General features: G+C 63.7%; 45 protein-coding genes. 13 read left to right on the top strand and 32 right to left on the bottom strand.

Going from position 1 to position 47,829, the window contains the following annotated elements; genetic code table 11:
* Positions 1 to 238 precede the first annotated feature (238 nt).
* The 4 genes from ACLQ7E_RS19630 to ACLQ7E_RS19645 are packed head-to-tail and all read left to right on the top strand — an operon-like array spanning position 239 to position 4,319.
* Positions 239 to 2,173, top strand: a complete 1,935-nt coding sequence (locus ACLQ7E_RS19630; RefSeq protein ID WP_411734259.1) for a glycosyltransferase family 2 protein — start codon at positions 239 to 241, stop codon at positions 2,171 to 2,173.
* A 56-nt stretch (positions 2,174 to 2,229) separates the two neighbouring features.
* Entirely contained in the window at positions 2,230 to 2,562 is a 333-nt protein-coding gene (locus tag ACLQ7E_RS19635; RefSeq protein WP_411734260.1) for an STAS domain-containing protein, read from the top strand.
* The gene (locus ACLQ7E_RS19640) at positions 2,555 to 2,986 is read left to right on the top strand and encodes an ATP-binding protein (protein WP_411734261.1); all 432 of its coding nucleotides are present in this window, start codon (positions 2,555 to 2,557) and stop codon (positions 2,984 to 2,986) included. The genes ACLQ7E_RS19635 and ACLQ7E_RS19640 overlap by 8 nt, the downstream gene beginning before the upstream one ends.
* Before the next feature lie 13 nt (positions 2,987 to 2,999).
* Positions 3,000 to 4,319 carry a PP2C family protein-serine/threonine phosphatase gene (locus tag ACLQ7E_RS19645; RefSeq protein WP_411734262.1) on the top strand — a complete coding sequence of 440 codons (1,320 nt, stop codon included), beginning with the start codon at positions 3,000 to 3,002 and terminating at the stop codon, positions 4,317 to 4,319.
* A 9-nt stretch (positions 4,320 to 4,328) separates the two neighbouring features.
* On the opposite strand, the gene ACLQ7E_RS19650 is transcribed toward ACLQ7E_RS19645, so the two are convergent.
* The 15 genes from ACLQ7E_RS19650 to ACLQ7E_RS19720 all read right to left on the bottom strand — a co-directional run bounded on the left by ACLQ7E_RS19650 (position 4,329) and on the right by ACLQ7E_RS19720 (position 21,720).
* Positions 4,329 to 4,895 (bottom strand): methylated-DNA--[protein]-cysteine S-methyltransferase, encoded by a 567-nt coding sequence (locus ACLQ7E_RS19650; protein WP_411734263.1) that lies wholly within the window; start codon positions 4,893 to 4,895, stop codon positions 4,329 to 4,331.
* Positions 4,892 to 5,371, bottom strand: a complete 480-nt coding sequence (locus tag ACLQ7E_RS19655; protein ID WP_411734264.1) for an RNA polymerase sigma factor — start codon at positions 5,369 to 5,371, stop codon at positions 4,892 to 4,894. Before ACLQ7E_RS19655 ends, ACLQ7E_RS19650 begins: the two co-directional genes overlap by 4 nt.
* A gap of 43 nt (positions 5,372 to 5,414) precedes the next feature.
* Positions 5,415 to 8,738, bottom strand: coding sequence for an ATP-binding protein (locus ACLQ7E_RS19660; RefSeq protein ID WP_411734265.1), 3,324 nt, complete (start codon positions 8,736 to 8,738; stop codon positions 5,415 to 5,417).
* Positions 8,735 to 9,394, bottom strand: coding sequence for a DUF4194 domain-containing protein (locus ACLQ7E_RS19665; protein ID WP_411734266.1), 660 nt, complete (start codon positions 9,392 to 9,394; stop codon positions 8,735 to 8,737). Before ACLQ7E_RS19665 ends, ACLQ7E_RS19660 begins: the two co-directional genes overlap by 4 nt.
* Complete coding sequence (locus ACLQ7E_RS19670) at positions 9,391 to 10,848, bottom strand: DUF3375 domain-containing protein (RefSeq protein ID WP_411734267.1); 1,458 nt, start codon at positions 10,846 to 10,848, stop codon at positions 9,391 to 9,393. Before ACLQ7E_RS19670 ends, ACLQ7E_RS19665 begins: the two co-directional genes overlap by 4 nt.
* 336 nt (positions 10,849 to 11,184) lie before the next feature.
* A complete protein-coding gene (locus ACLQ7E_RS19675) occupies positions 11,185 to 12,183 on the bottom strand; it encodes an aldo/keto reductase (protein ID WP_411734268.1) in 999 nt (332 codons plus the stop codon).
* A 48-nt stretch (positions 12,184 to 12,231) separates the two neighbouring features.
* Positions 12,232 to 12,486: a hypothetical protein gene (locus ACLQ7E_RS19680; RefSeq protein ID WP_411734269.1), complete on the bottom strand. Its 255-nt coding sequence runs from the start codon at positions 12,484 to 12,486 to the stop codon at positions 12,232 to 12,234.
* A gap of 85 nt (positions 12,487 to 12,571) precedes the next feature.
* Complete coding sequence (locus tag ACLQ7E_RS19685; protein ID WP_411734270.1) at positions 12,572 to 16,036, bottom strand: TM0106 family RecB-like putative nuclease; 3,465 nt, start codon at positions 16,034 to 16,036, stop codon at positions 12,572 to 12,574.
* Positions 16,037 to 16,245: 209 nt separating this feature from the next.
* Positions 16,246 to 16,914, bottom strand: coding sequence for an alpha/beta family hydrolase (locus ACLQ7E_RS19690; RefSeq protein ID WP_411734271.1), 669 nt, complete (start codon positions 16,912 to 16,914; stop codon positions 16,246 to 16,248).
* 132 nt (positions 16,915 to 17,046) lie between these two features.
* Positions 17,047 to 18,834 carry a glutaminase A gene (gene glsA, locus ACLQ7E_RS19695; RefSeq protein WP_411734272.1) on the bottom strand — a complete coding sequence of 596 codons (1,788 nt, stop codon included), beginning with the start codon at positions 18,832 to 18,834 and terminating at the stop codon, positions 17,047 to 17,049.
* Between the two features lie 5 nt (positions 18,835 to 18,839).
* Positions 18,840 to 19,523 (bottom strand): SGNH/GDSL hydrolase family protein, encoded by a 684-nt coding sequence (locus ACLQ7E_RS19700; RefSeq protein WP_411734273.1) that lies wholly within the window; start codon positions 19,521 to 19,523, stop codon positions 18,840 to 18,842.
* Positions 19,524 to 19,719: 196 nt separating this feature from the next.
* Positions 19,720 to 20,016 carry a hypothetical protein gene (locus ACLQ7E_RS19705; RefSeq protein WP_411734274.1) on the bottom strand — a complete coding sequence of 99 codons (297 nt, stop codon included), beginning with the start codon at positions 20,014 to 20,016 and terminating at the stop codon, positions 19,720 to 19,722.
* A gap of 29 nt (positions 20,017 to 20,045) precedes the next feature.
* A complete protein-coding gene (locus ACLQ7E_RS19710; protein ID WP_411734275.1) occupies positions 20,046 to 20,654 on the bottom strand; it encodes a DUF3105 domain-containing protein in 609 nt (202 codons plus the stop codon).
* 12 nt (positions 20,655 to 20,666) lie between these two features.
* Positions 20,667 to 21,311 (bottom strand): DUF305 domain-containing protein, encoded by a 645-nt coding sequence (locus ACLQ7E_RS19715; protein WP_411734276.1) that lies wholly within the window; start codon positions 21,309 to 21,311, stop codon positions 20,667 to 20,669.
* A 76-nt stretch (positions 21,312 to 21,387) separates the two neighbouring features.
* Positions 21,388 to 21,720, bottom strand: a complete 333-nt coding sequence (locus ACLQ7E_RS19720; RefSeq protein WP_411734277.1) for a hypothetical protein — start codon at positions 21,718 to 21,720, stop codon at positions 21,388 to 21,390.
* 153 nt (positions 21,721 to 21,873) lie between these two features.
* Here ACLQ7E_RS19720 and ACLQ7E_RS19725 point away from each other — a divergent pair, with 153 nt between their 5' ends.
* Complete coding sequence (locus tag ACLQ7E_RS19725) at positions 21,874 to 22,605, top strand: M50 family metallopeptidase (RefSeq protein ID WP_411734278.1); 732 nt, start codon at positions 21,874 to 21,876, stop codon at positions 22,603 to 22,605.
* A gap of 83 nt (positions 22,606 to 22,688) precedes the next feature.
* Positions 22,689 to 24,437 carry a hypothetical protein gene (locus tag ACLQ7E_RS19730; protein ID WP_411734279.1) on the top strand — a complete coding sequence of 583 codons (1,749 nt, stop codon included), beginning with the start codon at positions 22,689 to 22,691 and terminating at the stop codon, positions 24,435 to 24,437.
* Positions 24,438 to 24,487: 50 nt separating this feature from the next.
* On the opposite strand, the gene ACLQ7E_RS19735 is transcribed toward ACLQ7E_RS19730, so the two are convergent.
* Positions 24,488 to 24,670 (bottom strand): hypothetical protein, encoded by a 183-nt coding sequence (locus tag ACLQ7E_RS19735; protein WP_411734280.1) that lies wholly within the window; start codon positions 24,668 to 24,670, stop codon positions 24,488 to 24,490.
* A gap of 180 nt (positions 24,671 to 24,850) precedes the next feature.
* On the opposite strand from ACLQ7E_RS19735, the gene ACLQ7E_RS19740 reads away from it, so the two are divergent.
* Complete coding sequence (locus ACLQ7E_RS19740) at positions 24,851 to 26,341, top strand: TIGR01777 family oxidoreductase (RefSeq protein WP_411734281.1); 1,491 nt, start codon at positions 24,851 to 24,853, stop codon at positions 26,339 to 26,341.
* A 24-nt stretch (positions 26,342 to 26,365) separates the two neighbouring features.
* On the opposite strand, the gene ACLQ7E_RS19745 is transcribed toward ACLQ7E_RS19740, so the two are convergent.
* From ACLQ7E_RS19745 to ACLQ7E_RS19770, 6 genes are all read right to left on the bottom strand, one after another.
* On the bottom strand, positions 26,366 to 27,478 hold the full coding sequence (locus ACLQ7E_RS19745; protein WP_411734282.1) for a YihY/virulence factor BrkB family protein: 1,113 nt from the start codon (positions 27,476 to 27,478) through the stop codon (positions 26,366 to 26,368).
* A 55-nt stretch (positions 27,479 to 27,533) separates the two neighbouring features.
* Complete coding sequence (gene rarD, locus ACLQ7E_RS19750; RefSeq protein ID WP_411734283.1) at positions 27,534 to 28,403, bottom strand: EamA family transporter RarD; 870 nt, start codon at positions 28,401 to 28,403, stop codon at positions 27,534 to 27,536.
* A gap of 68 nt (positions 28,404 to 28,471) precedes the next feature.
* The gene (gene phnE / locus ACLQ7E_RS19755) at positions 28,472 to 29,290 is read right to left on the bottom strand and encodes a phosphonate ABC transporter, permease protein PhnE (RefSeq protein WP_411734284.1); all 819 of its coding nucleotides are present in this window, start codon (positions 29,288 to 29,290) and stop codon (positions 28,472 to 28,474) included.
* Positions 29,287 to 30,096: a phosphonate ABC transporter ATP-binding protein gene (locus ACLQ7E_RS19760; RefSeq protein WP_411734285.1), complete on the bottom strand. Its 810-nt coding sequence runs from the start codon at positions 30,094 to 30,096 to the stop codon at positions 29,287 to 29,289. The genes phnE and ACLQ7E_RS19760 overlap by 4 nt, the downstream gene beginning before the upstream one ends.
* Positions 30,096 to 31,010, bottom strand: a complete 915-nt coding sequence (locus tag ACLQ7E_RS19765; RefSeq protein WP_411734286.1) for a phosphate/phosphite/phosphonate ABC transporter substrate-binding protein — start codon at positions 31,008 to 31,010, stop codon at positions 30,096 to 30,098. Before ACLQ7E_RS19765 ends, ACLQ7E_RS19760 begins: the two co-directional genes overlap by 1 nt.
* 6 nt (positions 31,011 to 31,016) lie before the next feature.
* On the bottom strand, positions 31,017 to 32,180 hold the full coding sequence (locus ACLQ7E_RS19770) for a TIGR03364 family FAD-dependent oxidoreductase (protein ID WP_411734287.1): 1,164 nt from the start codon (positions 32,178 to 32,180) through the stop codon (positions 31,017 to 31,019).
* On the opposite strand from ACLQ7E_RS19770, the gene ACLQ7E_RS19775 reads away from it, so the two are divergent.
* The 4 genes from ACLQ7E_RS19775 to ACLQ7E_RS19790 all read left to right on the top strand — a co-directional run bounded on the left by ACLQ7E_RS19775 (position 32,170) and on the right by ACLQ7E_RS19790 (position 34,682).
* On the top strand, positions 32,170 to 33,147 hold the full coding sequence (locus ACLQ7E_RS19775) for a GntR family transcriptional regulator (protein WP_411734288.1): 978 nt from the start codon (positions 32,170 to 32,172) through the stop codon (positions 33,145 to 33,147). The genes ACLQ7E_RS19770 and ACLQ7E_RS19775 overlap by 11 nt on opposite strands.
* A 22-nt stretch (positions 33,148 to 33,169) precedes the next feature.
* Positions 33,170 to 33,394, top strand: coding sequence for a hypothetical protein (locus ACLQ7E_RS19780; protein ID WP_411734289.1), 225 nt, complete (start codon positions 33,170 to 33,172; stop codon positions 33,392 to 33,394).
* Positions 33,395 to 33,401: 7 nt separating this feature from the next.
* Positions 33,402 to 33,644 (top strand): hypothetical protein, encoded by a 243-nt coding sequence (locus ACLQ7E_RS19785; RefSeq protein ID WP_411734290.1) that lies wholly within the window; start codon positions 33,402 to 33,404, stop codon positions 33,642 to 33,644.
* A 321-nt stretch (positions 33,645 to 33,965) separates the two neighbouring features.
* Entirely contained in the window at positions 33,966 to 34,682 is a 717-nt protein-coding gene (locus ACLQ7E_RS19790) for a transglycosylase family protein (protein WP_411734291.1), read from the top strand.
* 125 nt (positions 34,683 to 34,807) lie between these two features.
* Here the strand turns inward: ACLQ7E_RS19790 and ACLQ7E_RS19795 are convergent, their stop codons facing one another.
* Both ACLQ7E_RS19795 and ACLQ7E_RS19800 read right to left on the bottom strand, forming a co-directional pair.
* Positions 34,808 to 36,157: a permease prefix domain 1-containing protein gene (locus ACLQ7E_RS19795; RefSeq protein ID WP_411734292.1), complete on the bottom strand. Its 1,350-nt coding sequence runs from the start codon at positions 36,155 to 36,157 to the stop codon at positions 34,808 to 34,810.
* A complete protein-coding gene (locus ACLQ7E_RS19800) occupies positions 36,157 to 36,519 on the bottom strand; it encodes a PadR family transcriptional regulator (protein ID WP_411734293.1) in 363 nt (120 codons plus the stop codon). Before ACLQ7E_RS19800 ends, ACLQ7E_RS19795 begins: the two co-directional genes overlap by 1 nt.
* A 125-nt stretch (positions 36,520 to 36,644) precedes the next feature.
* Here ACLQ7E_RS19800 and ACLQ7E_RS19805 point away from each other — a divergent pair, with 125 nt between their 5' ends.
* On the top strand, positions 36,645 to 36,986 hold the full coding sequence (locus tag ACLQ7E_RS19805) for a hypothetical protein (RefSeq protein WP_411734294.1): 342 nt from the start codon (positions 36,645 to 36,647) through the stop codon (positions 36,984 to 36,986).
* Positions 36,987 to 37,073: 87 nt separating this feature from the next.
* The gene (locus tag ACLQ7E_RS19810) at positions 37,074 to 37,406 is read left to right on the top strand and encodes a hypothetical protein (RefSeq protein WP_411734295.1); all 333 of its coding nucleotides are present in this window, start codon (positions 37,074 to 37,076) and stop codon (positions 37,404 to 37,406) included.
* Positions 37,407 to 37,682: 276 nt separating this feature from the next.
* Here ACLQ7E_RS19810 and ACLQ7E_RS19815 read toward each other — a convergent pair whose 3' ends face one another.
* From ACLQ7E_RS19815 to ACLQ7E_RS19850, 8 genes are all read right to left on the bottom strand, one after another.
* Positions 37,683 to 38,156, bottom strand: a complete 474-nt coding sequence (locus tag ACLQ7E_RS19815; protein WP_411734296.1) for an SRPBCC family protein — start codon at positions 38,154 to 38,156, stop codon at positions 37,683 to 37,685.
* 18 nt (positions 38,157 to 38,174) lie between these two features.
* Positions 38,175 to 38,513 (bottom strand): ArsR/SmtB family transcription factor, encoded by a 339-nt coding sequence (locus ACLQ7E_RS19820; RefSeq protein WP_411734297.1) that lies wholly within the window; start codon positions 38,511 to 38,513, stop codon positions 38,175 to 38,177.
* Positions 38,514 to 38,653: 140 nt separating this feature from the next.
* Entirely contained in the window at positions 38,654 to 39,487 is an 834-nt protein-coding gene (locus tag ACLQ7E_RS19825) for a PaaX family transcriptional regulator C-terminal domain-containing protein (protein ID WP_411734298.1), read from the bottom strand.
* A gap of 9 nt (positions 39,488 to 39,496) precedes the next feature.
* The gene (gene kynA / locus ACLQ7E_RS19830) at positions 39,497 to 40,366 is read right to left on the bottom strand and encodes a tryptophan 2,3-dioxygenase (RefSeq protein ID WP_411734299.1); all 870 of its coding nucleotides are present in this window, start codon (positions 40,364 to 40,366) and stop codon (positions 39,497 to 39,499) included.
* 250 nt (positions 40,367 to 40,616) lie between these two features.
* A complete protein-coding gene (locus ACLQ7E_RS19835; RefSeq protein ID WP_411734300.1) occupies positions 40,617 to 41,780 on the bottom strand; it encodes a Wadjet anti-phage system protein JetD domain-containing protein in 1,164 nt (387 codons plus the stop codon).
* Positions 41,777 to 45,184: an ATP-binding protein gene (locus tag ACLQ7E_RS19840; protein WP_411734301.1), complete on the bottom strand. Its 3,408-nt coding sequence runs from the start codon at positions 45,182 to 45,184 to the stop codon at positions 41,777 to 41,779. The genes ACLQ7E_RS19835 and ACLQ7E_RS19840 overlap by 4 nt, the downstream gene beginning before the upstream one ends.
* Positions 45,184 to 45,903: a DUF4194 domain-containing protein gene (locus ACLQ7E_RS19845; RefSeq protein ID WP_411734302.1), complete on the bottom strand. Its 720-nt coding sequence runs from the start codon at positions 45,901 to 45,903 to the stop codon at positions 45,184 to 45,186. Before ACLQ7E_RS19845 ends, ACLQ7E_RS19840 begins: the two co-directional genes overlap by 1 nt.
* Positions 45,900 to 47,387 carry a DUF3375 family protein gene (locus tag ACLQ7E_RS19850; protein WP_411734303.1) on the bottom strand — a complete coding sequence of 496 codons (1,488 nt, stop codon included), beginning with the start codon at positions 47,385 to 47,387 and terminating at the stop codon, positions 45,900 to 45,902. Before ACLQ7E_RS19850 ends, ACLQ7E_RS19845 begins: the two co-directional genes overlap by 4 nt.
* Positions 47,388 to 47,829: the final 442 nt, after the last annotated feature.

Raw genomic sequence — 47,829 nt, forward strand, 5'->3', positions numbered from 1 at the left:
GGGGGGCCTGGCTTGCCCCGGTGCTGGGGCGGCCCTGCTATAACCTAAACAGGCCGCGCCCGCGAACGGGCCCCCCCGCAATTGGGGGGGACCTTGCGCGTTGCGCGGCACCTCCCGGCCCGGAGCCGGCGCCTTGCCGCTGGTCAACCGTGATATGTTCGGTTTGATTCGCAAGCCCGGCGCTTCCCGGCATGGTCGCCGGCACGCGCGCACGGATGGAGCAGCTGGAAGGCTGGGTATGGCACGGTTCTGGACGAGGCTGACGGTGGTCCTCACGCTGATCCTGGGCGTGAACTATGTGGCCTGGCGCTGGGCCTTCTCGCTGAACTGGGACGCCTGGTGGATCGCCGTTCCCCTGGTTGCCGCCGAGACCTACAGCCTGATCGACGTCGCCCTGTTCGGCATGACAGTGTGGCGCATGAAGGAGCGGAGGGGCGCACCGCCGCCGCCCGCGGACGCGACGGTGGACGTTTTCATCACCAGCTACAACGAACCGTTGGAGCTGGTCATGAACACCGCGTTGGCCGCCCAACGCATCCGGCATCCGCACAGCACCTGGATCCTTGACGACGGAGACCGGGATCAACTGCGGAAGCTGGCGGCGGAACACGGACTGGGGTACGTCACCCGCGGCGAGGACTGGGAAAACATGCCGCGGCACGCCAAGGCCGGCAACCTGAACAACGCCTTGATGGTCACCGCGGGCGAATTTCTGCTGATCCTGGACGCCGACCAGGTCCCTGAACCGGACATCCTGGAAAAGACGCTGGGCTACTTCAACAACCGCAAGGTCGCGCTGGTCCAGACCCCCCAATACTTCACCAACGTCCCCGACGACGATCCGTTGGGCAGCCAGGCGCCGCTCTTCTACGGGCCCATCCAGCAGGGCAAGGACGGCTGGAACGCCGCCTTCTTCTGCGGCTCGAACGCCGTGCTGCGCCGCGAGGCGCTCATGGAACTGGGCCTGCTCGGCTACGTGCAGGAGACCGAAAAGAGCATCCGCCGGGCCCTGGGAGCCTCCAGGAAGGCGATCCGTCAGGCCCGGAAAGCCGCGGATGCCGACTCGCCTTTGGTCGGTGCGATGCTGGACGAGGTTCAGGCCGCCATCCGGCATGCCGTCAGTCAGCTGGAGTCCGGGCGGTCGCTGAGCGAAATCACCTACGAGGTCCAACGCAAAGTGGACACTGCGGTCCGCACCCTGGTGCAGGCCGATGTGCGGGCGCTGCAGGCGGACCTGGAGGAGATCGCGGCCATGGACCTGGCGGTCGTGGGGGACGCCGGGGTAAGGGTAATCACCGACGAAGCCGTACAGCGGCTTTCGGAGCGGGAATGGTCCCCGTTGGGCGCCATGGAATCGGTCCAGACCGTCCTCGACGCCCTGTCGGTGGAGCGCGTCGGCGAGGCACAGCCGCTCATGCCGCTGGCCACGATCTCCGTGACCGAGGACATGGCCACCGCCATGCGGATGCATGCCCGCGGCTGGCAGAGCGTCTACCACCATGAGATCCTCGCCTACGGCCTCGCCCCCGAAGACATCGGCACCATGATGACCCAGCGCCTGCGCTGGGCCCAAGGGACCATGCAGGTGCTGCTGCGGGAAAATCCGCTGACCCAGCGCGGCCTGAAGTGGGGCCAGCGGCTGATGTACTTCGCCACGATGTGGAGCTACCTCAGCGGTTTCGCCGCGATCATCTACTTCGCCGCGCCCATCATCTACCTGCTGCTGGGCATCCTGCCGGTGGCCAGCCTCAGCACCGATTTCTTCATCCGATTCATTCCATTCATGGTCGTGAACCAACTGCTCTTTGCCGTCGCCGGACATGGCATCCCCACGTGGCGGGGCCAGCAATACAGCCTGGCGCTGTTCCCGACGTGGATCAAGGCCTGCACCACTGCCGCACGAAACGTCTGGTTCGGTCGTCCCCTCTCGTTCGCGGTCACCCCGAAGGCCCGCCAGGAAGACGGGCCCCGCTGGAGCCTGATCCGGCCGCAGATCACGGTGGCCGTTCTCCTGGCGCTTGCCGCCGTTGTCGGAATCGTGCGCCTTGCCACGGGTTTGGCCGAACCGGTCGGTACGCTTGTCAACGTCGCCTGGGTCGTTTTCGACCTGCTTGTGCTCAGTGTCCTGTACAAGGCCGTGCGATACCGGGGCTATTCGCCCGGCGAGAATTAGTCCGATCCCAAGAACGCGTCGCCGGAATCCCCGGTTGAAAACTGAAAGGAACCTCGATGGAGCTTAGTCACAAGGCCAACGGGTCTTACACGGAGGTGCTGGCCTCCGGCAGGCTGAACATGGTCTCCGCACCCAACCTCAGGTCCTACGTGGGCGAGGTCGTGGCCTCCGGCTCGAACCGCATCGTCGTCAACCTGGCCCAGACCACCTTCATGGATTCCTCCGGACTCGGTGCGCTCATCGGATGCCTGAAGACGGCCCGGCAGGCGGGCGGGGACCTGCGCATCGCGGCCGTCCAGCCCCAGGTGCAGATGGTCCTGGAACTGACCAGCATGGACCGGGTGCTGACCTCGTACGCCTCTGCCGAGGAGGCTTTCGGGAATGAATGAGCCGATTGCCCTCCGCAGCTTCCGTGACCAGGCCGTCCCCGCGTCCATCGAAGCTGTCCATGTCCTGCTCGACGAGCTGTGGGCCGATGCACCCTTCATCCCGGATGTGGACCGCATGACCTTTGCCACCGCGGTGATCGAGGCCGCCTCGAACGTCGTCCTGCACGCCCTGCCGGAGTTCCCGACGCCCGTGGACCTGGGCGTGGAGATCAGCGTCAGGACCCAAAGCCTGCGGGCGGAGATCAGCGCCTTCGGCGCCACCGACCCCCAGCTGGATACCGAGGCCCGGGGGATGCCCGGGCCGGAAGCGGAGTCGGGGCGCGGCCTGGCCCTGATCCGCGCCCTGGTCACCACCGTCACCTTCGCCCGACAAGACGGCACCAACACCTGGGTCCTTTCCAGGGATTCGACACCGCACCCATGAGGAGAGATTTTCCATGACCCCCGGACCCGCACGCATCCTGACGGGGCTCGATGAGCTTTCGCCGCTGCGCAAGCAATTAACGTTTGCGGCGCTGTTCCTCGCCGCTGCGCTCATGGCCGCCTTGGTCCCGACGGTGGAAATCAGCAACGCTCTCTCCCTCCTCGCAGGGCTGGTCCTGGTTGCCGTAACTACCGTGCTGGCGGGGATCTTCGGCCGCCCGGCGCTGTTGCGCTTGGCCACCATCGTGCCCGCGCTGGACTTCATCGCCGTAGGCCTGCTGCGCCATGGCACCGGGGAGTCGCACTCCATTTTTGCCGCCATCCTGCTGCTGCCGATGCTCTGGTTCGCCGCCAGGCCCGGACGCCGCTACGTGGTCTACGCCGTCCTCGGAACCATATTGACGGTCCTTGTGCCCTTTATCCTCGGAGCCAAACCCGACAACAATCCCAACGAGCTGGCACGCGGCCTCTTCAACGCCATGGTCTTTGCCATCGGCGCTGCCGTGATCAACGAGCTGGCAGCACGGGCCCGCCTGCATTTGGGCACCGCCCGCCAAGAGGCCACCGCGGCCTCGGAGGAACTAAGCCGGGCCGCGCAAATCCAGAAGTTCCTCCTGCCCAAGGAGGCGGCACTCTTGGCCGGTTATGAAACCGCCGGTGCTTGTATCCCCTCGAAGGCCGTCGGCGGGGACTTCTTCGACTGGTATGCCATCGATGGTGGCCTCGGCTTCACCCTGGGGGACGTCATGGGCAAGGGTGCCGGAGCCGGCATGATTGCCGCAACCACCCGTGCAGTCATCCGCAGCTCGCGCAACAGCGAGGATCCGGTGAAGGCACTGATGCTGACTTCAGACTGCCTGGCCACCGAGCTGAGCCAGGCGGCGGCGTTCGCCACCCTCTTCCACGCCAGGCTCCGCGCGGCGGACGGCAGGGTCGTCTTCTCCGATGCGGGACACGGACTGAGCCTGCTGGTCCGCGCCAACGGGACCTGGGAGCGATTGTCTTCGCGCGAAATGCCCGTCGGGTTGATGCCCGATGCAACGTGGACGTCCCGGGAGATCACCCTCGCCCCGGGGGACATGATCGTGAGCATCAGCGACGGGGTGCTGGATCTCTACGACGGCACGCTGGCCGCCGTTGCCGAGGTCGCCAAGCTGGCATGCAACGCCGACTCGGCCCAGGGCATCGTGGACGCCGTCAAGCGGCTGGCATCCGGAGGCAGCAATCCGGACGACGTCACGGTCCTGGCCGTGCGCCGCTCCGAGCTGAACACCGCCCATGCCGGCTACCACGACTCCGGCACACGGGCCATGTCATCGGTGACCGGCGCCTAGCAAAACCGACTAGCCAAGCGGGTCCTGCTCGAGATCAAGCAGGACCCGCTTGGCATCCATCCCGCCGAGGTATCCGCCGAGGCCCCCGTCGCTGCGCAGCACCCGGTGGCAGGGGACCACAATCGGCAGCGGGTTGGTGGCGCACGCCGTTCCCACCGCACGCACCGCCGCCGGACGGCCCGTGGCCAGGGCCAGTTCCTTGTAGCTGACGGTGTGCCCATATGCGATCGAGGGAAGCGCAAGCTGCACTTCCAGCCGGTATCCGCTGCTGAGCCGGTGGTCCAGCCGCAGCTCGAACCCGGAGCGCAGGTGGGCGAAGTACTCCTCCAGCTGCCGCGCCGCCGCATCCAGCGGGGCGCGGCGCTCGAGGATCCGCACCCCGACCTTGGCGGCCAGGGAATCCAGGACCGTGTCGAAGCCCTCGCGGGCGAAGGCGACGCGCACCATGCCCTGTTCGGTGGCCGCGAGCAGCAACTGTCCCAGCGGGGAGTCCACCAACCGGTAGGAGACATCCAGCAGTCCCTCGGCGGCGGCGCGCTCGGCCAGGTTCTTCTTTAGCATTTCCAGTTCGCTCATGGTGTTTCCTCCGCATCGGTGTGAAGTTTGCGCAGGGCCTTGATGCCGTCCGCGGCGGCCCTGCGCAGGGAGGCGGCGCTGCCGCCCAGAAATGCCGGGATGTCCGCGTAGGGGAACCCGAGCAGGTAGTGGTAGCCGATCACCTTGCGTTGCAGCTCGCTCAGCGAGCCCAGGGATTCGAGCAGCTCCAGCTGCCCCAGGCCCTCGGGCGGCACCACGGTTTCCGGGAAATGCTCGGTGGGCACGGGGTGGTTGGCCCGCAGGATGTCGATGGCCTTGTGCCTGGCGATGGTGATGAGCCACGCCTGGAGGTTGGCACCGTTGGGCAGTGACGGGTAGGCGCGCAGGGCAGCCAGGAACGTTTCGCTCCAGGCATCCTGCGCATCGGGTCCCGGTCCCAGCAGGGCGGTGCACATGCGCAGCACAGAGGTGCCGTGCCTGCGCACCACCAATTCGAAGGCGGGGTTCGTTGTCATCTCCACACCTTGTAAACGTGTCGCCTGACCATTTTGTGAGGTGCTATCGCAAAATGATGCTCGTGGCCACGGCCGGGGAGCGGCCCGAGGCCACGAACCCGGAGACGTTCGATTCGGGGTGTTTGATGATGTCGCAGACCGAACCCAGGTGCCGGGACAAATCGATCTTGTCCTCCGGTGCGGCCAGCAGCAGCTGGAACCCGAATTCCTGCAGCGCGTTGATGCCCGCCGCTGCATATTCGGAGTTCGCCTGGATGAAGGCCTCATCGATCATCACGGTGCCGTAGGCGGTGAACCCGGCGGTGGCGAAGCCCAGCTGGTATGCCAGGGCGGCGCCCATGATGAAGGAGGTGAACCGCTGGCCCTCGCCGCCCGAAAGCGTGCCGGGCTCCAGCCCGGTCTCGACTTCCCCGTTGGGCTTGTGCTCGTTGCAGCTGATGGTCACGTGCTGGCGCACGTCCAGCACGGTGTCGCGCCAGGCGGCGCGCGAGGAATCATCCAGCGCATCCACCAACGCCTCGAGCGCCTTGTAGCTTTCGCTCAGCGTGCCGGCACCGCGCGAGGAATACGCACCGGCCAGGGCCTCCTTCAGCGCCTGGCGGAAGGCCCGCGCCTCGTCGGGGACCGTCGTGGCGACCTCGAGGGCCAGCTTGGACCCGTGCTCGAAGGTGACATCGGCGAGGATCTGGTTCAGCGGTGAGATGCGCTCGGCAATCGACCGGCGTTCCTCTTCCAGCAACTGCAACAGGTCCGAGAAGCGCTCGTAGGAGCGGTTGGAGAAGTACTCGCGGAACTCCTCTTCGTGCTGCGGCAGCCCCTGCTCGATGATGCCCTGGTGCAGGGCGACATAGTGCTCGGCGGCCTCCACCGAGGTGCCAAAGGATACTGCGGCGGAATTGCCGAACTCCCGGGCAAAGGCCCGGAAGGTGTCCTTCAGCGAGGCCTCCAGCGTGTAGGCCTCGCGCTTGAGCTCCGCCCCGGACTCGGACAGGGACAGGGCCAGCGCGTTCAGCGCGGCTTCCAACTCGGAGGTGCCCACCGGGGCACCCTCGTCCAGGCGCTTGACCAGCGGTGCCAGCTGTTCGCTGGCGGCCAGCTTTTCGGCGGCCCAGTCCTCTGTCGCCGTGTCGCGCACAGCGGCAGCACGCAGCGCCGTCTGTGCCTTCTGAAGCGCCGCGGACAGCGTGGTGGCCTCGGCGCGGGCCACGGCCAGGGTGCCCACGCATTCCTCGAGCTCGGCACGTGCCGCCTCGAGGGAACGGCGCACGTGCGAGAGGTCCCCGGACTGGGACAGCGCCTCGGCCATGCGCGCCTCGAGATCCTGCAGGATATTCAACGCCCCTGAGGCATCCAGGGAAGCGAAGCTGCGGTCGTCGCTGGCAAGGGTTCCCAGCAGCGCCAGCTTGGCCGCCAACTGGTCCTTGGCAGCGGAGCGGTCATCGGCCACCGACGCGGCGCGGGTGGTTTCGGCCTCGAGCTTCGCCAACTTGGTCTCGAGCTCGGAGATCTTCTCCGCGTTGGTGAAGCCGAGCAGGTAGTCGGAAGCCGCCACCGGGCGGGTATCGCGCTCGAAGGTCCCCGAACCGGTCTTGATGGTTCCGGCCAGGGAAATGGCCTTGTCGTGCACGTGCAACCCGGCGTCGGATTCGACGCAGGCCAGCGGGTAGTCGGCGGCGATCTTGGCGCGCAGCCAGGTGCCGGCCGGAGAATGCTTGAAGTCAAGCTTGCCCACCAGGTCCCCGGGACCGGCGACGACCTCGCGCGGGGTCTTGGAAATATCCATCCAGCGGATCCGGCCCAGCCCGGAGAGCGAATCGATGGCGCGGGTGACGGACTTGATGTCCTCTCCGCGCACCAGCAGGGTGGTGGCCAAGGAACGCAGGGCCTTTTCGGCAGAGGGCCGCCACTGGCCGTGGGAAGGGGAGAGATCGATCAGCTCGCCGGCGAAGGGCAGGTCCTCGATGTCCAGCTTCGTGGACGCAGCGATGGCGCGGCGGGCGGCAATGGACCTGTCATCGATGTTGGAGCCGCGCTTGGCGTAGGAATCGATCTGGAGCCGGAGCTTGTTGGCCCGGTCCTTCAGGTTCATCACGGAGGCCATGGCCTCGTATTCCATGGTGCGCGCGTCCTTGGCAATCGAGGCAAGGTTTTCGGCACTGACCGCAGCCTGCCGGCGCATGGCCTGCAGTCCCGAGGCGGTGAACGTGAAGTTCAGTCCCACTGCCTCAAAGTTCTCCCGCAGCGTGCGCAGCACCTCCTCGCGGTCGGCCAGGTTCTTGCGGGCGGCATCGGCTTCGCGCTCCAGCACCGCCAGTCCGGCGCCGCCGCCGGCCTCGTGCTGCTCGGTGAGCGAAGCCACCTTGGTTTCCAGCGTGCCCTTGCGGACGCCGCTTTCCTCGATCAGTGCCGCGTTGGCCTCGACCGCGGCGGTGAGCATGGCGGTCTCGCCCCGCAGTGCCCGCGTGGCCAATTGGGCGCCGAATGCAGGAAGCTGGCCGGTGACCAAGGAGTTGAGCGTGGAGAGTTCTGCAGTGAGCTCATCGTGGCGCCGCTTCTGCTCGGGCACCGAAGCCAGCGCGTCGCGCTGGGCGCGGGCCTCCTCCAGCTGGCGGTGGATGCCGCGCAGGTGGGAGAAATCCTCAATGGCGCCGCTGGCGGCCTTCATTGTCGCGGGGATTTCCAGCACTTCGTAGCGGAAGAACTGGTTCACGCCCTTGTCCAGGCCCTTGCCGTTCTGCAGGGTGCGCAGCAGGGAGAACGCCTTGTCATTATCGATGCCCAGGCGGCGGCGGAACTTCTCGGCGAAGGAGCGGTGCACGTCAAAGGCCTCGAAGCCGGGCAGCGACTTCTGCAGCGAGGAGGGGGTGAAGCGGCGTGCCCCGTGCTCCTCCAGGGCCGCGGTGTCCAGTACCCGGTCTCCCATGACATAGTGCTTGCCGACCTGGCCCTCCAGGCCGTTGGCGGGCAGGTCGAAGATCGCGCCGATGCAGACATTCGAGCCCAGCCCGTCCTCGTACACCAGGGCCAAGGCGCTCCACGTGGCGCCCGGGCGCTGGTACAGCGTCCCGGCCTCGGTCTTGAAGCGGCGCCCGCGCATGTAGGAGTAGGTGGTGCGGCGGTCCTTGCGGGTGGAGGCCTCGTGCGCGGACTCGTTCAGCCGCGGGGCGGCATGGAAGATGTGCCCGATGCCGTCGAACAGGGTTGACTTGCCCACGCCGGGGTGTCCGGTGAGCAGGGTTCCCGCCCGGTCCACGTAGAGGGTGTGCCGGCCGTGGAAGGTTCCCCAGTTGATGACCTGGATCTGGGTCAACCGGTGCTGGCCGGGATTGATCGCGTCGGAGAGCGGGAGGGTCATTTCGATGCTCATAGCTCTTCTGTCTCCAGCTCGAATTCTTCGGTGTCTTCGGTGCCCACACGCTCAATGGCCTTGATGTACTCGGGGATTTCCTCGATCGTGGCGAAGGGCAATGCCAACGCAAGGGCGCCTGAGACCTTGTACTCGTCGCTCAGCTCCGTGGGCAGGATGAGTTTGAGGTTCAGCAGCCTGGTGAGTGCTGCATCGGTGTTCTCTTCGAGCTTCTTGTCATCGGTGTCTCCGGGGGAGCGGTGCTCCAGCAGGATTTCCCGCGCGGCTTCCCGGGTGATGACAGCGTCGGTGCCCGAGCCGGCATGGCGTTCGAGCAGCAGCCGCAGGCGCAGGGCCAGCAGGGTTTCCTCGCGTTTCAGGGCGCGGCGCGGGGCGATCGCGGTGGTGTGCGCGGCCTCCAGGTCCACCGGGCTGAGCAAAGCAATCTTGCGGCCGGCATCGACCTCGAGCACCAGGAAGATCTCGGCGACATAGGCGGCGATGTCGGCCCGCCGGTCCAGCACCAGTTGCCAGAGCCGCGGCTCGGCGACCCCGTCCAAGTAGGGGCCGCGCAGCAGGCGCACCAGCAGCTGGCGCAGCGGCAGTTCGAAGGAGCCGGTGTCGCCCTCAAAGAGGCGGCGTTCGTCGACGGCGCCGGTGGGAAGTGAACTGCTCATGCGGGATCCTTCGTGAAGCTCATGGCCGGCACCAACGCTGTGCGGGTGGCGCCGTCGACCTGGGTGAAGCTGATTTCCTCGAGGGTGGACTCGTCGATGTGGTCCCCGCCGTTGCGGGCCGTTTCGATGAGGTACCTGATGGTGTTCAGGTGCCGGTGTTCGTCGCCGAGGCTGTTGTAGGTTTCGCGCAGGCCCGCGGATCCGCCGGACTTGAGGCGGGAAGCGGCGATCGCGTTCTTCAGCGCCGGGATGTTGGGGCCCGGGGTGGAGGGGGTGCGGCGGATGTCGGCGATCGACAGCGGCGGCGGGGCTGCCAGCTTCGGAGGGGCGACATGTTCGTCGGGGTCGTAGATGCCCAGGGCCGCAATCGAGGTGAAGCGCGGGGCATAGAGCCTGATTGGGGCCACCGGCGTGCGCGAATGCAGGGCGCGGGAGGAAGACACGGCGACTTCCGCAGCCCGCACCGCCTCGCGCAGGATGGCGGCTTCCTTGAACTCGGCCGATTGCACGTAGGCGTGAAGCGATTCGGAGAGCCGTCCGTAGGACTGGTGGACCTCGGTGGCCTGGCGGCGCAATTCTCGCAGCAGGTTGGCCAGCGTATGGCGTTCCTGGGCGTCCAGTGCGTCCACGAAGTCGCGCTCGAGGACCTCATTGACGGCCTCGCGGAAGCGTGCCTGGGCTTCGGGGGAGTTCAGGAACTCGGTGAAGCCGCGGAAGGTTTCGCCCTGCGGGGTGCTGCGCAGCTGCTTGTCGCCCTCCAGCACCGCGCCGACCGCGACGCCCTTGACGGAGGAGGATTCCATGATTTCCCCGCGCAGGGCGTGGAGCATTTCCTGGACCCCGTCGCGCATGCGCTTGAAGTCGGCAGGCAACCCGGAGGCCATGTCGAGCACCGAGCGGGTGGCGGCAAGCGCGCCCTCGCGCGGCAGCACCGCCGGGGAGGTCCCGTCGCGCAGGGAAGCGATCTTTTCCTGGCGCTGGGCGATCTCCGCCTCCAAGGCGCGGATGCGTGCTGCCGGGTCGGGATCCGTCTCGTGGGCCAGAGATTCGAGAGAGGTCAGCAGGGTGTTCAGCCGCGAGGAGTTCAGGTTGGTCCGGTCCCCGGAGAAATCGGAGAGGAACTTCAGCACCCGGGCGGTTTGCGCGGTGGGTTCGTAGACGAAGTGCCCGTCGACCAGCGGGCGGGCCAGGAACTGGCTGCGCACCCAGGTGTCCGCGTATTGGGCGGCGCCCATCGAGTCGTTGAAACCCGGGTCCTCGGAGCGCACGACCTTGAGGAAGGATTCGAGGGAGGCGTGGAAGACCTCCAGCCCCACGCGGGGCTTGGCGCTGGTGAATTCGGCGCGCAGGAAGGCCACGGCCCAGGGCGCGGTGGAGAGCAATTTCCAGGCGGCGGACGACCTGAATTGTTGCGTCTGACTCCACAGCGGGCTCGCCTGGTGGGTAGGTCGCATCACGGTCCTTTTGCTGGGGATTGACCAAACAATCCTAGTCCATCGGCGCGCCGATTTAGGGGCCACCCCCAGCCCGGTAAGGTCGGTTGAACCACACCGGTGACCGGGCCGAGGGATGGATTTTCCTGCAGGCCCGGGATATTTGGGAGGGGACAGCGATGAAACCACGTATCCGACCGGCAGCCGCCGTCGCACTGCTGGCGGCCTCGGGACTGGTCTTCTCCGGGTGCGTCCCGCCGCCCCATATTCCCCCGAGCCAATACGACCCGACCTCCATCGGGCCGGCCCCAGGATGTCATCGACCCGGATCGGCCAAATCGAAGTAGTTGACCGGGCCTAGTTTGCGGCCTGGAATTCCTCGCTGTCGATGGTCTTTTGCTGGTGGACGTTGTAGCGCGCCCCGGCAATCGTGGACTGGTTGATGATCTCGCCGGCCTCCGCCAGCTCGGCCGGGGAAAGCGCGAGCTGTAGAGCGCCGAGGTTCTCGGCGAAGTGGCCGGGGTTCTTGGTTCCAGGGATGGCATGGACGTGGTCCCCCTGCGCCAGCACCCAGGCCAGCGAGAGCGCCGCGGCAGTGGTCCCCAGGCGTGTGGCCAGCTGCGCGAGGCTGTCGACCAGCTCGAGGTTGTGTGGATAGTATTCCTCGCTGAAGCGCGGCATGTGATGCCGCATGTCGCCTTCCGACAGCGAGTCGATGCCACGCAGGCTGCCCGACAGGTAGCCCCGGGATAGCGGCGAGAAGGCCACGAATGCGGTTCCCAGTTCGGCGCAGGCCTCCACCATGCCCAGCTCGGGGTTGCGGGTGGCCAACGAGTATTCGTTTTGCACCGCGGCGATCGGATGGACCTCGTGGGCGGCGCGCAGCGTGGAAACCGAGACCTCGGACAGGCCGATGCCGCCGATCTTCCCTTGCGCCACGGCGTCGGCCAGGGCTCCCACCGAGTCCTGGACCGGGACCTCCGGGTCGAGGCGGTGCAGGTAGTACAGGTCGATGCGCTCGGTTTGCAGGCGCTGCAGCGAGGCATCGACCTGGGCCCGGAGGGTTTCGGGGCGCCCGTCGATCTGCCCGCGGCCATCAACCAGCGCGAGCCCGCCCTTGGATGCCAGCAGGTACTCGCCGCGGCGCTGTTTCAGGTGCTGCCCAATCAGGTTTTCGCTGCGGTGCCCGCCGTACAGGGTTGCTGTGTCAAGGTGGTCGACCCCGGCATCGAGCACCGCGTGCAGCAGCCGCCCGGCCTCCTGGTCGGTGGGGAAATCCGAGTAGCCATGGGCGATGTTCATGGCCCCGAAGCCCAGGGGATTGACGTTCTTGCCTGCAAGTACACGCGTTGTCATGGGTTCATTTCTAGCATGCGGTGTGGCGCGCTCGGCCATCACCGCGCATCACTTCGTAATGGTCGTCGGGCAGTTGCTCGCTTCGACGCTGGTCGTTCCCGCGGCAATATCCAGGTGAAGGGCACCGTCCTGGCGGCGTTTGCCCGGAACCAACGAATGCGCTCCGAGGCGGGTGGATGCCAATGGGGAGCACGTGGCCGCGGACGCGCGGGGGTTGCGCCGCAGTTCGACGGCCAGGGCGCGCATGGCGACAGGCTGGGTGGCGAAGATGCGGCTGTCCAGCGGTGCATGTGAAATGCTCATGCCCAATCTTCTCCAACGGACGTGTCGCGCCGGCGAACCGGACATGAATCCCTGGGGGCGCCGCCGGGTTGGTCAGCCGGCCGGCTCAGGACCCCAGGGCCAGGAACGCCCCGAGCTGCGCGAATGCCGCAGGGGTGCCGGGCAGGAAGTGCGTGAGCGCGGGGGAGCGGACGATGACGGCGCGCCATTGCCCGCGCGAGACGGCAACGTTGATCCGGTTGCGGTTCAGCAGGAAGTCAATGCCGCGGGCCGCGTCGTCCGCCGAGGAGCACGCCATGGAGACGATGACCACCGGGGCCTCCTGGCCCTGGAACTTGTCCACCGTGCCGACCTTGACGTCCTCCAGGCCTGCCTCGTCGAGCTCGGCGCGCAGCAGGTTTACCTGCGCGTTGTAGGCGGCGACCACCAGGATGTCCTCGGCCAGCAGGGGCCGCGGGGCCTCTGATTCGCCGCCGACCCAGGAAAGCCCCATGTGGGCGCGCACCTGGTGGATGACCTCGTGCGCTTCCTCCAGGGACTGGGTGGTGTTGCCGCGGTGCTCCACCAGCACCGTGGACACTCCGGCGGGGACCTGGGAGAGTGAGCGCTTGGATGCGGCGGAGGCCGACTGCAGCCTGGACTCGTAGCTCAGCGCGGAGACCTTGGCGCACAAATCCGGGTGCATGCGCCACGAATCGGCCAGGAAATAGCCCAGCTCCTCGGGCAGCGTGGGGTGCCCGGCGCTGAGCCAGCCCAGCGCCGACTCGTCCACCGGCTGAGGGTGGGACCCCTGGGTGACCTGCGGCAGCTGCTGCGGGTCACCCAGCAAGAGCAGGCGGGTTGCTGCCCGGGAGACAGCCAGCGTGTTGGCCAGCGAATACTGACCGGCCTCGTCAATGACCAGCAGATCGAGGGAACCCTCGGGGACGCGCTTGCCTGTCATGGTCCAGGCGGTGCCGCCGATCAGCGCACCCTGATCCGAGTTGAGCAGTTCCTCCACCGCATCGTCGGTGGTGCCCGACCATGGGACCTCGGTCTTGTCCCCGGCTTTCAGTTTCTTGGCGACTTGCTCCGGGTGCACCCCGGCCCCGGTGATGGCCTTGGTGAGCACGTTGTCCACCACCGCGTGGGATTGTGCCACCACCCCGACCTTCCAGCCCTGCTTCACCAGGGCTGCAATGACATGGGATGCCACGAAGGTCTTTCCCGTGCCCGGGGGACCCTGGACGGCAAGGTAGGAATGGTCCAGGTCGTTCAGGGCCTCGATGATGGCCCCCACGATGTTGGCCTTCCCATCAATGAGCGCCGGGATCGGCGGGGCATCGAGGGTCTTGAAACGCGGGGCCGCCTTGCGCAGGATGTCGATGCCCGGGTGCCTGGGCAGGGAGGGCAGGGCGCCGCCAACGGTCCGCGCCAACTCGGCCAGGGCCTCGCGCAGGGAAGTGGTGTTGATGGGCTGGTCGGGGGTCAGCGCCACCGGCAGGGTACCAAAGGGGGCCACCTTCTTGCTGGATTTCTCGGCAATGACGAGGCCGTCCTCGTTCTCCCGCACCACCGCATTGAACAGCCCTGCCCGCTGCGCGTTGCTGGGCTCCAGCTCCGGGGGCAGGGGATCGGCATACATGGCAAACCAGGAGCTGCCGACACGGAAGTCCGACCCCTCGGCCATGGCGCCGGTCAGTTCAGTGACCCGGGTTTCCACCTGGGCCCGGGCCGTGGGCTTGTGCCAATCCTCCACGACCTGGGCATCGTCAACCACGAAGACGTTGCGGGTCTCCGCCCAGGCCTCGAAGGGCGCATCAAGCCGGTCGAAGTGCTCCCACCAGAATTGCTTGGCCTCGCGGCGGTGGTAGCCGGTGGCGGCGGCAACCATGGCGATGGCCCGCTCGTCGTTGGACAGCGCCCGGTCCTGCGGCAGGGATTCGAGATACTCGCGCAGCGCGATTTCCTCCGCGCTGGGCTCGACGTCATCTACCCCGGGCAAAGCAGCCTCGTCCACCCATTCGGTGCGAGGTACGTGCGGGACCAGGCCCATCAGCCAGTCGCGCAGCCGCAACGTCGAGAGGCAGTCGTATTCGTTGTAGTCGCGGATGGATTCCAGGATCCGCCCGGCCTCGGCATCATCGACGTCCAGCTGCTCGCAGTATTTGGCGTAGGCGACAACGGAGGCGCCGGCGTCCTTGACGTCCCCGCCGCGCAGGTGCTCGCCCATGTAGAGCGGTTCGAGCTTCTTGATGGAATAGGAGCGCTCGGAGATCAGCAGGGAATGGCGGACCGTGTCGTAGAGGTCCACCAGCAGTCCGTCGCGCAACCATTGGTCGATGGTGTCCTCGGCGACCACATGTCGCAACGACAGGTTCCGCAGCGCGCTCTTCTCGTAGGGCGCGTAGTGGTAGATCTTCATCTGCGGGAAGATCGCCCGCCGCGCCTCGACATAGGCCACGAAGTCGGTGAAGGCCTTGCGCTCCTCGGCCCGGGAATGGGCCCAGAACGGCTTGAACACCGGTTCGTGGCTGTCGATCTCGATGACCCCGAAGAGGTATTCCAGTCCCCAGGACTCGTCAAAGGGATCCTGCCACAGCGGGTCGCCCTCGAAGTCGAAGAAGATGTCCCCGGCATTGGGTTCCGGGAGCCGGGAAATGGTTTGGGTGGCACTGACCTTGTAGGCGACCCCGCCGATGGTTCCGTCGCTGGCCCCGAGCCCGACCTGCATGCGGGCCTGCTCGGCGAGCTTGTGGTGCGCATCGCGGGGCTTGGCGTTGGAAGCGGCGAGCTCGTCGATGGTGGTGATTCCGGCTTCCATGAGCTTCCTGCGCTTGGCGGTGCTCATGCCGGCTACCAGCAGCAGATCGCGATGGGCGGAGACCTGTTCGGCGCAGTAGTCGCAGCGCCCGCAGGCGCCGATGCCGTCATGGCCCCAGATGACAGGGTCGCTTCCCGCACGGTGGGCGGAGGTCAGGGCCTTGAAGCGGGCCCGGCGGTCCTTGAACACCGGAAGCAGCTCGTGCATCTGGTGCACCGAGTGTGTCTTGTCCCCGAGCACCAATGTGGTCTTCGCGGCGACGGGGATCCCGGCGGTGATGAGCTGGTCGCCGTAGGCAGCCAGCTGGAGCAGGGCGGTGACGCGGGCATGGCGGGCCAGCTTGGTGTCCCACACCGCGTAGGAGCCGTCGGATTCGCGGACGAGGAAGTCGGCAAAACCGACGAATTCCCCGTCGAAGAAGGTCGCCTGGAACACCACGTCGGCGCCCTTGAGCAGCGCCTGGTGGGTTTCCTCGTGTGCCTGCTCCAGCGAGGCCCGATCCCCGCGGACCCCGGCGGCGAGCATCTTGACGCCGCGGCCTGTGGACGGGTCGTAGTCGCCGAATTGCTCGCGCAGTTCTTCCAGGACCCTGTGCTCGTGGGCGTCGCCGAGCACCGCGGTCCGCTCGAGCATCTCGTCGGGCCCGAAGTCGGCCTTGGCGCTGCGCCCCAGGCGCTCATCGAGCTTGCTCAGCGAGGCGAACTCGCAGGTGGCCGCCACCACGAGGTCGGATGCGGAATAGATCAGGTCCTGATCGAGGAAAAACACGAGGTGGGTGCTCCTTTGCCTTGGCTTGTCTTTGAACCTAGCACCGACCCACCGTCATTTCGGTTCCGGTGACGGGTGGGACGCCGGCGACAGCTGGTCTCCGTGCTTTCTGGGGGTGCCCCCGGTAATTTGCAGGGTGAGTGTTGTCACCTGAGAGGAACCAGACTCAGCCCGAAAACCACAGGGGTGGTTCAGCGGTGGTTGCTGAACTAGTCCTTAGCCAGCTGTCTGCGGATGAAATCTGCGGTGGCTTCGGCGAGCCCGGCACCGTCTTCGGAACCGGTGCGACCGGAGCGGGCAACCTTGAAGGAGTGATCGGCACCCTCGAACCAGACGAGTTCGCTGTCTTGGTTCAGTCCGGAGACCACACGGGTCATGATTTCCGGATTTGCGAAGGGATCGCGGGTGCCTTCGAGGAAGAGCATCGGCACCTGCAATGGATAGAGGTGCTTGTCGCGTAGCTTGTCCTCCTTCTTTGGTGGATGCAACGGGTAGCCCAAAAAGATCAGCGACCGGGTGGCCATGCCCTCGGCGGCGGCCATGGCGGCCACGCGACCGCCAAATGACTTGCCTGCAGTGAATACCGCAAGTTCGCCGGACAGATTGGAGCCGACCCACTCGCGCACCCGTTTCCACACAGTGATTGCAACAGGCCCCCGGTCGGGGAACTTCTTGCCCGCATCCATGTACGGGAAGTTGAAGCGCAGTACCGAAATGCCTTTCTGGGCGACGGCCCGAGCGAAGCCGGACATGAAGTCGTGGTCTTTGCCGGCACCGGAGCCGTGGGCCAGGATCAGGAACGCGTCTGGACTCTCCGCTTCATCAAGCAGAGCGGTGAGGTTTCCGTCGTCCCACGGGACATTCAATTCCTTGCCCATGCATCCAAGCGTAGAGCTTGTTGGCCAGTTGCCCCGAACCCATCGGGCGGGTCGGTTGGATGCGTGCCCATGCGGTGAATTGAAATAGCGCTCAATCCAATCCGGCGTGATCCATCCTACTGGCGCTTGGACTTAGTGCAGCGGGAAGTTCGAATCCTTGATGTTTGCTTCGACCCGGGTGTAGGCATCGCGCGCAACCGCCTTCCAGAAGCGCAATGCCGTCCCCGGGTCATCGGCCTCCAGCTTGGCAATCGACGCAGCGGAAAGCACCTTCAGGTGCAACCGTCCCACAGACGTGACCCGGGTGGTCTGCTCGCCCTCGCCGCCGAGGGCGATCTCGCCAAAGGTCATGCCTGCCGAAAGCGTCGCGTGCCGCACCGGCTTGCCGTTCTGCAGGGTCGAGGTGACCACCTTGCCGCTGAGGATGAAATACACGCCGCCGAATTCCTGGCCGGGCCGGCGAATGATCCGCCCGTCCTCGATCCGGCTCTCCTCCATCAGGGATTCGAGCAGTGCGATGTCGGCTGCGTCCAGCGGCGCCAGCGCCGCGAAGTCACAGACCGCGACCTCGCTGGGCACCAGGTCGTCGCTGCCGTGGCGCTGCAGCAACGTGGTCTCGGCCCACTCCACCGCGTCGTTGCGGCTGGGGAAGCAGCGCAACGATTCCAGCGGCTCAAAGTCCTTTTCCTGCACCAGCGCCAGGGTGCGCCCCTCGGCCTCCAGCTCCCGGCCCAGCTGGTGGATCATCTGCACCGCAATCCGGTCGATCTCGTCGACCCGGCGCAAATCCAGGATCACCAGTTCCACTGAAGGTTCCAGCCCGCTGACCTCGCGCACCATGGACTCGGTGCCGGCAAAAAGCAGGTCCCCGGCCAGCTCTATGATGTGCGCCCGCTCGCCGCACTCGGCCAGCAGCCGGTTGGCCGCATCGCTGTGGCGGGTGTAGGACGGGGCGTCGGTGATGTCGTAGTGGTCGCGGATCACCGAGCGGCCCAGGCGTGCGGCGCGCACGAAGTGCAGCCCCATGTCGGCGCTGATGCGCTCGCTGGCGGCGACCCCGCGCACCGAGGAACCGTGGGCATCGAGGGCGGGGGAGTAGATGGCCAGGCCTATTTGGCCCGGGAGCACGGCAATCAGCCCGCCGCCGACCCCCGACTTGGCAGGCAGCCCCACGGCGGAAATCCACGCCCCGGCATCGTCGTACATCCCGCAGGTGGTCATGACCGACAGGGTGCGTTGGACCGCCTCCTTGCTCATGGCCTGCACCCCGGTGCGCGGCTGGGTGCCGCCGTTGGCCAGGGTCGCGGCCATCATGGCCAGGTCCTGGGTGTTGACCATGACCGAGCAGGCGCGGAAGTAGTCCTCCAGCACCGGGGTCGGATCGGTTTCGATGATGTCGAAGGAACGCAACAGGTGGGCCAGCGCGCGGTTGCGGTGCCCGGTGAGCGCCTCCGAGGCGTAGATGGAATCGCTCAGTTCCAGCTTCCGCCCGGCTGCCGCCGAGAAGTGTCCCAGGATGCGTTCAAAGCGCGGGGCGTCGGTGTCCCGGATCAGCGAGATCGTGGCAATGGCCCCGGCGTTGATCATGGCGTTGGCAGGGCGCCCGCTGTCCCGGGCCAGGGAGATCTCGTTGAACGCGTCGCCGCTGGGTTCCACGTCGATCTTCTCATCCACCGCCTCCAGCCCGATGTCGTCCAGCGCCAGCGCGTAGGAAAAGGGCTTGGAAATGGATTGGATGGTAAATTCCATCTCCGCATCCCCGACCTGGTACACGTGGCCGTCGACGGTGGCCATGGCAATGGCGAACTTCGAGGGATCGGCGTTGGCCATCGCGGGAATGCCCTGGTAGGGGGTCCCGGAGGTGAGGCTCAGCAGGTCGGCATACAGGTCAGCGAGGTAGCTGTCGATGGGGGAACGCATGGTTCCTAGCCTAGAGGTTCGACCCCAGCCGTGTCCGCGATGGCCTGCATGGGCTTGGTGGTCAGCGCCTGGCCGATGGCCGCACCCAGGATCCGCGCGCCTTCCACATTGGGATGCACCCCGTCGTCGCTGAGCCCCGGAAGGAAGGTGTCGGCCTCGCTGCGCAGCCCGGCCGAGGCGTCCACGTACATCCACCCGCGCTCGCCGGCCAGCGTGCGCAGGAAATCGTTGTAGTCGACCGTGGCAGCCACCGCGTCGTCGCGTGGCGGGATGCTGCTCAGCAGCACCATCGGGGCCCGCACGATGCGTGCGATCCTGACCAGGTTCTCCGCGATCCTGGTGTGGCTGGTGCCGTGGGCCAGGTCATTGGTGCCGGCCAGGATGACCAGCGCGTCGGGGCTTGAAGGGCGCAGGGCCGCGGCCATGTCCCCGGTCTGGGCCCCGCCCAGTGCCCAGCCGCCGGTCCAGGCCAGGGTGGCAGGTGTTCCCGGCATGTTGACGTAGTTGACCCAGGAGGCCTCGCCGACGTGGCCCGCGGCCACGGTGCGGCTTCCGGCGGCGGTGATCGAGTCCCCGGCCACCATGAACGTGCTGTGGTTTCCGCCGGCCGGCAGGGCGAAGGCCTGCGGCACAGGTTCGTCGGCACGCTGCCCGCCGGTCAGACCCAAGAGACCGACGAAGACAGCCAAGCACGTAAATATCAAGAGGGGTTTGCGAGTTCCCAAGGTGTTGCCCCTTTCATGCATCAAGCGTAGTGGGCACGGGTCCGCGATTTGGACTCGTTCCTGCAACGATTGCCGCGGGGTCATAACAAATGACGGCGGCTTCCCGAAAGGAAATTCGTTGGGAAGCCGCCGTGATTTGAGGTGAAATGTGGCGGTGCGGTTACTTGCGTCGCCCTGCCACCAGCGAGGTGAGCACGACGGCAGCGGTGACGGAATTGACGGCCGGCCACGCACCGATCTTCTTGGCCAGTGGGTGCGAGGCACCGAAGGCGGCAAGATAGAGCCCGGTCAGGGCCACGGCTGTCGGGGTTCCGGCGTTGGCCTTCCACAGCAGGAAGGCGCCGGTGCCGGCTGCGGCCAGCACCGCCCCGCCCAGCGGGCGATTCTTGGTGGTGCGGGCGACGGCAAAGCCGCCAATGAGTCCGGTTCCGGCTATGGCCGAGGGCAGGAATGACATGGTTGGGTGTTCTCCTTTTTCCTTCTAGCTTAGATGCCGATGCCGCCGGTGCACGGGGCACCGGGTTCGAGGGTCTGGGGACCCTGGCGGTACTTCGTGATGAAGGTCTTGATGCGGGGGTCGTCCGCGGAATCGACGCTGAGCTGTTCCCCCCAGGCCGTCAGCTTGATCTTCCCGTCCTGGCCGGGGAAGGGGCTCAGGATGAGGTAGGTCTTTTCTCCCACCGTGTCCTTCAGTGCGGAAACCTCCGCATCGCTGATGCCGTCGTAGGAAATCCACACGGCGCCGTGTTCCATGGAGTGGACCGCATTGTTTTCCGGCACCGGGGCATCATAGATCCCGCAATTGAGCCAGACGGGATTGTGGTCTCCGCCCACGCCGGGCATCTGGTCGTAGGTGACCGTCGTAGTGACGTGGTTGGCCGATGCCACCTCATAGGTCTTGACGCCGTCGATGGGGGCCGCGGCGGCCGCGGCGGCGGCCGATTTTTCCTGGGCCGCGCCGCTGAGGACGACCGCGGTGGGGACGACGATGGCCAGGGCGGCCGCGGCGACCAGGGCCACGGTCAGCATCTTGGTGCGTTTTTCCTTGGCCTTTGCCTTGGCAAGGATCAGTTGGGCTTCTTCGCGTTTGTTCATGGGGGGTGTCCTTTAACTCAGCTGTGCAAGCAGCCGGGTCAGGGCCGAGATTTCGGCCTGTTGGGTCTTGACGATCTTGTTGGCGAACGCGGCAACCATGGGATTGTCTCCGCGTTGCAGGTAGGCCTCGGCCATGTCGACGCCGCCCTTGTGGTGGGCGATCATCAGGGTCAGGAATTGCCGGTCGGCGGTTTCGCCGCGCGCGGCGGTGAGCTTTTGGATGTCGGCCTCGCTGGCCATGCCCATGGAGGCCATGGTGTGGGGCTCGCCGGGGACGATGCTTCCGTGGCCGGCATGCGACGCATCCTCGCTGAGCAAACCACTCATCCACGTCATGGACTCACCTGTCTGGGGCAGGCCCCAGGTCTCAAGCCAGGCAAACATCTGGCCCGATTGCTGCTGCTGGGTCAAAGCCATGTCGTAGGCCATCGACCGGATGTCAGTGTTGGCCGAGTGCTCGCGAATGATCATGGAAAGCTGCACGGCCTGGTGGTGGTGCGTTTGCATGTCCCGGGCGAAGCCCGCCTCGGGGGAGGCGTCGGAGGGGAAGCCGCTGCGTGGATTGGCGGAGCCCAGGATCCAGCCGCCGGTGGCCATGGCGAGCATGAGTGCCACCACGGCAATGACGAGGGCACGGGAGGTTTTGGGTTCGGACATAGTGGGTCCTTGGAACGAAGAATGCGGTGCACCCGAAAATCGGGCGCGCGGACGGCAGGGGAGAAGGAGCCGTGTTCTACGTTCGGGAAATGGAGAGTGCGTGCAAATCGGGTGCACGGGCCTGCTGTGGGTCGGACACGCCGGAACGCGCCCCCAGGGTTGCCGGCAGCGCGCCGAAGGCCCCGGAAGCGTCGGGGCGCGGCGCAATCTGGGCCATGTTCAACTGCGGATCCGCGTTCGGTGCGCAGTGGTGCTGGGTGGGCATGTCCGTCGGGCAGTGCGAGGTCCCGGTCGCCGGTGTCGCATCCGCGTGGATCGGGGACACGGATCCGATCGCATCGGATCCGAAGGTGATGCACATGGGAAGCAGCACAGCCAGGGCGAGCAGCAGCCCAAGGAATTGCTTCACGCGCACGCCGCCCTTCGGATCCGGTGGAAATTGTTACTTGAGGAATCAACGATATAAATGCCAGTTGTGCATTAGCTGTGAGACCGCTTCGGATACCTTGCCCACGACTTGCCCGGTGCAATCGGTGCACGGCCCAAGACATAGGCTGGGTGGATGGAAATCATTGATCGGTGGTGGCAGGCGGTGCTGGCCGGCTTCAGCAAGAGCGACCCGTTGACGTTGTCGCCGTGGCCGCTGCTGGGCCTGCTTGCCCTGTGCGTGCTGCTGACCGTGCCGCGGGCCAGCTGGCGGATCTTCGGTCTTTACGTGACCTTCGTTCACGAACTGGGCCACGCCTTTGCTGCGTTGGTGACCGGACGGTTTGTCCACGGACTGAAGATCCGGCTGGATCATTCGGGCGAGTTGGTCAGCAGCGGCAAGCCGGGGGTTTCCGCGGTGTTCAGTGGCTTCTGGGGATACCCGTCACCCGCCGTGGTGGGCCTGGCGCTGGTCGCCTCGACATATTACGGCCATGCCTCCGCGGCCTTGTCCATCGGGGCCCTTGCACTGCTGGGTTCGCTGATTTTCCTGCGCAACTGGGCGGGCATTGCGGTGGCGCTGTGCTCCGCGCTGGCCGCACAGCTGCTGGTGGTTTTCACCCCGGCCCGAGCCATTGCATGGGTGGTGCTTGGACTGGGCCTGATGCTTTTGGTTGGTTCGGTGCGCGACCTCTTCAAGGTCATTGGGGTCCACACCCGCCGGCGCGGCCTGGTCGCCTCCTCGGATGCCTACATCCTGGCCACGCGCAGCTGGTTGCCTGCCTGGTTCTGGCTCCTGGGCTTCATCGTGGTGATTGGCGGAGCGGTGCTGATTTCGGCCTGGATGATCGTGCTGATGCTGCGCTAGATTCCCGCCCATTCGTCGTAGCCATCCGGTAGGTTTGGAAGCACGCGAGAACGCCGCTGTGCCAAGGCAGGGAGGGAAACCCGATGGGAGTCCACCGCTGGACGCGCTCCGGAGAAGAACTCGCCCTTCACCTCATGCAACCCCGGCGGCTGCACAGCATCGTGGTGACCCGCGGCATGCGCCCGGAGATACCCGGATTCGACGCCCAGGCGATCTTCGACGAGGTCAAGGACTGGGCCGAGGTCATTGAGGTTCCTTCCGGCCGGCTGACCTACGAACTGCGTGACAACCTGCCCGTCGGCTGGGAAGTGTTCGGAACCGCGGGCAGGGTCTACCCCATCGGGCTTGGCTCGCGGGGTGTCCAGCCCGGCAGGCCCCACGTGGTCCGCGCCGGGGACTCGATCACACGGATCGGCAACGAGCTCATTGACGAGGTGCTTGTCCTGCCCGATCCCCGGACCCTGGTGGTCTCCACCTCCCCGACTCCGGGTCCCGGGCACCGGGCCGCGGACCCGGTGCGCACCGTGGGCTCCCCGGGGCTCATATCCATGGGAACCGGAAGCATCGCATTGCTGGTGACCGGGGTGGTCACGGGATTCCGGGACAATGGGTTCACCGCCGCCATCGCCCTGGACAGCGGCGGGAGCGCCGAGATCCGCAGCGAGGACATCTACCCGCACGCCCCGTTGAAGTGGATGGTGGAAACCGGCAGCAGGCTGGCAGGGGTATACGAACCGGATGCGGGACGGCTCTCCATCCGCGAATCCGTGCTGCACCCTCGCCTGCTGCAACACTATGCGTGGGACCAGATCGTGCCCTGCCTGGTGCTTGAGGCGGGTAGCGACTCCGCCGTATTGGTCCCGATGCCGGGGGAGAACATCACCGTGCGCCGCGCGGATGTCTCCTCGAACGAACTTGACGACGTCGATTCGCTGCTGGCCCCGGGCCAGGTCGTTGCCGCCCGCCTGGTCAATGCCGCCGGGGTGCGCAAGCTCGTCCTGGTGGACGTCGACGACGACGAGCCGGTTGCAGTTGCCCCTCTCCTGGTGCGCGGCGGAACCCCGTGGCTGGTGATGGACCGGGACTACGTTCCGGAACTGGGCGAGTCCCCGACGGGGGGAACCACCGTGGGCCTGCCGGTGATTCCCGCCCCGGAAAAGCAACGCGAAGCCCTGCGGCAGGCATTGCTGCAGATCGATGCCCTCAGGTCCGAGCTGAAGGTCCTGCGCCAACAGGAGGCCAGCAGTGCCGTCACCGCCCTGGGACTTGCCCTGGAGCAGCTGGGCCGCCACCGCGCCGAGGCCACCAAACTTCGCACCCTGCTGAGGGACAAGTCCGAGGCACTCAATGAGAACCACAGGATCGCCCGCAAGAAGGCCCGCACGCGAATCGGCGCGGCGCCCTCCGACGCGCGGGACAAGTTCACCGACGAGGTCGCGGCATTGCGCCACGAGCTGTACCTCGAGTGGGTCCAACGCGTCCCGGCCAACGAAAAAGCCGCATACCCGTGGAACCCCGGCTTCATCATCGGCCCGAAGTTCGCCGTTTCCTTCTACGCGCACGGTGCGGCATTGCGCGCCAAGACCCTAAAGGCACTGGTCCAGCTGCTGATCGGCCGGGCGGACCGGATGGCGGCACGCGAGGTGCACCCCAAACGCACCGGCCCGGGCGGAGATGATCCGCAGATGGTCCGTGAATCGGACGGGGCCACCTGTTGGCGCATGAGTGTGGAGATCGGGGTCGCCGCGGCCCGGCGCGTGCACTATTGGAAGCTTCCCGACGGGCGCATCGAATTCCATGAGCTCGTTGCCCATGACACCTTTGGCCTCTAAGCCCCGGCCTTGCGGGGGCCACAGGCCGAAGCCCTGCCCGGTAACGGGGATCAGGGTGCCCGCCGGCCACTCGAGGCACCCAGCGGAGGGCGCCGGCCCTCGGGGTGTCCGTGGACGAAATGCAGCGCCAATGCACGCTGGATCTCGGATTCGTTTACCCCGTAGGCCTTGGCTATTTGTTCAAGCGTCCACCCGGCGGTGCGCAGCTCCATGAGGGTTGGATAGGCGGGCATGCCAATACGCATTGTCACCGCTCCCTTCAGACTGGATCGATAGGTCCATTCAACAACACGGCAGGGACACTTTGGGGGCGAAAATTTGCGGGGCATCGCGCGGATCTGCCGCGGCGCGCACCTTTCGCCTAGTGTGGGTGACAAGGGGGAGACAACGCGAGAAAAGGGATGTATACCGCCATGGCAATCTTTGAATACACGACGCGCCTGCCCTACCCGCGGGAAACGGTTTTCCGCTGGTTTGAGCGCCCCGGGGCCCTGCCTCGGCTCTCCGCCCCCTTTGCCGGAACGATCAGGCAGGAACCGGACAAGGGCCTTGCCGTCGGTTCGCGGGCCGTCATGGACGTGGCGGCACCCGGGACCCTGGGCACCTCCTTGGCCGCCGTGGTCGGCGCCGGCGCCCATGCCCTGGGCCTGCCCGGCTGGGTACGTGCCGAGATCCCGTGGCATGCCAAGCACATATCCCTGAATCCCGGACACGACTTCACCGACGTCATGGAATCCGGGCCATTGGCCCGCTGGGAACACCAGCATCTCTTCGCCGACGACGGCGAGGGGCCGAACGCGGGCACGGTGATGCGCGATGTCGTGGAATTCGAGCTCCCGGTGCTAGGTCGGCTGCCCGGGAACCGGGCGCACAAGTTCGCCGAGCGGGCCTTCAAGCATGAGCTGATCCAGGTTTTCCGGTACCGGGAACGGATGCTGCGGGCCGACCTGTCCTTCCACGCCAGCCATGCAGCCAAGCCCTTGACGATTGCCGTGGCAGGCGCCTCCGGAATGATCGGCACCCAGCTCTGCGCATTGCTGGGCGGCGGTGGCCACCGCATCAAGCGCCTGGTGCGGGACCGGCGTGCCGCCAACGGGGCGGACACGATCTTCTGGGCCCCGGAGTTCGCGGTGCTGGACCCCGAGGAGCTGCGCGACGTGGATGCGGTGGTGAACCTGGCCGGGCACACCATCGGCGGACGGTTCACCGCCGGCACCAAGGAGGAAATCCGTGCCTCGCGCGTGCTGGGCACGGGCCTGCTCGCCCGCGCCATGGCAACCCTTGCCAAGGACGGGAAGCAACGCAGCCTAATCGTGGCCTCGGCCATCGGCATCTACGGGGCGAACCCGCACGGAGCAGGTTCGGCGGTTCCCCTGGATGAGGACGCCGCTCCCGGAATCGATTTCCTGGCCGGGGTCTGCACGGCTTGGGAGGATGCGTGTTCGCCCGCACGCCAGGCAGGGGTGCGGGTGGTCAATGTGCGCACCGGCCTGGTGCAATCACCTGCAGCCGGGATCCTGCAACGGATGCTGCCGCTTTACGCCCTCGGCCTGGGCGGGCCCCTGGGGTCGGAGGCCTGGCAGTCTTGGATCAGCATCGACGACGTGGTGGGCATCTATGCCCATGCGCTGCTGACGGATGCGCTGGCCGGGCCCGTCAATGCAGTGGCTCCGCACCCGGTGCAGGCCAAGGAATACGCCGCGGTCCTGGGCAAGGTGGTGCGCCGCCCGGCCCGCGTTCCGGTCCCCGGCTTTGGTCCCAGGCTCCTGCTGGGCAAGCAGGGTGCAAGGGAACTGGCTTTCGCCGACCAGCGCGTCTCCAGCCGGAAGATCGAGGACAGCGGCTACGTGTTCAGGCACTCCGACCTGGAATCGGCCTTGCGCCACGTGCTGGGGCATTCCTAGGAGAGTGCCGCGAGAAGGGAACTACTAGCGGCCGCCGCCGTGGCGCCTGCCCATCAGGTACGCAGCAACCGCGCCCGCGGCACCGGTCAGCAGACCCCAGGGCAGCCGCGGCCCTGGCAAATCCGCATCCGGGTGCGCGTCCCCGCCTGCTCGAACCCTCAGCGCGCGCGCATTGTCACGGTCGTCGAGCAGGGCCAGCTGCGCCTTGGCGATTCCCGTGTCGTCGCGGGTCGGCAAAGCCAGCGCATCCTCCGCCGGCAGGCCCCGGCGCAATTCCCGGGCGCGTTCGAGTTCGGCATCAAGCTCGGAACCCAGCAGCAGGGAAATGTTGGCCAGCCAAATCCACAACAGCAGGATAATCACGCCGCCCAGTGCACCGTAGGCGCTCTGGTATTTACTGAAGTTCAGCACGTAGAAGAAGAACCCCGCGGTGCTGAGCCCCAGGACCACCAGTGCGCCCAGGGACCCGGCACTGATCCAGCGGAACCGCGGCTGCCGGACGTTGGGGGTGAAGTGGTAGAGCAATGCGACCATGAGCACGGCGATGAGCAAGAGCACCGGCCACTTGGCGATGTTCCAGGCCAAAAGCGTCGCCTCGCCGAGTCCCAGCACCGAGCCGATACCCTCGGCGACGGGTCCCGAGAGCACCAGGATGGCAATGGCCGCCACCGCAAGGCACAGGATCACCAAGGTCAGCAGGTACATCTGGGGCCGTAGCTTCCACAAGGGGCGGCCCTCGGCGGTGGAATAGGTGCGGTTCAGGGCCCGGCCAAAGGCGCCCACGTAGGCCGAGGCCGACCAGAGGGCCACCAGCAAACCGACAATCAACGTCCAGCCGGCCCCGGTCTGTTCCCCTAGCTGGGTCAGCAGGGCTTCGGCATTGTCGCCCATCTCGGGGGTGCTGATCTGCCTGATGGTCTGGACCATCCAATCCCTGGTCTCGGGTCCGCTGCTGATCAGCGAGAGCATCGAGAGCAAAGCCAGCATTCCCGGAACCAGTGAGAGCACCGAGTAATAGGTCAGCGCGGCGGCAAGATCGGTGGCACCGTCCCGGGAAAACTCCCGCACCGTTCGTTTCGCGGCATAGAGCCAGGAATCCCTGCGCAATTCGAGTTCACTGCTTTGTGACGGGTCCACTGGGGAATCCACCTGCTTTCGGCAAGGCTGGCATGGTCTTTTTCCACCTTACGTCCTAGTTCCCCCGGCGCAAGGAACGTGTGGACCGGAATCCGTCGGTGGCCAGGATGACCAGGGCCAGGATGATGGGTGCGTAGGTGTAGGTGTCCCGGGCAAAAAGCTGTTCGCCCATGGCCGCGGCGGCCACCAGGAGCAACACCGGTTCGACGTAGCTGAGCAGACCGAAAACCGACAGGGAAAGCACGGAGGCCGCGCCCAGGTACAGGAACATGGCCAAAGCCCCCAATACGCCAATGGAGAGCACAGGCAGAATGGCTGCCTCGGACCCGCGGACACCGGTGAGAACGAAATAGATGGCCAACGGCGTGAGGAACAGGATCTCGAGGGTGAAGGCGGCATTCGATTCAAAGCGCGCGGCGCGCCTGGCCGCAAAGTAAATGGGATACCCGAGGCAAATCAGCAAGGTGGGCCAGGCCAGGCCGCCGGCGAAGACCAGCTGGTGGCCCACGCCGACCACGGCCAGCGCCACGGCGATTTTCTGCCCCCGGGACAGCCGCTCTGCGAAGGCCACCCGTCCCACCACCACCATGACCAGGGGGAGCAGGAAATAGCCGAGCGAGGTCGCCAACGCGTAGCCGTTCATGGGTGCATACATGAACAGCCAGAGCTGGATGCCCACCAGCGAGCTGGCGATGGCCCCGTAGAACAGCAACCCGGGCCTGGCCTTGATGCGCCCGAGCAGGGCAATCATCTGGGAGCGGCGGCCCGGAACCAGCGCATAGATGGGCGCGAGGATCAGAAGGGTCAACACTATTCGCCAACCGTAGACTTCCGCCGAACCAATGTCCCGCAGGGTCCCGGAGATGACAAAGATGGTTGCGAACAGTGCCGAGGCCGCGAGGGAGGCAAGAACGCCGCGATTCATCGATGACGCTCCGTTGTTCGTACTCGACTTGGCTTTTCAGTCTAGGCGAGCCGGGATCCGTACCCGACCTAGACTTCCAGTTTGCGCCTGATGAACGAGGAGAGCTGGTCAACCAGGATGATCAAGACCAGGACCACCACGATCTGGGTGGCCATCGCATCGAAGCGGAACGACTTGATGGACTGGTTGATCAGCAGGCCGATGCCGCCGGCCCCCACCAGGCCCAGGACCAGCGAGGACCTGACATTCACGTCGAAGCGGTACAGCAGCAACCCCACGAACTGGCCCAGGGCCATGGGCAGTGCGGCGTGGGTGACCTGCTGGAGACGCGAGGCCCCGGCCGTGGCCAACGCCTGCTGCGGGCCCAAATCGGTTTCCTCCATGGACTCCGCCCACAGCTTCCCCATGACACCGGTGTTGTGGCAGATCAACGCCAGCACGCCCGCAAAGGGGCCAAGCCCCACGGCCGTGACAAAGATCAGCGCGAAGACGATGTCCGGCACCGCGCGGAAGAAGGAAAGGATGGCGCGGGAGAGCTGGTACACGGCCCGGTGCGGCGTGGTGGTGCGCGAGGCGAACACCGCAAGCAACAATGCGGTCGGGATGGAAAGGGTGGTGCCCAACAACCCGATCCACAGTGTCACGGTGGTTGCCTTCAATGCCGGGGCAACGACCGATTCCCAATCAAGGTCGGGCGGGAATGCCTCGGCCAGGAAGGAAGCCATGCCTTCGGCACCCGTGACAAGTGCCGCAACCTCGAAGTCGGTGCCGCGCAGGGCGAAGACGTGCAGGACGATGAACACCGCGATGGCGGTGAGGATCGAGGTGATCCGCCACCCGGCGTTGGGGACCTTGGGGACTGAAAGGGTTGGGACCGGCGTGCTCATGCCGCTACTCGATTCGGGGTGTAGAGGCGGGCTTGCATGGAGGCATCGAGTCCGGAGATGTGTCCGGAATATTCGATGCGGCCGTTGACCAGACCGATGACGGTGTCGGCGTGGCGCAGGGCCAGGTCCGGTTGGTGCAGGACCGCGGCAACGGCCAGGTTTTCCGCGTGGGCGAGTTCGGCCAGCAGGCCCATGACTTCCTCTGCCGAGCGCGGGTCGAGCGCTGAGACCGGCTCGTCGGCCAGCAGCACGGAAGCGCGCTGGCACAGGGCGCGGGCCACCGCCACGCGCTGGGCCTGGCCGCCGGAGAGCCTGCCTGCCTTTTCATGCGCGCGGTCGGCCATGCCGACGCGGGCCAGGGCGGCCATGGCCTCTTCCTTGAGTTCGCGGGGGAAGAACAGGGGACTGACGGAGGCCGGGCCACCGAGCCGGCCCAAGGCGCCTGCACAGACGTTTTCCAGCGCGGTACGTCGGGGGACCAGATGGATCTTTTGGAAAACCATGGCCACCGTGGAACGGGCGCGGACAAGCTCGGCACCGCGCAGGGTGGACAGTTCGGTGCCACCGAGTTTGATGGATCCGGCCTCCGGGGTTTCCAGCCCCATGATGCATTTGAGCGTGGTGGACTTGCCCGAACCATTGGCACCCAGGAACGCGACCACGGAGCCGCGGGCGAGCGTGAAGTCGACCCCGTCCAGGACGGTACGCCCGCCAAATGACTTGGTCAGGTTCCTTACCTGCAAGATTTCTTCGCCTGCCGCTGCGATTGGATGCAGCGCGGGATCCGGCAGCCGTTGCGTGGACATTAGATGTCCTTCTCGGTCAGGCCCATGGTGTCGGCGAGATCGAAGAGCGGGTTGTAGGTTTCCTTGGTGACCTCGATGAGGGCACCCGCCGGGGTGACGTCAAGGAACTTGCCGACGGCTTCGATGTCTGCGGGTGCCAGGTTCAGCAGCGCATCCTTCACCGCCGCCTTGAAGGCAGGGTCTGCATCCGCCGAGACGGCAATGGGGTCGTTCGGAATGGCTTCGCTCTTCCAGACTTGGCGGAAGCCGGCCGGATCGAAGTTGCCCGATTCGCGGGCGCTGGCCAGGGTCTGGGAGTTGATCTGGGCCGCATCCACGGTGCCCTTGGTCAGGGCAAGCATTGCCTCGGGGTGGCCGCCGGCATAGTTCATGTTCAGTTCGTCCTCGGCGATGCCGGCCTTTTTCAGGCCAAAGCGGGGCAACACGTCTCCGCTGGTGGAACCGACCGAGCCCAGGGCGAGGTCCTTGTCGCGCAGATCCTCGATGCCCTTGATGCCGGAATCCTTGGGAACCCAGATGCCTGCGGTGTAGGACGAGAGCTTCCCGTCGGCCGTGCCGAAGGACACCAGCGGCTCGGCGTTGGCCTTGGTGGAAGCGAAAACGAAGCCCATGGGCCCGAACTGGCCGATGTCGAGCTTGCCGTTGCGCATTGCGAGCACCTCGGCCGCGTAGTCCTCGACGACCTGGACCTCGACCTTGCAGTCCAGTTCCTTGCCCAGTGCCGCGGCGAGCACCCGGTAGGCGGGTTCGAGCTTGGCCGGATCCTCGAATGGCTCGATGCCGAACTTCAGCTCCCCGGTGGGGCAGAAGGCGTTCGCATTGGCGTTGGCCGGGGACTCGGCGGGGGAGCAGCCAACCAGGGTGAGGGCCGCGACCGCGGCCAGGGAGAGGGCGAGGGTGCGTGGGAGTGTCATGGTTTTTCAGGATCCTTGGAGTGCGGTGGTGGCTCGGGTGGCGGCGACTGCGTTGAGGTTTGCCTCGGCGAGGCCGAAGGAGATGGTCATGCCGATGCCGCTGGTCACGGAAACCAGGGTGATGGATTCGGCGATGTCGCGAACCAGGACGGGGGAAACCTCGGAGGAGGCGTAGATGCCCTGCCAGCGTTCGGTGGGCAGGATGTCTTCCACATCCAGCACCTTGGCCGCGGCCTGCAGCAAGATCTCGGACGTGGATTCGGTGAGGAACGGTGGTTGGGTCAGCTGGTAGGAGTGTGAATCTCCGAGCAGCAGTGTGCCGTCGGGGCGCTGGGTGAACATCACGTTGGCGCCGATCTCCAGGAGGTCGGGGCGCGCCGCGGACACCTGGGAGCGCAGCGCGCTCGCCGAGGGCAGGTGCGTGAAGGCGTCGTAGCGCAGCATGGAGGTGGCGGTCAGCACGGCCGGGACGATGGTGGTGCTTTCCGGGGCGGGGGCCGCTGTCATCTGTAGGGCACAGCGCTCGATGCGGTGTTCCGCCGCGACCTCCGGGAAGAGGTAGTCAACGTCGTGGCCGACACAGATGAACACCTGGTCGGCCTCGTAGGCGCCGCGGCTTGTGCTGACGCGCGCCCGGCGTGCGGCGCCCTGCCCAAAGCCCAGGGCCGCGGTGTTGAAATGAACCGCGGCGCCATCCTGGTCGTTGAGCCAGCCGGCAAGCGTGCCCACCGTGGTACGCGGGTCAACGCGCAGGTCGTCGGCGAGGAAGGCGCCGCCGCGGATGCCGTCGGTGTTTTCACGGCCGAGCTTGGCCCTGACATTGTCGGCGTCAAGCACCGTGACCTGGCCTTCGGGGCGGGAATCCGAGAATTCACGCAGCAGCTGGAGTTCGGTCTCGGTGGCGGCAACCACCAGAGCACCTGACTCGATGGCCCAGAATCCCGCCTTGGCGGAGAAATCGAGCCAGTGCTTCCGGCCGGCCTGGGCCAGGTCGTAGAGGTCGCCGTGTTGGGCGGTGATGCAGGCATGGCCGAAGTTTCGCACCGAGGCACCCACCGCACGGTGGTCGCGTTCGATGACCGTGACGCTCAGGCCAGACGCGTGGGCGAGTGCTGCATGGGCAAGGCCGATGATTCCTGCCCCGACGACCAGGACGTCGGTGCTTGCCACCGGTTCTTGGGTGGCTTCTGAATTCGAGTTAAGGATGTTCACGACATTGATGCTTGCCGGTCCGGGCGGCTCGTTTCAAGCCAGGAAGGCACTTGTTCAGACAAGTTCATCCATGGTTCATTTGGCCATAAATGCCTTCATGATCTGTTCATTTGCGGTTCATCGACGTCCCTGGAATGGCGCCGACTCCACTTGTATGATCAAGTACGTGCTGCCACTATCCGATGAACCCATCCACCGGCGCCTGAGCGATTTGTACCGCCAGAGGATCTCCTCCGGCGCCTGGAAAGAAGGCGTGCCCTTGCCCAGTGAGGCGGAGCTGTGTGCCGAGAACGGTGTTTCCCGTGGAACCGTTCGACAAGCCCTGTCGAGCCTGCGTGGCGAGGGCCTGATTACGGGCGGACGCGGTAAGCCTCCGGTGGTAACCCGCCCGGTGCCGTCCCAGTCGTTTGCCACCTTCATGTCTTTTTCCGAGTGGGCCCATTCCCTGGGCCGAGAGCCGGGGCAAAGAACAGTGGAGATTGCCCGGCGCCCGGCGGGCGAGGACCTGGCGGGGAAAATGCAGCTGCAGCCGGGCGAACCGGTCATCCAGGTCCTGAGACTTCGTTTGCTCGACGGGATTCCGACGATGGTGGAACGCAGCAACTTCATTTCGGAAGCAGGCAAGGCGCTTTTCGACTTTGACACGGACAGTGGATCAATCTTCGGCTACCTGACATCCCTCGGCGTGGACCTGAGCCGGGGCAAGCATGTGATTGATGCGGTCGGAGCCGACGAGACGGACGCCTCCCTGCTCGGCGTTGCCGCGGGTTCGCCATTGTTGCGCGAGCACCGGCTGACCTATGGTCGCGACGGCAAGATCCTTGAGTGTTCGGATGATCGCTACCTGCCGCATCTGGCGAACTTCGTCATTGAAAACACCAGGCAGTCCATGGCGGCCATGGCGCGTGTCCCGCTGGTCGCCTGAAAATCGAGCAACACCAAAGAGGATGAAAACCCTGATTGAACTCGTCGCCTTGGATATGGCCGGAACCAACGTTGACGAGCCCGGAATTGTCTACCGCACCCTCGAGGATTCGCTCAGGGCCGCCGGAGCCGGCATGGCCCCGATGGACGTGCAGACCCGGCCCTGGAGGCGCGGCAGTTCGACCGCTTCCGCGCCCTTCTGGCGGAACGCCATGCGTCCAACCGGCCGGTTGCCCTGCCGGGGTTGAGGATGGCTTGCGTGACCTCAAGGGCCGCGGAATCAAGGTTCGCCTGAGCACGTATTTGCGCGCGATGATGCCACTCAGATCCTCGATACCCGGGGCCGCGGCATTGGCCAGGGCAGGCTGCTCGATGCCGCGGTCACCAGCGATGAAGGCGCTGCGTCGCGCCGAGCTCGAGCAGCACCCGCACAGCTGGGTGTTGGACGGCGCCAAGGACGTTCCCGGTGTTCTTGAGTCGGCACTAGTCAGCCACTAAAAATATCGTTTTGGTAACAGCGCCCCGGAGGCCATTGCAGCCGCCGGGACGCATTTTTGTGTGTGATTAACTTTTTTCACGGCTCTGACTAGGAAGAATGGCGCACGGACGAGTGCTTGGCTTGACTTGGCCCGGGGGTGGTGCCGTACCGTCGTTGAGTAACGTTTCTATAACATCGGGTTACGGAACGCGTCACACCTACCGCCGAGTATCCCTCGTTGTCCATTGCGGCGGTAGCCACTCGAACGTCGATTGCGACGCCGGACAACGCTGCCAAGATGGTCCTGGACGACCTATGCGGAGGATGGCACTGGAGACAAAATGATCCAGCAGAATACCAAGAGCAAGAACATTCGCCGCGGCGCAGCGACTGTTGCCGCACTGGCCATGGCCGGGGGAGCCATGGCAATGTCGGTGGCACCTGCATCGGCAGCCAGCACCAGCACTTGGGACGCACTGGCACAGTGCGAGTCCGGCGGAAACTGGTCAATCAACACCGGCAACGGCTACAAGGGCGGGCTCCAGTTCTCGGGCTCGACATGGAGCGCCTTCGGTGGCAGCGGAAGCGCTGACAATGCTTCGAAGTCGGAGCAGATCCGCATTGCCGAACGCGTCAAGGCCGCCCAGGGCTGGGGCGCATGGCCCGCATGCTCGGCCGAGCTGGGACTTTCCGGCGGCAAGGGCGCCGTAGCCGAGACCTACGCTGCCACCCCGAAGAAGGAAACCGTGCAGAAGTCGAATTCGTCGAGCTACAAGTCGAATTCCACCAAGACCTACAAGACCAAGTCGGTTCCCGCCAAGAGCTACGCCTCCAGCGGCAAGCGCGCAGCTGCCCCGGTCGCCAAGGCGCCGGCCATCAGCGTCAACGTCAACGACTCTGGCAAGAACTACACCGTCAAGGCCGGGGACACCATGTTCAAGATCGCCCAGTCCCAGGGCCTGAGCAGCTGGCAGGACTTGTACTCCCTGAACCAGAACGTCGTGCCCAGCGCCGACCTCATTTTTGTTGGACAGTCGCTGGACTTGCCAACCAAGTAAACCGGTCCCTCGCAAGAGCGGACGAACGGCCAGGAGGGCTGTTCCGCAGTCAACCCCCAAGTGGCTGCGGAGCAGTCCTTTTGCGTTTCCGCAGGGACCTTGCCCGGTCTGGTGCCCGGCCGGACTCAGGCGAACGCGAACACCGGCGGAAAAACGAGCACCACGACAGCGGCCCATGCGCCGTAAATTGGCAGATAGCGCGTCTGCCAACGCTCGAGCGCCGCGAGCGGATGCCTGCCGCGCAGGAACCCGGCGGCGAGCCAGGCGGCCCAAACCAAATGCACCAGCAGCAGCAGGTTCAGCCCGAGCGCGGCGACCTTGTTCGGGCTCAATCCGAACTCGGCGATCCTGGCCAACATCGCCGCAAGCATTACCGCGTCCATGGTCAGGGCCGCCCCGACGAGGATCAGCTGCAGGGCATCGAAGAGCCCCGGCGGCGCCAGCGGATCGCGGGCGGAGAGCGAGTAGAGCAGGAGACACAGCACCAATACGAGGATCGCGTTCATGAGGATGAGCAGGCCGCGGTCGACGTCGAGAAGGCCACCGGCGGTCGTGAGCACGACCAGCATGGCCAGCAGCATCACAATCGTCAGGGGCGTGAAGACGCGCGTCAGGACAGGGGCGATGTTCTCGATGACGTCCTGCTTGGCCTCGACCAGCCAGGCGGCAACCACCAGTGCCCCGGGGACTGCGAAGGGCAGGATCCAGTCCTCCAGAACCGGTTCCAGGTCCAGGCCGACGAGCTGAAGCACGGCGAAGGTGAGTCCAACGAGCACGCCCCCGCCGAGGCCCAGCAACGTGAAGTAGATGGCGAATTCGCCGGTGAACCTCACGAAGTCCATGCGCCTGCCATTGGAGCGCCACCGCCCGCCGACATAGGCCAGCCCCACCAGTAGCCACAGGATCACCGGGGCGTGCAGCGCCGCGAGCAGCCAGGTGGAGCCGCCGGGAGCAAACGGGTAGACGTTGACCACGAGGGCCAGTGCTGCGAAGGGAATGGCCAGCGCGATCGCCGTGCGCGCGGAGATCCGCCGCTTCCACGCGAAATACGCGGCCACGAACGGGAACACCAACAGGCCGAAGTTGCGCAACAACGCATCGTCGTCGCCGAGCCAGGTGAATCCCGCCTTGAGGGCAAGCCCGGCCCCCACTGCGAGGGACAGCACGATGGCAAGCTCCCGCCAGGGCGGGGCGCCGGTGTCTGCGGATTCCTCCGGGAGCAGGACGAGCTGCTTCCACAGCCGCTCCGAGTGCTCCCGCGCGAATTCGCGTGAGACCGCATCGAGGTTTCCCATGCGCTTGATCGCCACCAGGAAGGCCTCGTCGTCATCCAGCCCGCCGGCCCTTCGTTCGGCGATCTGCTCGCGCAGGTGGTCCTCGAGTTCATCGAGGTCTGCGGGGGAGATTGCCTGGCGACGGGCAACGTACCCGCGCCACATCTCGATCTGGGCCTCGAGCCCGGCGTGCGGCTCCATTACGCCCACCCCGTTTCCACGGCGGAGGGGCGCTGCGTCGCGTGCCACACCTGTCGCAGCGCCTTGGCCACGACGTTCCACTGCTCCTGTCTCTGGGACAGGGCTTCGCGTCCGGTCTCGGTGATGGCGTAATGCTTGCGCCGGCGGCCGGCCTCGGAGATGCCCCAGGACGAATACAGGTAGCCGAGCCGCTCCAAGCGGTGCAGCAGCGGGTAGAGCATGCCGTCGGTCCACGCCATGTCCCCGCCGGAGAGCTCGCCCACGCGCCTGATGATGGCGTAGCCGTGCAGCTCGCCCTCCGCCAGGATCCCCAGCACCAGCGGGGTTGCCGATGCGGCGACCAGGTCCTTGTCGATGCGCATGGTGCCTCCCATACATAGATGTACTAGGTATTGAACGCCTGTAGGTCCATGAAAGCAAGGCGGGCCGCGGACTGGGTCAATCGGCGTACACCACCGTCCCGGCGGACCACGGCAAGCCGGTCACCATGAGGGTCACGGGCAAGCTTGCCGGCTACACGACGCGCACCGTCACCTCGAAGGCCATCCCGGCCACTTTGTTACGGCTCGCGGCACCGGGGGTGGATCCGTACGGGAGCTGGGAGGTCGGCAGCCGTGCCACCACGCGCAACTATCCGGGCCAAAAGTGGCGCTCCGGCACCAAGGTCTCCTACCAGTGGTTGCGGGACGGCAAGCCCATCATGGGTGCCACCGCGAAGACCTACGCGATCAAGCGAACCGACCGGAACCACCGCATCTACGTACGCGTGACAGCGACCAAGCCCGGCTACCTGCCGGTGGTCCAAACCGTCGGCAGGATAGCGGCCTAGCCTTTCCGATTCCAGCAGAGGTTCATGGCGGCATGAGTAACACTTGGACGAGAACGCTGCATCAGTTCAACCCATGGAGGTAATCGTATGAGCAAGGATTTCATTGGAGGGGCGAACATGCCTCCTCACGTGAGGATTTTCCCGCGTGGGATCCGTTTGAACGTTTCGGAGCAAATGCTTGAATTCCGGCCCAGATTTGGATTGGACCGTTTCTTTGGACCATGGATCCTCGAACGCCGCCAGGTGAAGCTGATCTACAGGCAGCAGAGGGGCCTGAATTCTTTTCATAGCATCGGTATCGTCGTGAGTGACGATGTGTGGTGGTCGTTCTATACCAACCGACCGGAGGAGGTCCTGGATTGCCTGGAGGCGTTCGGGTACCCGATTGACTCTGATGCGCGGCGCAAACGACGGCGGTGAACTGGCCTTCGCAGGGGCATTGGCATACTCAGCCAGGTCCACCGAGCGGCATCACATGACGACGGATTATGCGCCCATCGCTATGTCACTTCGACGAAACCAAGTATTGCGAGGACCAGCAGCTGAGAAGTTTGCATAGGAGATTGTCAGTGGAAGTTCTATAGTGACCACCGGCGGCAACGGTTTTGACCACGGGCGGCGGCGGGTGGAGAACCTCCCCGCCCGATGCGTCTTGAGGGTGCCAGTCGATTGGACGTCGGTGGTGAAGCGGTGAAATCACCGGGTGCCCAGCAGCGTATCCAGTCTCTCGTACCCCTGGGTGATGCCGTCTTCCATGCCCGAAGAGGCCATGCCGTCCCGGGCCTCGATGGTCGGATACACGGAGTGTCCGACCAGTCGGCAGCGGTTGCCGTCCAATGCCTCGAAACGCATGTAGTCCATGGCGACCACATCAGGCTGGCCGTCGTATTCAAAGGTCTGGATGGCGACCTCGTTCTCGCGGACGGTGTGGAAGACGCCGGTGAATCCGTAGGTACCGGTCTCGTTGGAGTGCGTGTATTTGTAGGAGCCGCCGGTGCGGAAATCGTAGTTCTCGATTTCCATTTCCATGCCGTAGGGTCCGAGCCATTGCGCCAGCAGGGCTGGGTCGCGGTGTGCCTCGAACACCGCGGCAACGGGAAAATCGAACTCCCGCGTGAAATCAATGAAAGGCGTGCCTTCGGGGACGGTGAGGTTCAATGGGTTGCTCATGATGGGACTTTCGTGGATTTATCCGTGGTGCGCGGACCGGTCTTTGAGCACGGCGTCCAAGCGGTTGTATTTTGCTTCGGCCAGCAGCCGATATTTGTCGATCCAGCCGGTCAGCTCCGTGAGAAGTGCAGGATTCAAGTGAACCGGCCGACGTTGCGCCTCGCGTGTGCGAGTCACCAGATGCGCCTGCTCGAGGACTTGAATGTGCTTCGAGATGCCCTGGATGGACATCTTGAACGGTTCGGCGAGTTCGTTCACAGTGGCCGGCCCGGTGGACAGCCTGGCGATGATTTGCCGGCGCGTCGGGTCCGCGAGGGCCAAGAAGGCCCTGCTGAGATCTTGCTCGTCAAAGGACACGTATTCAACTCATTCCTTGATCAACCTTTCGGTTGATTACAACGATCCGCCGGCGTCCGCCAATAGTCAAGAGGTGGGGCGGGGTGATCTTGACTCTTCTCGGCGCCGGCCGAGTGCCAAATGGTTTCGCGCCAACAGCCCTAGCCGACGGCGGCCCGCGAAGCCACGTAAGCACGTGCCGCGGCCGCGTGGCTTGCCTGGATGCGCAGGAACAATTCGGCGCTTTGGTGGCCGGGCCAGTCCCCGGGCAAGCAGCTTTCCGGCAGCCCGGGATCCACGTAGGGGATGGTCCGCCAGGAATCGATGGCCCGCACATAGGTGGCGAAGCTTTCGGCGCAGCTGGCGTTTCCGGCTCCGGCCACTGCCTGGTTCTGTTCGAGGAACCCGTGGTGCAGTGCGGCCAGCGCATCCAGGTCCCACCACGCGGCGGCCGAAGCGCGTGCGGTTCCAGTGAACTCCAGCAGATTGGAGACAATGACCGTCGCGTGGTCCTCCAGGCCCAGGACGCGCAAGATCTCCCAGACCTCGTCGCGCAGGTAGTTCGGGAAGATCCACAAGCCCGGGGCCATCAGTCCGCCGCCAATGCCTTGCAGGTACTTGCGTAGCTGGTGGCGGCGTTCTCGTTCGGCTTCCGGGATCGAATATGAGAGCAGGCACCACGAGTCCGTCGTTCCCATGGCGCGCGGTTCGAAGATGCGCCTGTCTCCCCGGGTCAGGATGCGTTCACCGGTGGCGGTCAGCTCGAATCCCGAGATTTCGTTCCGGGCCTGCTGATCGAGGATCCCCTTCTTCTTTAGGCGGGAAATCGCGGTCCGGGTCACCTGGGGCGTGGTGCCCAGCGCGTCCATCAACGCAATCAGGTGCGCCGAGGAAATCCAGCCGCCCAGCTCGCGCAGGTACAGGCCCACAATGGTGCGCACCAGGGAGGTTGTGCTGCCGGGGCGGGCATCCAGGTCGTCGAGTTCCGAAAGCATGCGTGGGTGCTACTTGCCGATCTCGGTGCGAACGGCGAACAACTCCGGGAAAAACGTGAGGTCCAGGGCGCGCTTGAGGAAGTCGACGCCGGAGGATCCGCCGGTGCCCTTCTTGAAACCGATGGTGCGTTGCACCACGCGCATGTGGCGGAAGCGCCACGCCTGGAAGTTGTCTTCCAGATCCACGAGGTCCTCGCAGGCCTGATACAGGCTCCAGACGGTTTCGTCGGATTCGTAAATGTCCTTGTAGATCGGGACAAGCGCCTCCTGGAAGACCCAAGGCTGGGAGACGTCGCGTTCCAGGATCTCCTGGGGGATGGCATAGCCCGAACGGGCCAAGGCGCGGAGGAAGGAATCGTAAACCGTCGGCTCGTGGAGGAGCTTGGTGAGTAGTTCGTGGGCGCCCGGGTCGGATTCAAAGACCTTGAGCATGCCCTCGTGCTTGTTGCCTAGGATGAATTCGACGGCACGGTACTGGTACGACTGGAAGCCGGATGACGAGCCGAGGGATCCGCGGAACTGTGCATACTCACGAGGAGTCAGTGTTGCAAGGACCGCCCACTGCTCGGTGAGGGTCTTCTGGATGTGCTTGACGCGGGCCAGACATTTCAGCGACTTGCCGATTTCGTCGTTGTCCATCAGGCGACGCGACTCAACCAGCTCGTGCAGCATCAGCTTGAGCCAGAGCTCGCTGGTCTGGTGCTGGATGATGAACAGCATTTCATCGTGGTGCTCCGGGACGCTGACCGGGTGCTGTGCCGAAAGCAGGCGTTCGAGGTCCAGATAGCCCCCGTACGACATCGCGTTGCTGAAGTCTGTGCGGACGGTGTCTTCGATTTCGCGGGCACCCTCGGGTGTCTGTGCGTGTGGGCAGGCCATGAAAAAATCGTATCATTTTCTCGACGAGCGTCAAGAGAGTGAAATGTCCATGTTTGGTTGCAACGAGTTTAATCTTCAAATAGTCCATCTCAGATTGAATCTCAGGCAGAAAACTTGCTGTCGCGATAACGGCTCGATCCAGGCTGGCCTTCACAAGTGCGGTGGACGAATCCTCACAAATACAACGTCTTGACGATTCAGATGATTGGAGAGTCACACCCAATCCTCGAGTCAAGCCGGAACACAAGCCTCAGCCTTGCAACTCCCCATTAGATCTATTGATAGCCAAGATGAGTTCCCGAGCGATAGCCAGCGGTATTCGCTCTTGTTCTATACGAAATGCCCCTTGCCAATCTTTGTCAGTGATTCTTTCGTATGTCGCCCGTTCCTCTTTTGTCAGCAGTTCGAGTCTCTTGCGCGGGCGAAGTAGGAATCGACCAGTTCGGTCGTGCCTCACTCCGAACTTTCCGTAGTCATCCAACGTGGAGTCATCCATGAAAATGGTGCGCGCATTTAGTGTTCGTTTCCGATATTGATGCACTATTTCGAATCCCTCTGCATCTAGATCACCCCAATAGATTATGTTGTCGCATTCCGAGACCCACGGAAGGAATGGAATGAAAGCTGGACCGGCAGCCCCGGCGCCTTGGATGGCGATGGCACGTTCAAGGTCTGGAAAGAAGAGGGCCGTGTCCTTATTCTCGGTGATAATGATGGTTATTGGACGATAGTCAAGGCTCGACGGATCACCTTCTGTTGCGCTGTCGAATCGGCGACCGCCATCGGCGTGATGTTGCGGATCAAGGTAGGCGAAGTGAACTGTGCGTGGTCGATTTATGAGGCCCAGATCGTGATTGCCGCTCAACGCCTGGATGAGATGCTGCGAGGTATTGAGCCATTTACTGTCAAAGCCTTCGATAGGGACCTGCCGTGGGGTAAGGCCGCTGGCATCGTGATCGCGGAACCAATCGGCAACCGCGAGCAGTAATTCAAAGTCGACAGTGTTTAGCTCCGTTAGTTCGCGAAGCAGTGGTGCCAAAGAAGCATGAGGAAATCGGCCTTGAACGATGAGCGCCTTCTGTCTAGCGCGTTCCATTTTTGTTGGCCACCCGGCGCCAATAAGTCGCGCCGCCGTGTCGGCGTCCGGAATAACTATGTGAGTCGGCATCCTCTGCGCAGTTCCATGTACCTTGCGAACTGCTAGGCGCAGCTCGAGCTGGTGTTCTTCGGCCCAGTCAGCCCAATCAAACCCCCAGTTTTGAATCGCCGCAAAGTCGGTTTCCAGACGGTCACCACTCGGAGTTCCGAGGGCAATCGTGTGTGGCCATTCGTCAACGGCGTTGAGGACCGAATTCTGCCAACAGTTTGCCAAGCGTCGCTCGAGTTCCTTCAGGACTTGGTGACGAGGTTTCATTCCGACTCCATCGCATCGGTAGCACGCATGCTCCGAGCCTTTTCAGACACTGGTTCGTCGATGGCCCGAATACGATTGATCAGTGAGAACTTTCCCGGTTTATTGACCCCTAACATCAAATCCACGTGCATTTCGATGCCGGTGACCTTATCCAAGGGGGCCGCGATGATCAGCTGAAAGCCAAGCCGTTTCCAGGCGTGGACCCCTCGCCCAGCAAACTCGGCATCTGCCTTAATGAAGCCTTCATCCAGCAAGACCGGAGCGAACCGAGGCCTTGTGCTGCTCTCTTCATCGCCGAGCTGGTAGCGAAGGGCAGCTCCAACGATGAAAGCGACAAGTTCCTGTGTTTCCCCGCCGCTCTTTCCGCCGAGACTGTCGTAAACGCTAAGTTGGACCCCGTGTTCATTGGTCCGCTCAGCAGTGATTGTCAGGTGCCTGTGCACGTCCAAATAAGTGTCTCGGGTGCAGATAACGCCCTTCGGCAACGAGCCACTGGGTCGGATCAACATTACGAAGTCGTCAATTTCCTTGAACCTTGCGTCTGTCTCTTCGGACTCATACGTAGCCGTCGCACCCTCAGCGATACGATTCAAGCGTTTGAGAAATAGTCGGACCGGTTGGGTGGGTAACCGTCGCAGACTGATACGTAGGCGATCTTGTTCAGGGCCGAATGGAATACTGGCGAGAATTTCGTTGACTTCGTTGAGTCGCTCCTCGATGTGGTTCACAGACTCCCGCATGCTGTGGGCAAGTGGTATTAAATCTCGTCCGGTCCACTGCGCCATCTCTCGTTTGAAATCGGACCGGCGTTCTGGCAATCCTTCGGCAATGAGCTCGTCAAGGACTGATTGGTAATCCTCGTAGGAACTAGTCGTGATACCGAGGTCAGAATTAGGCCATGTTCTCTGATATGTATCGAATACCCGGATCAGTGATTCGGAGACGGCCGTTTCTCGCTGCCTGGCTCCACGAGCCCGGTCGTCGAGATGACGTTTGACCTTATTGAATGAGTCCGTCAGCAGTTCGAAATCTCCAGGAACACCATGCTCGGCGAATACCTCGTCGAGGTGGATCTGCTGGTCGTCCGTGAGGCGGACAGCTTCGGCTGTAGCAGTAATTTCAGCGAAGATGTCGTCTTGTCGGGTAACAAGCGGACCGTACTCTCGCTGCAATCTTTCGGCCGCAGATTCAGCGGTAACGCGCAGGCGGTTAGCCTCGCGATGTTCTTCTTCGAGGCGGATCCTCTCGACTTCAAGCGCTGCCAAAATCGAGTTCGATTCCCAAAGCCGAGCTCTTTCCGCCTCCGTCGAAGCGATGTGAGCGTCTAGAGACAGAACGTCAATTTCCTGCCATTTGGAATCGAGGACGTATTGAAATGCTTGGCGTATGAGTTGCTGTCTTTTTCCGTGGTCATTAAGAACAGCGATTTCGATGTCTAGTTGCTCGAGGTCTCGGTCCAACCCATCTAGGCGCAGTGCTAGCTGTTGCCGGTAGGATTCGTTTGAGAAACCGATGATGTTCTCATTCGTAATTCCGCCGTGAGCACCCTTAGGACCGTCTTTTACCTGCCCTGCGAGAGTGAGCTGTTTCCTGCTCCCGCTGGTGAAATCGCGGGCGGTTTCCACACATTCATAGTCGAATCGTCTGGACACCTCCAGCTGCAGCCACCCGCCATATGGTGATTCGGCGAAATTCAGCATGCTGGCCAATGTTCCAGGAGAAGCGGTGGCACCGGAAATACCAGTGGGAATGGCTCGAAATCTGATTCGATCACGCAGTGCCAATGTATCAATGCTGCTACGCAGGCGCTCGGCAGCTCTTTCGTCCACGAACAAAGTAAGTGAAAAGCCGCGCATCACTAGTTCCATAGCCGGCCGCCATCGCTCGTGTTCTGGTCGTATATCGATCAGCTCAGCAACGAACGGCAGTTCTGTTTGGTCGATTCCCGCGCAGTCAGCAATCTTGGCGCGAGCCTCAATGTAGCGCAACGGTAGTTTGGTGGAGCGGTTCAGGAGTGATTCGTGTTCTCGCGCCAATAGTTTGCGCTCAGCTTGGATGGTCCATAAATCATGTTTGATTCCGTCCTGCTTGGCCGTAAGCTCCATGTCCTGATCGTCATAGGAACTAATGAATTCGAGTGCATATTGGGCTAGGGAATCAAACTCTTCTTGGGTCTCTAAGCCCGAAGAATGGTTGAGTATGGCAACTCTCTCGTAGAATTTCATCCGTTCCACGGAGGCCGCATCGCGCTCAATAGCGAGATCATCGAGATGATTCTTGAGCCGTTCAAGTGCGTGGCCGCCATTGGCGCGCTCGTCCTGTGCAATTTGATCCAACTGCAGCTTTCGATTTTCCTCCACGATGCTCGCTTCGCGGAACGCCTGCTGGGCAGCGATGTACTCAGCGCGGTTGCTGTCCACTACTTGGTCAAGGAGAGTACTCCTCGTTTTCAGTTTCCATAGCCGGAATGGGGTGGGCCCGTCGCCGTTGATGCGGAAGGAATCCACTGTTTCGATTTCCCGCTGCGCTGAGGTCATGTCAGCATGCAAACGAGGCATGTCCTTCAGTACATCAACCTTCTGCGCTGCGGTCAGCATAGCTTCATGGGTCCTGGCCAGGTCATCGAAGTGACTAATCACGACGTCTGCTTTTTTATATGTTTCAGGTTTTTCGAGCACGAGCTGCTTATAGAGTGCATCGACAGACTTCACGTCATGCCCGCCTTGAATGCGCGCGAGAAGCTTCATGGCTCGAGCGCCGTTGCCGTTGTGCCCGATTCCCAGTTGTGTGTATAAGGCTTGTGCAAATGTGGCATAGGAGTCGTGGTTGCGCATCGCTGGATATCGACCGAGTAATTCTCTGGGAAGGAACTTCGCGGCGGCGAACTCTTCGATGTCTTTGAGATTCAGGTCCCCGGGCGTCGTGAGCATTCGCATAGTCAAATCTGAAGCAGAAGACGCTCCGACGCGTGCGTAATATAGGCGAAGCGCGGTGAAATGCCGACCATCATCGTTGCGAAAAGTGGCTGCGATTGCAGACCAAGTGGCGGAGTTTTTTCCCCGAAGTATGTCGTCGATCAGTTCGCCGGTTTCATCGTCCCTGACGGTATCGATAGCGCCGCGAATATAAGAAAGTGCGCTACGTTGGTCTTTGCCCCTTGCACGTCCACTTCCCTCGTTTGAAGCGCCATTAAACGGGGTATTGGACTCCATCATCAATGCTGTGTACGCATCAAGGAGCGATGACTTGCCGCTACCCGATGGTCCGCTGATTAAAGTTGAGAATTCGAATTCCGTCGAATGGTAGTTGTGGAAAGTTCCCCAGTTAACGAGTTGCATCCGGGCAAGGCGCCATTGGGGAATGGCCTCGAAAAGTTCCACCGAGAGCATAGGTTCGCTGCTCATTACTCAGGTACACCTTCCAAATCATTAGTTATCCATTGCATAAGCTCCCGCAGTTTTTCCACCGTAAGTACTGCACTGATAACTGGAGAAATGCGGAATCGGTCGGCGTCGCCTTGAACAGCGATTAGAACGCCTTCATCATTAAGCCCAGTGATCGCATTTGTCTCTCGTCGCCGAGTTTCGACATGGTTTGTACCATCAGTTCGCCGGTTCGACTCCAAATAGTGCAGCAATTCTTCGCGGTCCACAAAGACGTTGTCGGAACCGCTGGCCCATTCGCGAGCGAATCGATCACGTAGTTCGACAAGGAGAACCGTTTCCTCAAGCGTGTACTGCCGGTTATGTAGCAGTGTCGGGAAACGGCCTTCGCCCTCCGGAACAGCACCTCGCTTATATGCGAACTGCCGGTCTTCATCGAGAACGAGTTCCAGGAAGAGTTCGTTGAGGCGAATCTCGATGGATATCCTGTTCGTCAACAAGGCTTGCCATTCTTGAGGATATTTGTCAGCGGAGAGATACTTCCGCTTCAAGAGGACGATTAAAGCTTTACGCTGGGCCAAGGTTAGCTCGCCCCTGTCTCCTTCAAATAGCTGCTCTCCTGGTGTCCCCAAATCATTTTGAGAACAATCTGGAACTTCACCAACTGCCAAATCTGCCGTGAATTCGGCCAGAGCCTGAGCTTGCTCGGTAGCCTCGTTACCGATTGGATCGCTAGTCATGATGTCTCCTCATCTCTGGCAAGAAATCGAAGTTCCTCATCGGTGAAAGTCAGGAGCGGAGCCGCATACGCGACATGCGTGCCGTCGCTTCGGACAGTTTCGAAGATTTCCTCGGCATCGCTACGGAGCAACGACGCTCCCGCGACATGGAGGAGGCCGAGCACTTCTACGGGGCGTCGATCCGTAGCCGCCAACCGGTTGAAAACGTCAGCGGCGGTTTGGGTATCGTCATTGGATAGTCCATTCAGCAGCATCGAACGCAAGCGGGAAAATGATGGGCCCCCTTGTTGCCGGATTTCTTCGGCAGTGAGGGCAACTCCATCCTGTCCGGTGTCATCGAGCGGAGGCGGGGGAGCCAATTCGGCTGGGTCGTGGAGGCGTTCCCGCAGTGTAGAAACTTCGAACTTTGACGGTGTTAGAGAAACGTTTACGCGCGTTCGTACGCCAGAGCGTTCGATTCGCTGAGCCAATTGCTGTCTTAACTCGTGCAGTAATGTGTCGAGCTCTTTGCTTCGCAGGGCTTCCTTTTGCGCCAGATTGGTCCGGAGCGTTGCCGATAAGTGCCGCTGCTGGTCCTGAATAGTTTCCACACCTCGAATTAAAAGAGCGGCTAGCGCGGTGACTCGGTCCCGATCACTACGTGTCAATGCTTGGGCGAACGGATGCGCGAGGAGGGCTTCGATATCCTGGCGAAGTGAAGCCAACATCTCATCGCGCGCGAGCAGATCGAGAGCGCCTTGGTAGGCGCGACCTTCCGTGGAGTCATTAAGAACATTGCGGGAACGAGTGAGATATTCACCAACGATGTCGCCTTTCGGACGACCATCGGTACGGAAAGCGCTGATAATCTGCCGATGCATTTTGGCGACGCTCTCCTCAACGCGTTTGAAGTCTGAGGGTAGGTCGTCGAGCAGATCCGCAAGGTTCATGAACGCCTCTAGCATTCGGTCGTCAGATGCTGCTTCGATATGACCACCCTTCGAAATGCGGTCACGCTCCGTTGTCAGCCTGGAAATTTCCTTGTTTAGCAACTGAAGCCGCGCGTCAGCGTCCGGATTGGCATCCATTGCGCTTCGGCGAGCAACATCCACGATGGTACGGATGCGGGACTCTGAGAGAAGAGCACGCTCACCACCTAGGTTCTGGACGAAAGCCATTGCGTCCTGAGCATGCGAGGTTAGGGCGTAAAACTCTTCTCCGTCATCGCGGGCGTCTAGGATTAACCATTTTCGCCTCACCCAGTCTCGACAAAGTTGACGAGCCTGGGAAGGCTCGTATCCGTCATGGCCATTGGAAGCTAGGATTCCGAGAAGCGTTTCTACATGTGCGTGAAAGGTCGTCGCCGTCATTTGGGTAACGTCGCGGGAAAACGTGGAGCGGAAGATTGCCACAACAAGCGGGGCTTCGTTCTTACTAAGCAATCCAAGGGTGGGTCGGTCGAACGCCGATTGCACCCTACTGAGTTCGAGTCCAATATCTGCCACGGTTCCTCCTTGAACGACATACTAGGAGACGGCACCGACAAGAACAGCATAGGGCGCGGAAAATCAACTCTTGGATTGTCATCTGATTCCGAATACTGAGAGATTCGGCTGCAGGAAAACTCGGTCAAGTGTATGAAATCGAAATCTACATTGGATCTCGAAACCGAAAATGGGCAGATCATGGAAATGGCTACACCAATATGGAACTGCCCCGAGATGAGGTCAGAGAATATCCATGATCGCGCGCGTAATTAAGGTCACTACCCATTCATAGATTGTGGGGAAGTACCAAATAGTGTGGCTCTCGGACTTTAGGCGTGGCGTCATCAAATAAGTAGGGCCCGCAGCCCTACGGAATTATGGGTGTTGACTAAGACATTCATAATTCCAAGGACCACGAGCCGTGTTAAATACTACGGGCGCAGGCGATGCTGCGTCGACC

The sequence above is a fragment of the Paeniglutamicibacter sp. genome, from assembly GCF_046714615.1.
Lineage (GTDB): Bacteria > Actinomycetota > Actinomycetes > Actinomycetales > Micrococcaceae > Paeniglutamicibacter.

Coding starts and splice junctions, on each gene's coding strand:
- ACLQ7E_RS19630 (WP_411734259.1), top strand. CDS start 239: ATGGCACGGTTCTGGACGAGGCTGACGGTGGTCCTCACGCTGATCCTG.
- ACLQ7E_RS19635 (WP_411734260.1), top strand. CDS start 2,230: ATGGAGCTTAGTCACAAGGCCAACGGGTCTTACACGGAGGTGCTGGCC.
- ACLQ7E_RS19640 (WP_411734261.1), top strand. CDS start 2,555: ATGAATGAGCCGATTGCCCTCCGCAGCTTCCGTGACCAGGCCGTCCCC.
- ACLQ7E_RS19645 (WP_411734262.1), top strand. CDS start 3,000: ATGACCCCCGGACCCGCACGCATCCTGACGGGGCTCGATGAGCTTTCG.
- ACLQ7E_RS19650 (WP_411734263.1), bottom strand. CDS start 4,895: ATGAGCGAACTGGAAATGCTAAAGAAGAACCTGGCCGAGCGCGCCGCC.
- ACLQ7E_RS19655 (WP_411734264.1), bottom strand. CDS start 5,371: ATGACAACGAACCCCGCCTTCGAATTGGTGGTGCGCAGGCACGGCACC.
- ACLQ7E_RS19660 (WP_411734265.1), bottom strand. CDS start 8,738: ATGAGCATCGAAATGACCCTCCCGCTCTCCGACGCGATCAATCCCGGC.
- ACLQ7E_RS19665 (WP_411734266.1), bottom strand. CDS start 9,394: ATGAGCAGTTCACTTCCCACCGGCGCCGTCGACGAACGCCGCCTCTTT.
- ACLQ7E_RS19670 (WP_411734267.1), bottom strand. CDS start 10,848: ATGCGACCTACCCACCAGGCGAGCCCGCTGTGGAGTCAGACGCAACAA.
- ACLQ7E_RS19675 (WP_411734268.1), bottom strand. CDS start 12,183: ATGACAACGCGTGTACTTGCAGGCAAGAACGTCAATCCCCTGGGCTTC.
- ACLQ7E_RS19680 (WP_411734269.1), bottom strand. CDS start 12,486: ATGAGCATTTCACATGCACCGCTGGACAGCCGCATCTTCGCCACCCAG.
- ACLQ7E_RS19690 (WP_411734271.1), bottom strand. CDS start 16,914: ATGGGCAAGGAATTGAATGTCCCGTGGGACGACGGAAACCTCACCGCT.
- glsA (WP_411734272.1), bottom strand. CDS start 18,834: ATGCGTTCCCCCATCGACAGCTACCTCGCTGACCTGTATGCCGACCTG.
- ACLQ7E_RS19705 (WP_411734274.1), bottom strand. CDS start 20,016: ATGTCATTCCTGCCCTCGGCCATAGCCGGAACCGGACTCATTGGCGGC.
- ACLQ7E_RS19710 (WP_411734275.1), bottom strand. CDS start 20,654: ATGAACAAACGCGAAGAAGCCCAACTGATCCTTGCCAAGGCAAAGGCC.
- ACLQ7E_RS19715 (WP_411734276.1), bottom strand. CDS start 21,311: ATGTCCGAACCCAAAACCTCCCGTGCCCTCGTCATTGCCGTGGTGGCA.
- ACLQ7E_RS19725 (WP_411734278.1), top strand. CDS start 21,874: ATGGAAATCATTGATCGGTGGTGGCAGGCGGTGCTGGCCGGCTTCAGC.
- ACLQ7E_RS19730 (WP_411734279.1), top strand. CDS start 22,689: ATGGGAGTCCACCGCTGGACGCGCTCCGGAGAAGAACTCGCCCTTCAC.
- ACLQ7E_RS19735 (WP_411734280.1), bottom strand. CDS start 24,670: ATGCCCGCCTATCCAACCCTCATGGAGCTGCGCACCGCCGGGTGGACG.
- ACLQ7E_RS19740 (WP_411734281.1), top strand. CDS start 24,851: ATGGCAATCTTTGAATACACGACGCGCCTGCCCTACCCGCGGGAAACG.
- rarD (WP_411734283.1), bottom strand. CDS start 28,403: ATGAATCGCGGCGTTCTTGCCTCCCTCGCGGCCTCGGCACTGTTCGCA.
- phnE (WP_411734284.1), bottom strand. CDS start 29,290: ATGAGCACGCCGGTCCCAACCCTTTCAGTCCCCAAGGTCCCCAACGCC.
- ACLQ7E_RS19760 (WP_411734285.1), bottom strand. CDS start 30,096: ATGTCCACGCAACGGCTGCCGGATCCCGCGCTGCATCCAATCGCAGCG.
- ACLQ7E_RS19765 (WP_411734286.1), bottom strand. CDS start 31,010: ATGACACTCCCACGCACCCTCGCCCTCTCCCTGGCCGCGGTCGCGGCC.
- ACLQ7E_RS19780 (WP_411734289.1), top strand. CDS start 33,170: ATGAAAACCCTGATTGAACTCGTCGCCTTGGATATGGCCGGAACCAAC.
- ACLQ7E_RS19790 (WP_411734291.1), top strand. CDS start 33,966: ATGATCCAGCAGAATACCAAGAGCAAGAACATTCGCCGCGGCGCAGCG.
- ACLQ7E_RS19795 (WP_411734292.1), bottom strand. CDS start 36,157: ATGGAGCCGCACGCCGGGCTCGAGGCCCAGATCGAGATGTGGCGCGGG.
- ACLQ7E_RS19800 (WP_411734293.1), bottom strand. CDS start 36,519: ATGCGCATCGACAAGGACCTGGTCGCCGCATCGGCAACCCCGCTGGTG.
- ACLQ7E_RS19805 (WP_411734294.1), top strand. CDS start 36,645: ATGAGGGTCACGGGCAAGCTTGCCGGCTACACGACGCGCACCGTCACC.
- ACLQ7E_RS19810 (WP_411734295.1), top strand. CDS start 37,074: ATGAGCAAGGATTTCATTGGAGGGGCGAACATGCCTCCTCACGTGAGG.
- ACLQ7E_RS19815 (WP_411734296.1), bottom strand. CDS start 38,156: ATGAGCAACCCATTGAACCTCACCGTCCCCGAAGGCACGCCTTTCATT.
- ACLQ7E_RS19825 (WP_411734298.1), bottom strand. CDS start 39,487: ATGCTTTCGGAACTCGACGACCTGGATGCCCGCCCCGGCAGCACAACC.
- kynA (WP_411734299.1), bottom strand. CDS start 40,366: ATGGCCTGCCCACACGCACAGACACCCGAGGGTGCCCGCGAAATCGAA.
- ACLQ7E_RS19835 (WP_411734300.1), bottom strand. CDS start 41,780: ATGAAACCTCGTCACCAAGTCCTGAAGGAACTCGAGCGACGCTTGGCA.
- ACLQ7E_RS19840 (WP_411734301.1), bottom strand. CDS start 45,184: ATGAGCAGCGAACCTATGCTCTCGGTGGAACTTTTCGAGGCCATTCCC.
- ACLQ7E_RS19845 (WP_411734302.1), bottom strand. CDS start 45,903: ATGACTAGCGATCCAATCGGTAACGAGGCTACCGAGCAAGCTCAGGCT.